This is a genomic window from Actinoplanes solisilvae, from assembly GCF_003999975.1.
Classification (GTDB): Bacteria; Actinomycetota; Actinomycetes; order Mycobacteriales; family Micromonosporaceae; genus Actinoplanes; species Actinoplanes solisilvae.
Genome location: NZ_RJAC01000005.1, coordinates 168,295 through 225,965, shown reverse-complemented (window position 1 = coordinate 225,965; position 57,671 = coordinate 168,295). Strand labels below are relative to the sequence as shown.

The window sequence follows — 57,671 nt, the reverse complement described above, 5'->3', positions numbered from 1 at the left end:
CTTCGTGAACCGGCTCGACAAGCTCAAGATCGGCACGGTGGGGCTCGCGCTCGGCGACCTTGAGTGCAAGATCGACTCGGACGGCGAGGTGCTGCTGCGCGGCCGCCCGGTCATGCGCGGCTACCACGACCTGCCCAAGGAGACCGCCGAGGCGTTCACCGAGGACGGCTGGCTGCGCACCGGCGACATCGGCGAGCTCGACTCCGAGGGCTTCCTGAAGATCACCGACCGCAAGAAAGACCTCGTCAAGACGTCCGGTGGCAAATACATCGCGCCGAGCGCGATCGAAGGCCAGTTCAAGGCCGTCTGCCCCTACACGTCGCAGGCGGTCGTGGTCGGCCAGGCCCGCAACTTCGTCACCATGCTGATCTCGCTCGACGAAGATGCGATCAAGGGCTGGGCCGCGGGCACCCCGCTCGAGGGCAAGAGCTACGCCGAGATCTGCGCGGCCCCCGAGACCGAGAAGATGGTCGCGGAGTACGTGCAGCAGCTCAACGGCAAACTCAACCGCTGGGAGACGATCAAGAAGTTCGCGATCCTGCCCCGCGACCTGAGCATCGAGGCCGGCGAGATCACGCCCTCGATGAAGATCAAGCGGCGCTCGGTCGAGGCCAACTTCGCCGAGCAGATCGACAAGATGTACGCGGGTTCGCTCGCGCAGATCTGATCCAGGCGTTCAAGGCGGCCGACGTTCTACGCCGGCCGCCTTCACGTTGCGCCGATTAACGACGGACGCCGTTTCGGATCGGGCGCATTTACGCTGCGCCGATGAACGACGGGCGCTGTTTCGCGCCGGCCGCATCTACGCTGCTTCCATGACCGACGAGCCTCGTTCCGGCCCCGAGCGCAAGGCCGACGTGCTGGCCAAACTGAACGCACCGGTCGCCGACGCCTGGGTGGCGACGGCCGACGGCGATCCCTATCTTGTGCCGCTCACCCTGGCCTGGTTCGGCGAACGGGTGCTGCTCGCCACCGCCTCGAAGAGCCCCACCGGGCGCAACCTGACTCGCAGCGGCCGAGCCAGAATCGCCTTGGGCGACACTCGCGACGTCGTGCTGATCGACGCGGTGCTCGACGAGACCATCCCGGTGGGCGAGTCAGGCGCGGCCGGGGAGGCCTACGCCGAACAGAACGACTGGGATCCCCGCACGGCCGGCAGCGGCTACGTCTTTCTCGCCCTTCGTCCCGAACGCATCCGGGCATGGCGCAACGAGTCAGAAATATCCGGCAGCCTGGTGATGCGCGACGGCGTCTGGCTGGTCTAGACACCCGACGGCGCCTGGCTGGTCTAGATACGCGACGGCGTTTGGCTGTTCTGGGCGCCGACGACGAAGAGCGGCGACCGGCGCGACTCCCAGCGGCCGAGAACAGCGGTGTCCGAGTTAGGACGGCCGACAACGGCGCCGTTCAGGCGATCACCGCGGGCGTACGCCACGACGGGCCGGGGGCGCTCTCCAGGTCGTGACGGACCGACGCGATTCGACGTACGGCCTCGGTCAGGTCTTCGGGGGGAAGCGTGAACGGCAGGCGCAGGAAGCGCTCCAACGTGCCGTCCAGACCGAAGCGCGGGCCCGGGGCGAGGCGCACCCCCACGTCTTCGGCCGCGCGGGCCAAGGCGCTCGAGATCGGGCCGTCGAGCTCGGCCCAGATGGTCGCCCCGCCCGCCGGCAGCACGAAGTTCCACTCCGGCAGCAGCCGCTCCACCTCGGCGGCCAGGGTGTCGCGCTGACGGCGCAGCTCGATCCGGCGGTCCTTGACGATCTTCGAGGCGTCGCGCAGCAGGCGGACGGCGACGAGCTGCTCGAGCACCGGGCTGGCCATGTCGACACCCACCCGGATCGCGGCGAGACGCTGCACCAGCGGGGCCGACGCGCGCACCCACCCGATGCGCAGCCCACCCCAGTACGCCTTGCTCATGCCCCCGATCGTCACCACGCGCGAGTGCCGGTCGGAGTGGGCGACCGGCGGCGGCATCCGATCGCCGTCGAGCTGCAGGTCGACCCACGACTCGTCGACGACCAGGTCGGTGCCGGTGCTGTGCGCCGTGGCGACCAGCCGTTCCCGCAGCTCGGCCGGCATCAGATGCCCGGTCGGGTTGTGAAATTCCGGGATCACGTACGACAGTCGCGGGCGCGTCTGACGCAGGGCACCGAGCAGCATCTCGCCGTCCCACCCGGTCGCCGTGTCGAGCCCATGCGTGTCGATGCGGGCGCGGCGGGCCGAGAGGGCGGCGAGCGCGTTCGGATAGGTCGGCGCCTCGACCAACACCGGCGAACCGGGCGGGCAGAGCAGCCGCAGCACGAGGTCGAGGGCCTGCTGGGTGCCGCCGGTGATGAGAATCTGCTCGGCCGAGGTGGCGACGCCCCGCTCACGGAAGCCGGCCGCGACCGCCTCACGCAGCTCGATCAGCCCGGTCGGGTGGTAGCCGGCGCTGCCCAGATAGCGCGGCAGGTCGTCGGCGGCGGCGCGGGCGGCCGGAACCAGCTCGGGCGGCGCTGCCGAAGCGGCCACGCCCAGGTCGATGACGTCGCGGTCGTCGAGCGGAGCCCACAGGCCCGAGGTGGCGACACGGTGACCGTTGGGCAGGGTGGTCCAGCTCCCGGCGCCGCGGCGACTGGTGAGGTGCCCGGTCTCGCGCAGGGTGCGGTAGGCCGCGCTGACCGTCGTGCGGCTCACGGCGAGCGACTCGGCCAGTTCGCGTTCGGCCGGGAGGCGTACGCCCAAAGGCAGCCGGCCGTCGGCCAGCAGACCCCGCACCGAAGCCGCCAGGGCCGCGTAGTCGGGGCTGCGATGCCGGCCCGGAAGCGAGTGCCACTGACCGAGCAGCCGGGCCAATTGGTCCCCGCGTATCGTCGTCGTCACATCCACCTCCACGAAATTGGCACTTCAGCTTTGCACAATTGGCCTTCAGAGTGGCACTCATGAAGCCCAGTGGAGACCGCCGTCTCACCCGCCGCGTCGTTCAGCTCTTCATCGGGCTGGCCCTCTACGGCGTGAGCATGGCGTTCATGGTCGAGTCGGCGCTCGGGCTCAACCCCTGGGACGTGTTCCACCAGGGCCTGTCCGAGGTCACCGGAATGAGCTTCGGCTGGGTGGTGATCCTGCTCGGCATCCCGATCCTGCTGCTGTGGATCCCGCTGCGCCAGCGCCCCGGCTTCGGCACGATCGCCAACCTGGTCGTGATCGGGTTCGTGGTCGACGGCGCGCTGGCCGTGCTGCCCGCGGGTTCCGGCGTCCCGGCGCGGGTCGGCTACCTGGTCGGCGGCATCCTGCTGAACGCGCTGGCGACCGGGCTCTACATCGGCAGCCGGTTCGGGCCCGGACCGCGCGACGGGCTGATGACCGGGATCGTGGGCCGGTTCCCGCGGCTGTCGATCCGGCTCGTCCGCACCACGATCGAACTCTCGGTCCTCCTGGTGGGATTCCTGCTCGGGGGCACGGTCGGGATCGGCACGATCGCGTACGCTCTCGCCATCGGCCCGCTGGTCCATCTCTTCCTGCCGCTGTGCACCGTGCGCGCCCCGGAGGGGGAGCCGGCCCTCGCCCATTGACCCACACGGCGACCTCGTCCACTGACCCGCACGGCCGCTCTCGGCCACTGACCCGCACGGCCGCTCTCGGCCACTGACCCGCACGGCCGCTCTCGCCCGCCGGCGCGAGCGGGCGGCTGAGACGCTGAGCCGGACCTGCTGATCACGCGGGAGCAAGCACGGTCATGCCCGGGCCCTCACGTTCACTCACGCCGAGCTCGTGTCCACATGAGACACGCCGATGGCCCGCCTGATTCGGTTTAGCAGTCAAGATCATCGGTCACAGCTTTGTGATCATCGCGACACATTCGCTTCCCGACGCCGCCGCGGCACGGCATCATTGCCGCATGGGGGCTGGCACCTGGCAATGGAACGACGCTTGGATCTTCGTGAGCGCGGTCATCGCCGAACGCCTCGAGCGTGACCGGGCCCAGCACGCCGCCCTGCCCATGGCCGGGGCGAGCCTGGCCGACGTGCTCGCCGCCGCCGACTTCCTGCACCACAGCGTCCCGGGGCGGGCCGAGCTCGAAGGGTCGATGCGCCGTCTGGCCGGCGCCGGCCTGCTGGTCGTCGAGGACGATCTGGTCGAAGTCGCCCCGGCCGGCGAGCAGCTCTGGCGCGGCCGGCCCTTCAGCGGCCTGTCGTCGGCCGTCATGACGTTGCAGACCCAGCTCAACCGCGCGAGCGAGCCCGGCGACTTCGACTGGACCCTCGACGACCAGACCTACAACGCCGCCGTCCGCGAATACCGCCACCGCCTCGCCGACGACCGCTGAACCCGGCGACCGCTGAACCCGGCGACCGCTGAAAAGGGAGCCGTCGAGCCGGCGGATCGGCGCTGAGCGGGAGCGCGGCTCAGGGCAGGCGGCTCGCCAGCTCGGCGATGCGCGACCAGGCCGGCGAGGCGGCGCCGGCCGTCACGGCGGCGAGATGGGCGGCGGCCGGGTCGGCTGGCGCCTCCGCCTGCTCCCCCGGGTCGCGGGCGGCGAACCAGTCACGCGTCCGCCGAGCGAGCGGAAACAAGCGCGGATCGTCGGGCGACCAGTCGAACGCGGCGTCGTACTCGACGTAGATCGCGCGGTACTCCGGGTCGGTGCCGGCGTCGAGCTTATCGGTGGCCCAGGCCGCGGCCTGCTCGGGTGCCACCGACTGGAGCAGGATCCACAGGTCCCGCTCCAGCCGGATGCTGCGCTCGCCGACCCCGGCCCGGCGCAGCTCGTCCAGATAGCCGGCGACGTTGGCCGAGACGAACAGCCGGTCGCCACTGTGGAGCTGCGCGATCCGCTCCCGGGTGCGGCGCAGCTCCTCGGCCCGCTCGTTCAGAGCACGGTCGATCTCGGCGATGGCGACCGCGAACTCCTCCGGCCCGGCGGCGAGCATCGCGCGGATCCGGGCCAGCGGGACCCCCGCCTGCACCAACGTTCTGATCTTGACGAGTTGGATCGCGTGGTCCGCGTCGTACCGCCGGTAGCCGGACGAGTCGCGCTCCGGCTCCGGCAGCAGCCCCCGGTCGTGATAAACCCGTACGGCCTTGATCGTCACGCCCGCAAGGTCAAGAGCCTTTCACCGTACGGGGTTGCCGGCCTCGCGCAGCGACTGCTTGACCTCGCCGATCGTCAGGTCTCCGAAGTGGAACACGCTGGCTGCCAGCACCGCGTCGGCGCCCGCCGTCACCGCGGGCGGGAAGTGCTCGACGGCCCCCGCCCCGCCGCTGGCGATCACCGGGATGTCGACCACCTCGCGAACCGCCGCGATCAGGTCGAGGTCGAAGCCCGCCTTGGTGCCGTCGGCGTCCATCGAGTTGAGCAGAATCTCGCCCGCGCCCAGCGCGGCCACCCGCGCCGCCCACTCGATCGCGTCGAGCCCGGCGCTGCGCCGCCCGCCGTGGGTCGTCACCTCCCAGCCGCTCGGCTGCGAATCCGACCGCCGCACGTCGAGCGAGAGCACGAGCACCTGGTTACCGAAACGCTCCGCGATCTCCCGGATCAGCGAAGGGCGGGCGATCGCGGCCGTGTTCACGCCCACCTTGTCGGCGCCGGCGCGCAGGAGCACGTCGACGTTCTCGACCGACCGCACACCGCCGCCCACGGTCAGCGGGATGAACACCGACTCGGCCGTACGCCGGACCACGTCGAGCATCGTGCCGCGGTCGTCGGACGAGGCCGTCACGTCGAGGAAGGTCAGCTCGTCGGCGCCGGCCGCGTCGTAAGCGGCGGCCAGCTCGACCGGGTCGCCGGCGTCGCGCAGGTCGACGAAGTTGACCCCTTTGACAACCCGTCCCGCGTCCACGTCGAGGCAGGGGATCACACGCACAGCAACCGTCATGCTCCAACTTTAACGAGCCCGGACGGCACCACGCGGAACCTGGTCAGCCCCAACAGGATGCCGCCCACGACGAGCACTCCCCCGGCGATGTCGACGGCGTGGATCCGCTCGCCCAGGAAGAGAGCGGCCGACGCCATGCCAAAGAACGGGACGAGCATGGAGAACGGTGCGACGGTCGAGGCCCCGTACGCCTTGAGCAGTGACCCCCAGACCGCGAAGCCGGCCAGGGTCGAGATCAACGCGACGTAGAGCAGGGCCGACAGCGCCTCGAGGTCGATCGCCCGGACCGCGGCCCAGTCGGCGGACGGCCCGTCGACCAGCAACGACAGCACGATCAACGGCCCGGACGCGACGGCGCTGACCCAGACCATGAAGCGCAAGGTGTCGGGCGGGGACGCCTTGCGGGTGACGACGTTCGACAGCCCCCACGCGACGGCCGCCCCGATGATCAACAGGAACGCGCCGAGGTTCGCCCCCATCCGGGTCGCCACCAGACCCACCCCGGCCAGGGCCAAGGCAAGACCGGCCATCTGTACGGGCCGGGGCCGCTCGCGCAGCAGAAGGACCGCGAAGAACAGCGTGAACACGGCCTGGCTCTGCAGCACCAGCGAGCTGAGCCCGGCCGGCATCCCCGCCGCCATCCCGCCGAAGAGCAGCGAGAACTTGGTGACGCCGAGGATCAGCCCGACCGCGATGATCCAGCGCCACGGCACCTGGGGGCGTCCGACGAAGAGCACGGCCGGGAACGCGGCCAGGGTGAAGCGCAACGCGTTGAACAGCAGCGGCGGGAAGTGGTCGAGGCCGGTCTCGATCACCACGAAGTTGAAGCCCCAAACAGCCATGACGGCCACGGCCAGGCCGATGTCGCGCGGTCTCATGGGTTCAGCCTCGGCCACCAGGACCGTTAAGCACTATCGAAATGTGCTTCACTCAAGTTGTAGCCTGACTGAATGATCGATCTGGGTCGGCTCCGGGCGTTGCACGCCGTGGCCAGCTACAAGACCGTGCTCGCGGCCGGTGAGGCGCTGCATTGCACGCCGTCCGCCGTCTCGCAGCAGCTCGCCAAGCTCGAACGCGAGACCGGCGCCACACTCGTCGAGAAAGACGGGCGGCGGTTACGGCTCACCGAGGCCGGCCAGATCCTCGCGCGTCATGCCGAAAAAGTATTGGCGACGGTGGACGAGGCCGAGGCGGCACTCGCCGCTCATCGCGACACGGTGGTCGGCCGGCTGACCGTGGCGGCCTTCGCGACGGCGTGCCGCGCGCTGCTGCCGTACGCGTTGCATCGCCTCGCCTCGGAACACCCACAGCTCAGCACCGGTCTGGTCGAGGTCAACCCGCACGAGGGTCTCGAGTCGCTGCACCGCGGGCACGTCGATCTGGCCGTGCTCGACGACTGGCCCGAGGTAGCTCTGCGATACCCGAAAGGCATCAATCACGTCGAGCTGGGTTGGGACGTCGCCGATCTGGTCGTGCCGACAGGGCATCGATTCGGCGACTCGGTCGCGTTGTCGCGCCTGAGGAACGAGCGGTGGATCGCGGCGAAATCCGGCGACATCTGCCACGAATGGCTGCTGCGCGTGCTTCCCGGAGTGCAGCCCGACTTCCACGTCGGCGAGTTCGAGACCCAGCTCACCCTGATCGCAGCCGGTCTCGGCATCGCGGTCATCCCCCGGCTCGCGCGCTCCGACAAACTGCCCGAGGGCGTACGGGTGGTGCGCATCACGCCGCCGCCGAAGCGCCGCGTCGTGATCGCCTGGCGCGAGGCCTCCGCCGCCCGCCCAGCGGTTCAGGCGACGGTGGAGGCACTGCGCGCGTCGTGGCTCAGGAAAGGACTGCCATAACCGGGCGTCGTGGCTCAGGAAAGGACTGCCATAACCGGGCGTCGTGGCTCAGGAAAGGACCTGCAGAGCCTCTCGCACGGTGAACGCGCCCGCGTAGAGCGCCTTCCCCGCGATCACGCCCTCGACCCCGACCGGCTCGAGCGTGGCGAGGGCCCGCAGATCGTCCAGCGTGGACACCCCGCCGCTGGCGATGATCGGCTTGTCGGTGGCCGCGCACACCTCGCGCAGCAGGTCGAGGTTCGGCCCGCGCATCGTGCCGTCCTTGGTGATGTCGGTGACGACGTAGCGCGACGCGCCGGCCTTGTCGAGCCGGGCCAGCACCTCGTAGAGGTCGCCGCCGTCCCGGGTCCAGCCGCGCGCCGACAGCGTGCGGCCGCGCACGTCGAGCCCGATCGCGACCCGGTCGCCGTACTCGGCCACCACGCGGTCGCACCACTCCGGGTCCTCGAGGGCGGCGGTGCCGATGTTGACCCGCTCGCAGCCTGTCGCCAGCGCCCGGGTCAGCGACTCGTCGTCGCGGATGCCGCCGGACAGCTCGACCTTGACGTCGAGGCGGCCGACCACACCGGCCAGCAGTTCGGCGTTCGAGCCCCGCCCGAAGGCCGCGTCGAGGTCGACCAGGTGCACCCACTCGGCTCCGTCGTTCTGCCAGGCCAGGGCGGCCTCGAGCGGGTCGCCGTAGGCCGTCTCGGAGCCGGCGGCGCCCTGCACGAGGCGGACGGCCTGACCGTCGGCGACATCGACCGCGGGCAGCAGGGTCAGGGTCATCGATCTTCCTTCGGTGTCATCCGGCCTTGCGCCCCAGGATCACGACGACCAGGGCCGGTACGGACAGAACGAGCAGCGTGGTGAGCACGATGCGCAACGACAGATCGGGCACCAGCAGCCAGACCGCGGCGGCGATCACGAGCGGGACCAGCACGATGCCGACCCGCTCGCTCCGGCTGCGACGGTGCAGCCGGCCCGAGTTGCGCGTACGGGTGCGGGGCCTGAGCCGTTTGACCAGCGACCGCCGCCGTTGCCGCCGGGCCACCTTGCGGGCCCGGGCGGACTTCTCCTTCTCCAGCACGGCGAGGCGTTCGGCCCGCCGCCGGGCGCGTTCCTTCGACATGGCTCAGAGACCGGCGACCCAGTTGCGCAGCAGCCCGTAGCCGGCGTCGCCGGACTTCTCCGGGTGGAACTGCGCGGCGCTGAGCGACCCGAGCTCGACCGCCGCCGCGAACGGCCGGTCGTGACTCGCCGTGGTCACCTTCGCCCCGGCCCGCCGCAACAGGTCAAGGTCATTGGCCGCGTACGAGTGAACGAAGTAGAACCGTTCGTCGGCGAGCCCGGCCAGCAGCGCCGACCCCGGCGGCACGTCGACGGTGTTCCAGCCCATGTGCGGGATGCGCTCGGCCGTGAGCCGGTTCACCACCCCCGGCAGCAGGCCCAGGCCCTTGGTCTCGACCCCGTGCTCGACGCCGGCGTCGAAAAGGATCTGCATGCCCACGCAGATGCCCAGCGTCGGACGCCCGGCGGCGACCCGTGCCGCGATCATCGGTCCCGCGTCGATCTTCTCGATGCCGGCCATGCAGGCCGCGTACGCCCCCACGCCCGGAACGACCAGCCCGTCAGCCTCGGCCGCAGCCGTCAGGTCGCTGGTCACCGTGGTCTCGGCCCCGGTGCGCGCCACGGCCCGTTCGGCCGAGCGCAGGTTGCCTGACCCGTAGTCGAGGACCACGATCTTCGGCATCAGCTGTCCCCGGGGAGCAGCCAGAGCACGCCGCCCGCCGTCGCCAGGGCGGCGAGCACCCCGACCAGGCCGATGCTGAACTTGGTGGCCCCCGACTTCACGAGCTGCACCACACCGCCGGCCAGGAACCCGGCCACGATGAACAGCACGACCGCCATCAGAGCACGCCCTTTGTCGACGGGAGCTGCCCGGCGTTGCGCGGATCGATCTCGACGGCCTCGCGCAGCGCCCGCGAGAACGCCTTGAACTGGGTCTCGACGACGTGGTGGGCGTCGGCCTTGCCACCGTCGCGGGCGGCCCGCAGCACGCTGACGTGCAGGGTGAGCCGGGCCGCGTGGCCGAACGACTCGAAAATGTGCCGGGTCATGCTGGTCGGGTAGACCGGGCCGATGTAGGGCGCGAGCTCGGGCTCATCGTGCACGACGTAGGGCCGGCCGGAAAGGTCGACCGCCGCGCGGACCAGCACCTCGTCCATCGGGATGGTCGCCGACCCGTACCGCCGGATGCCGGCCTTGTCGCCCAGCGCGCGCGAGAAGGCCTCGCCGAGCGCGATGGCGGTGTCTTCCATGGTGTGGTGGGCGTCGATCTCAAGGTCGCCCTCGGTGCGCACCAGCAGGTCGAAGCCGCCGTGCCGGGCGAGCTGGTTGAGCATGTGGTCGTAGAAGCCGACGCCGGTGCTCAGGTCGCCCTTGCCGGTGCCGTCGAGGTCGATCTCGACGAGCACCTTGGTCTCGTTGGTGACGCGCTCGACGCGCGCGGTGCGGCTCACTGCAGGGCCTCCAGGAATGCATCGGTTTCGGCAGGGGTGCCGGCGGTCACTCGCAGCCAGCCCGGCAGGCCGACGTCGCGGATCAGCACGCCGCGGTCGAGCAGGCGACGCCAGGCGACCGTCTGGTCGCCGCCGACCTCGAAGAGCACGAAGTTGGCGTCGCTGTCGGCCACCTTGAACCCACGCTCACGCAGGGTGGTGACGATGCGGTCACGCTGCTGCTTGATCGTCTCGACGGTGGCGAGCAGGGCGTCACGCTGCGACAGGGCCGCGCGGGCGGCGGCCTGGGTCAGCGCGGACAGGTGATAGGGCAGCCGCACGAGCTGCACCGCGTCGACCACGGCGGGATCGGCGGCCAGATAGCCCAGGCGACCCCCGGCGAAGCCGAACGCCTTGCTCATCGTGCGCGTGACCACCAGGCGCGGGTGGCCCGGCAGCAGGGTCAGCGCGCTCGGCACGCCGGGCCGGGCGAATTCCGCGTACGCCTCGTCGACGACGACCATGCCGCGGGCCGACTCGAGCACGGCCGTGACCACCTCGGGGTCGAGCGCCGTGCCGGTCGGGTTGTTCGGCGAGCACAGGAAGACCAGGTCGGGATCGTGCTCCTCGATCTGGGCCACCGCGGCCGCCGGGGACAGCCCGAAGTCGGGATCACGCAGCGCGCCGACCCACCGGCTGCCGGTCCCCTGGGCCAGCAGGGGGTGCATCGAATAGGACGGGCCGAAGCCGAGCGCCACCCGGCCCGGCCCGGCGAACGCCTGCAGAAGCTGCTGCTGCACCTCGTTCGATCCGTTCGCCGCCCACGTGCCGGCCGCGGTCAGACCATGCCCGAGGTAGTCGGCCAGGTCGGCGCGCAAGGCGGACGCGTCCCGGTCGGGGTAGCGGTTGAGATCGCGCAGCTCGGCCTGCACCGCCTTGGCGATCGCGTCGACCACCGCCTCGGGCAGCGGATAGCTGTTCTCATTCGTGTTGAGCCGCACAGCGACGTCGAGCTGCGGAGCCCCGTACGGCGTCTTGCCGCGCAGGTCGTCCCGGATGGGCAGATCGTCAATGGTCGTCACGCCGTACCCCCGGTTGCCGTTCTGTCGGTGCTCATGCCTCGAACCTCGCTCGCACCGCGTCGCCGTGAGCCGGCAGATCTTCCGCGTTGGCCAGCGTGACGACATGGCCGGCGACATCGCGCAGGGCGGCCTCGTCGTATTCGATGACGTGGACGCCGCGCAGGAACGACTGCACCGACAGGCCCGACGAGTGACGCGCGCAACCGCCCGTGGGCAGCACGTGGTTGGAGCCGGCCGCGTAGTCGCCCAGCGACACCGGCGACCACGCGCCCACGAAGATCGCGCCGGCGTTACGCACCCGCATCGCCCACTCGCGCGCGTCGCGGGTCTGGATCTCAAGGTGCTCGGCCGCGTAGGCGTCGACGACGCGCAAGCCCTGCTCGAGGTCGTCGACCAGCACGACGCCGGACTGCTCGCCGGCCAGCGCGGTCTGCACCCGGGCGGCGTGCTTGGTCGTCGCCACCTGGCGCAGCAACTCGGCGTCGACCGCCTCGGCCAGCGCGGTCGAATCGGTGACCAGCACGCTCGCGGCGAGCGGGTCGTGCTCGGCCTGGCTGATCAGGTCGGCCGCGACGTGGCGCGGGTCGGCGGTGTCGTCGGCCAGGATCGCGATCTCGGTCGGGCCGGCCTCGGCGTCGATGCCGACCACGCCGCGCAGCAGGCGCTTGGCCGCGGTGACCCAGATGTTGCCGGGCCCGGTGATCACGTCGACCGGCTCGCAGCGGTCGCCCTCGTCGGAGCCGTCGGAGCCGTCGGAGCCGTCGGAGCCGTAGCCGAGCATGGCGATCGCCTGGGCGCCACCGACGGCGTAGACCTCGTCGACGCCGAGCAGGGCGCAGGCGGCCAGGACGCGCGAGTCGGGCAGGCCGCCGTTCTCCTTCTGCGGCGGGCTGGCGACGACCAGAGCCTCGACGCCGGCCTCTTGGGCAGGCACAACGTTCATGACCACGGTGGACGGATAGACGGCCAGGCCGCCGGGCACGTAGAGCCCGACGCGGCGTACCGGGAGGAAACGCTCGGTGACCGTGCCACCGGGGACGACCTTGGTGACGAGGTCGGCGCGGCGCTGGTCGGCGTGGACCTTGCGGGCGCGCTCGATCGCCACCTCAAGCGCGGCGCGCACCTCGGGCTCGAGGGTCTCGGCGGCGGCGGCGATCGCGGCGGCCGGCACCCGCAGCCGCTCGAGGGTCACCCCGTCGAACCGCTCGGTCGCCTCGCGGATCGCCGAGAAGCCGTGCTGATGGACCGACTCGACGACCGGGCGGATCTGCTCGACGGCCACAGAGACGTCGAGCTGGGCACGGGGCAGCAGGCCTCGCGGGTCCCGGTGGGAGCCGCGCAGGTCGATCCGATTCAGCACGTCGCCAAGTTTAGGCGGACCTCGCGGCAAAACCGCGTCCGCCGCAGCCAGGCCCGAGTGCTGGGACGTCGATCACCCGCCCGGACCACCCGCTCCGGTACGCCGGGCGTGACGGGTTGACCATGAGGGGGTGACCGATAGGCTGAACCCGTGAGCAAGCGGCTGCCGGTGTTCCCGCTGGGTACGGTGCTGTTCCCGGGCTTGGTGCTGCCCCTGCACATCTTCGAGGAGCGATACCGCACGCTCGTACGCGAACTGGTCGCCAGCCCCGACGAGGGCCCGCACGAATTCGGCGTGGTGACCCTGCGCTACGGCGCCGAGGCCCCGGCCCCCGACAGCGCCGACGGCCCAGCCGCCGAAGACCCGCCGATCACGGTCAAAGACCTTTACCCGACCGGCTGCACAGCCGAGCTGCGCCAGGTCACCGAGCTGCCCGACGGCCGCTACGACATCATGACCGTCGGCCGGCGCCGCTTCACGATCAAAGACGTGCGGCAGGACGACGAGCCCTACCTCACGGCCGACGTCGAATGGCTCCCCGAGGAATCGGCCGACGAGACGGCCGAGCTGCTCGCGCCGCGGGCGCTGGCCGCCTTCCGCGCCTACCTCGAACTGCTGCGGCCCGACTCCGAGGTGCTCGACGCCGTCCCCGGCGACGCGACGGTCCTGTCCCACCTGATCGCCGCGACCGCCCAGCTCACCACCGACGAGCGCCAGCTGCTGCTCGCCGCCCCCGACACGGCGACCCGCCTGCGCACCGAGCTGAAACTGCTCAACCGCGAGGCCGGCCTGCTGGCCCGCGTGCGCGCCGTCCCGGTCCCCCTGAGCGACCTGGCCCGCCCCGCCAGCCCGAACTAGCCACCGCTCGCCGCAAAGGTCCCCGCGGTGGTCGCGGCGCGGAAACACCCCTCCCACCGCCGGCCGCATCGACTCGCCAAGCCCTCAACGGCACGGCCCGCCCTGCTTGGACCGGGCAGACAAGCCCTCAGACGCGCGGCTCGCCCGGCGGCAGGTAGGACGGTTGCTCGTCGGGGTAGTCGTTGTTCGGGCCATAGCCGGGATGAGCGCCCGACCGGTCGAGGTCGGGGTCGTTGGACCAGCCGGCCAGCAACGTCAGGACGATCGCGGCCGCGAATGCCGGCACCAGGGTCGGCCCCAGGGAGTGCACCTCGGGCGGGGCCAGATAGGTCGCGCCCTGCTGGGCCGTCTCGACCCAGCGCTGGTAGCCGCCGCGGCCGATCTTCTCGCCGATCCACGGGGCGACCAGCCAGCCCGCGCCGAGGGTGCCCAGCACGACGCCCAGCAGCAGGAACGGCCCCCGGTCGCGGCGCAGCAGCAGCCAGGCGCCGATGGCGACGAGCAGGCCGAACCCGAGGCCGAGCAGGGCGAACCAGCCGTCGGCGGCGATGTATTCCTCGGGGGACGGGTCGTTGACGACCACGCCCTGCTGGCCCGCGTTGATCACCGGCACTGCGGGGGCCAGGAAATGCCAGAGGACGCCCAGTGGCGCGCCCAGCGCGAGCACGGCCAGGAAGACGCCGACGGCCACGATGACTGTGCGTTTCCACGGCCGGGGGCTTGAGGCCCGTACGTTCCAGGCCTGGGCGAAACCGCTGGGGCTGGCGGCCGGGCCGGAGGGGTGTGCGAGGCCGAAGCCGGCCTCGGGTGTGCCGTAACCCACCGTGCCGCCTTCGGGGCTCCCGTAACCGCCGTGCGTGGTGGCGGGGTCGCCCGGCTGGTGCGGGGGTGCCGGTTCCTGACTCGCGTTCACCCTACGATCCTGCCAGGTGCCGCACGCCTCCGTCGCGCGTGCCCGCTCACGTCTCTCAGGCCACCGCTGACGGGCCGAGGATCGTCTTGAGGTCGGCCCGCAGCGCCGGTGTCGGCGCGACCCGCACCGCGCCCAGCCGCAGCACCGTCGTACGGCTGCCGTTCTGCAGGTGGACGTGCACCTCGGCGTCGCCGGGATGGCTGCTCAAGATCTCTTTCAGTTCCGACACCAGCGGCGGGGTGCAGCGGGTGATCGGCATGGTCAGGGTGACCGGTTTGCTGTCGGGGTTGTGGCTGACGTCGGGCAGCGACATGTCCATCGCCATGATGCGCGGGGTGTCGTCGCGGCGGTCGACGCGGCCCTTGACCACGACGATCGCGTCTTCGGCGATGAACTGGCCGATCACCTCGTAGGTGTTCGGGAAGAACAGCGCCTCGACGCCGCCGGCCAGGTCTTCGAGGGTGGCCGAGGCCCAGGCGCGGCCCTGCTTGGTGATGCGGCGCTGCACCCCGGTGAGGATGCCGGCGAGCGTGACGACCTGGCCGTCACCGACCGTGCCCTCTTCGTTCAGCGCGGCGATCGTCGTGTCGGCCGAGTTCATCAGCAGCTGTTCGAGGCCGGCGAGCGGGTGGTCGCTGACGTAGAGGCCGAGCATCTCGCGCTCGAAGGCCAGTTTGTCGCGCTTGTCCCACTCGGAGTCGCCGATGGTGGGCATGGCGACCGTGGCCGCGTTGCCGCCCTCGACGTCGCCGAACGCGCCGAAAAGGTCGAACTGGCCGGCCGCCTCGTTGCGCTTGACGTCGGCGTACGCGTCGATGGCCTCGGCGTGCACGGCGAGCAGACCCTTGCGGCTGTGCCCCATGGAGTCGAACGCGCCCGCCTTGATCAGGGATTCAATCGTCTTCTTGTTGCAGGCGACGGCGTCCACCTTGGACAAGAAGTCGTAGAAGTCCTGATATTTGCCCTTCTCCTCGCGGCAGCGGGAGATCGCCTCGACCACGTTGTTGCCGACGTTGCGCACGGCGGCCAGGCCGAACCGGATGTCCTTGCCGACCGGGGTGAATGGGCCGGCGGACTCGTTGACGTCGGGCGGCAGGACCTGGATGCCCATGCGCCGGCACTCGGCCAGGTACATCGCCATCTTGTCCTTGTCGTCGCCGACGCTGGTCAGCAGACCGCCCATGTATTCGGCCGGGTAGTGCGCCTTCAGGTAGGCCGTCCAGTAGGACACCAGGCCGTAGGCGGCGGAGTGCGCCTTGTTGAACGCGTAACCGGCGAACGGGACCAGCACGTCCCACACCGCCTGGATCGCCTGGTCGGAGTAGCCGTGCTGGCGGCAGCCGTCGCGGAACGGCCCGAACTCCTTGTCGAGGATCTCCTTCTTCTTCTTACCCATCGCGCGGCGCAGCAGGTCGGCCTGGCCGAGTGTGTAGCCGGCCAGGATCTGCGCGGCCCGCTGCACCTGCTCCTGATAGACGATCAGGCCGTACGTCGGTTCGAGGATCTCGCGCAGCGGTTCCTCGAGCTCGGGGTGGATCGGCGTGATGTCCTGCAGTTTGTTCTTGCGCAGGGCGTAGTTGGTGTGCGATTCGACGCCCATCGGGCCGGGACGGTACAGCGCCAGGACGGCGGAGATGTCCTCGAAGTTGTCGGGCTTCATCAGCCGCAGCAGCGAGCGCATCGGGCCGCCGTCGAGCTGGAAGACGCCGAGCGTGTCGCCGCGGGCCAGCAGCTCGTAGGCCTGCGGGTCGTCGAGCGGCAGGGCCAGCAGGTCGAGGTCGAGGCCGTGGTTGAGCTTGATGTTCTTGACGGCGTCGTCGAGGATCGTCAGGTTGCGAAGACCCAGGAAGTCCATCTTCAGCAGGCCGAGCGTCTCACAGGTCGGGTAGTCGAACTGCGTGATGATCACGCCGTCGGAGGCCCGGCGCATGAGCGGGATGTGGTCGATGATCGGCTCGGCTGACATGATCACGCCGGCCGCGTGGACACCGGTCTGGCGGATCAGCCCCTCGATGCCGCGTGCGGTGTCGATCACCTTCTTGACGTCGGGATCGGTCTCGTAGAGCGTGCGGACCTCGCCGGCCTCGCTGTAGCGCTTGTGCTCCTTGTCGAAGATGCCCGACAGCGGGATGCCCTTGCCCATGACGTCGGGCGGCAGCGCCTTGGTGATGCGGTCGCCGACCGCGAACGGGTAGCCCAGCACCCGGGCCGAGTCCTTGATCGCGGCCTTCGCCTTGATCGTGCCGAAGGTGGCGATCTGGGCGACCTTGTCGTCGCCCCAGCGCTCGGTGACGTAGCGGATGACCTCGCCCCGGCGACGCTCGTCGAAGTCGATGTCGACGTCGGGCATCGAGATGCGCTCGGGGTTGAGGAACCGCTCGAAGATCAGGCCGTGCGGCAGCGGGTCGAGGTCGGTGATGCCCATCGCGTACGCCACCAGGGAGCCCGCGGCCGAGCCACGGCCGGGGCCGACGGCGATGCCGTTGCGCTTGGACCACTGGATGAAGTCGGCGACGACGAGGAAGTAGGCCGGGAAGCCCATCTGGATGATGACGCCGAGCTCGTACTCCGCCTGCTTGATGTGCGTGTCGGGGATGCCGTCGGGGAAGCGGGCGCGCAGCCCCTCGAACGCGACGTGACGGAAGTATTCCTCTTCGGTGTAGCCGTCGGGGATCGGGAACCGGGGCATCAGGTTCTTGAACGAGAACATGCCCTCGGTCTCGACCCGCTCGGCCACCAGCAGCGTCGTGCGGCAGCCTTCCTGCCAGGCCTCGGACGAGTCGACCGCGCGCATCTGGTCGGCCGACTTGACGAAATAGCCGTTGCCGTCGAAACGGAACCGGTTGGGGTCGGCCACGTTGCTGCCGGTCTGCACACACAGCAGCACGTCGTGGGCGGCGGACTGTTCCTCGTAGACGTAGTGCGAGTCGTTGGTGACCAGCGGCTTGATGTCGAGCTTGCGGCCGATCTCGAGCAGGCCGTCGCGCACCCGCTTCTCGATCGACAGGCCGTGGTCCATGATCTCGAGGAAGTAGTTGTCCTTCCCGAGCGCCTCCTGGTACATCGCGGCGGACTTCAGGGCCTCGTCGAACTGGCCGAGCCGCAGCCGGGTCTGCACCGCGCCCGACGGGCAGCCGGTCGTGCCCATGATGCCCTCGGCGTGCTCGGCGATGATGTCGAAGTCCATGCGCGGGTATTTACCGAGCTGGCCCTCGATCGACGCCCGCGAGTTCAGGCGGAACAGGTTCTTCAGGCCGACGGCGTTGCGGGCCCACATCGTCATGTGGGTGTAGGCGCCGCTGCCGGAGACGTCGTCGCCCTTCTGCTCGGGGCGGCCCCACTTGATGCGGCTCTTGGTGAGGCGCGACTCGGGCGCCAGGTAGGCCTCGACACCGATCACCGGGATGATGCCGGCCGCCTTGGCCTGGGTGTAGAAGTCGTAGGCGCCGTGCATGTTGCCGTGGTCGGTGATCGCCGCGGCGGGCATGCCGAGCCGGTTGGCCTCGGCCAGCAACTCCTTGACGCGGGCGGCTCCGTCGAGCATCGAATACTCGGTGTGCACATGTAGATGCACGAACGAGTCAGACACCCCGGGCCCCCTTAAGTTGTGATGACCCGAGCGACTCTAGTCGGACCCACCGACAATCCGGGAGGCCCCACGCGGGTCACTCGGCGAATGGCTCGATCATCACACTGGCGGCCTTGAGCCACGCCGTACGCGTCTCCTGTTGGAGATCGCCGTACTCGATCGAGGAGCCGACCTCGAGGGCCTGGTCGTAGGGCACGATCGCGACCGCCCGGGTGCGGGTGGCGAAGTGCTTGGCGAAGTCGTTGAGCAGCGGCAGCGGCCCCGGCGACGGGCACGAGATGAGCGTGACCGCGTTGCTGACCAGGTCACCCATGCCGCTGTCGTCGAGCACGTCGAGCATCCAGTCGGCGGTGAAGGCGGCATCCTCCCGCGGCACCGTGGTGATCACGAGCTGGTCGGCCTGGCGCATGACGGTCTGCCAGTTGACGCTCTCGACGTTGTTGCCGGTGTCGACACAGATCACATCATGGGTACGCCGGAGCAGGTCCATCACGCGGCGCACGGTGGCCTGGTCGAGGCGCTGGGCGAAGCGCGGGTTCTCCTCGCCGGCGAGCACGTCGTAGGAGCCGTCGGAGGCGTGCCGCAGGTAGCCGTCGAGCTCTTGCAGCAGCGAGTCGCCGTGCAGGTTCTCGATCTGCAGCAGGTCGGCCAGCAGGTGCTTGATCGTGCGGGCGTGGCGCGCGCTGCCGGCGCGCAGGCCGAGCGTGCCGCGCAGCTCGTTGTCGTCCCAGGCGAGCACGCCGCGGCCGCGGACGCTGCCGATGGTGGCGGCGGCCAGCACGGTCGCGGTCGTCTTGTGCACGCCGCCCTTGGGGTTGGCGAAGGCCAGCACGCGCGGCTTGCCGAGCTTGCGGCGCATCACCGAGACGGCGCGCTCGAGCTCGTCGTCGGTGCGGGTCTGCCGCCACTCGATGCGGGCCGCGGCGGGCGAGGTCGGCGCGACGGGCATCAGCGGAGGCGCCACCGGCGCAGGCGCAGGCGGCATGACCGGAGGCGGCGGCATGACCGGGGGCGGCTGCATGACCGGGGCCACCGCCGAGGCACGCACCTGCGGGTAGTCACGGCCGGGCGGCGGTGCCGCGGGCGGACGTCCCGACGGGTTGAAGTAGCTATGGTGCTCCTCGACCGGCAAGGGCGCGGGCGGAGGCGGCGGGGCCGCACGGCGCGGCGGCGCCTCGGGCTGGCGGGCCTGCCAGCGCGGGTCGAGCGGGTTGATCGGCCGCTGCGGCATCGCGCGCGGCTCGGGCTGCTGCGGCGGCTCGGGTTGCGGCTCGTAGCGACCGGCGCCGTACTGCCCGCGGGAATCCAGCGGGTTGACCGGGCGCCGCGTCGGCAGGGGTTGGCCGTACTGCTGCTGCGTTGGGGGCTGTTGCGCGGGCGGGGCCTCGCGCTCGGGCTCGGCGTCGTCCTGGCGGGACCCGTGCCGGGCGCGGTCGAGCAGCGCCCGCCAACGCGGGGCTGGTTCCGCAGGCCGGCCCCAGCCGGTCTCGGTCCCGTCCACGGCTCGTCCCCTCCTGCACGTTAACTCTCGGTGATGCACAACAGCTCTCGGTGATGCACAACGCCCAGGCGCCTCGCCCCTGACAGGCTACGGAGCTAACCCCGATCGGGCCACTGTCCTAGCGACCATCTCGGACCCTTCGGGCTCTTCCCCGACCGGTGACACGGCCGCTCACCAGCCAAGGGCCGCACCACCCGGCGGACGAGAAATTTAACGTCCGGAAAGGGTTCAGGGTGCTGCCGACCGGCGGGTCGCGTCGTGAGCAGGGATCGCGTCTGAGGCAGAGGGTACGGCAGAGCGCTCCTCCGGTGCGGAGGTGGAAGGTGGAGCCGTGAAGATGGCGTCCGTCGATGAGGTGGACGTCACACCCGCTCCGGGCGACGACACTATCGGCGCGGGTGTGCGCGAGGCAATGCCCGGCGGGCTGGTTGGCACAGCGGGCGACGACGACTGTTCCGGTGGGACCGTGCCGTTCTGCTCGGGCAGAGGCGGGCGGAACTCCGTACGGTCGAGGGCGCGCACCTCGGGTGCCGGGTCGACCGCGCGCACGTCGGGCCGGTCGGCGACCACCCGCAACGCCGACGGCGCCCCCCGCACCACCGCCGCGAAGACACAGGAACAGCCCGAGCGGTACGCCGAGGCCTCCTGCGCCGCCGTACGGGCCGCCGAGGCGTACGCCCGTCGCGCTCGCTGCTGATGATCGTCGTCCCCGCTGAGCCGGCGGGCCAGTTGCTCGTACTCGGCGTGCTCACGGTCGCGTTGCAGGGCGGTGTCGAGCATGCCGGAGAGCACGTCGGCAGGCAGCCGGTAGACCGGGATCCGCACCACCGGCGTGTGCGCCTCGACCAGCGGCACCCGGGTGTAGACCTGAGCCACCGTCGTGCCCGAGAGAAGGTCGGGCAGCACCCCGGCCGAGAGGTAGCCGCGCAGGCTCACCAGCGCCCACGTCTCCCCCGACGCGGGCGCCGACGGGTCGGTCAGCGCGGTCAGCTCGTCGCCGGTCGCGTCGAGATAGCCGGGCACCGATTGCCCCTGCACCACCCCGACCCGCACCACGTCACCCGGGTCACCGGGCGGCAGCGCCTCGCGGCGGCTCACCCAGATCGCGCCGACCAGCAGGGCGCCGGCCGACACGACCGCGACGGCGGCCACCAGACGTGCCGCCGGGGCGCCCCGCAGCGCGTGGCCCCGTACTCGATCCGCGGGCCCCACCGGCGTCGCCGTGGGTCAGCTCGCGTCCTGGAGAACGCTCAGCGCGTCCTTCAGGTCGTCCGGATAGTCGCTGACGAAACGCACCTCGTCCAGCGTGCGGGGGTGCAGGAAGGACAGTTCCCGGGCGTGCAGCCACTGACGGTTGAGCCGCAGCCTGGCGGCCAGCGTGGGGTCGGCGCCGTACGTGAGGTCGCCGACGCACGGGTGCCGCATCGCCGAGAAGTGCACGCGGATCTGGTGGGTGCGGCCCGTCTCGAGCTTCACGTCGACCAGGCTGGCCGAGCGGAACGCCTCGACCGTGTCGTAGTGGGTGACGCTGGGCTTGCCCGAGTTCATCACCGCGAACTTGTAGTCGGCGGTCGGGTGCCGGTCGATCGGCGCGTCGATCGTGCCGCGCAGCGGGTCGAGGTGGCCCTGCACCACGGCGTGGTAGCGCTTGTCGACCTCGCGCTCCTTGAACGCCCGCTTGAGCGCGCTGTAGGCGACCTCGCTCTTGGCCACGACCATGATCCCGGTCGTTCCGACATCCAGGCGGTGTACGACACCCTGCCGCTCGGCGGCCCCGCTGGTGGCGACGTTCTGGCCCATCGCGGCCAGGCCGCCGATCACGGTCGGGCCGGTCCAGCCGGGGCTGGGGTGGGCGGCCACGCCGACCGGCTTGTCGACCACGACGATGTCGTCGTCACTGTAGATGATCTTCAGGCCGTGCACCGGCTCGGCCACGACGGCCGGCGCGGCCACCGGCGACGGCAGGGTGACCTCGAGCCAGGAGCCGGCGGCGACCTTGTCGGACTTGGGTCGCGGGAAGCCGTCGACCAGCGCGTCACCCGACTCGACCAGGGTCGCGGCGGCCGTGCGGGACAACCCGAACAGCCGGGAGACGGCCTGGTCGAGACGCATCCCGTCGAGGCCGTCGGGCACCGGCAGGGAACGCTGCGAGCTCACGGAGCCTCGTCCTTCTTCTGATTCTCGCCGGGCGAGACGTTCTGGTTCTCGCCGGGCGAGACCTTCTTCTGCTTGCGCACCGACACGCGGGAGCCGTCGCGCTGCCGGCCGGTCAGCTCGAGCAGCACCGCCAGCACCACACCCACGCTCAGGCAGCTGTCGGCGATGTTGAAAACGGCGAAGTACTCCCCGTACGGCCCGAAGAGGCTGAACATGTCGACCACGTGACCGTGCAGCACGCCGGGGGCGCGGAACAGGCGGTCGCCCAGGTTGCCCAGGGCGCCACCGAGCACGAGGCCCAGCGCGAGCGCCCACGGCACCGAGCGAAGCCTGGTCGCCATCCACGTGATCCAGCCGATCACCACGAAGGTGATCAGCGGGAAGACCCAGGTGTGGTCGCTGCCGAAACTGAAAGCCGCCCCACTGTTGCGGAGCAGCGAAAGGTAGATCAGCCCCCCGAGGATGCGGACCGGGTGGCCCTCCTCGAGGTTCTCGGTGGAGAGCCATTTGACCCACTGGTCGAGGGCCACGGCGATCACGGCGGTGGCACCCAGCACGGCCACGGCCCGGCCGGTGAACCGGGCCTTGGGCTCCGGCTTCGGCTCGTCCACGGTGGTCGCGCCCGCCCGCTCGTCGGCGTTCAGCGTCGTTCCTCCAGCTGCTTGCAGGACACACAGAGGGTCGCGGAGGGGAACGCCGCCAGTCGCTCGACCGGGATCGGGTTGCCGCACCGCTCGCACCAACCGTAGTTGCCCTCGCCGAGCCGGTCGATGGCGCGTTCCACCTGTGTGATGCGCTCCAGCAGATTGTTGGCCAGAGTGATCTCCTGCTCACGCTCGAACGTCTTGGTGCCGGTGTCGGCCTGGTCGTCGCCGGCCGAGTCAGCGAGCCGGTCCCGCTGCAGGATGGTGATCTCGGTGATCGAGACGTCGTACTCGGTCTGCAGCTCGTCGCGCCGCTCGACCAGGGCGACCCGGATCTTCTCGGTCTCGGCGGCGCTGCGCGTCCGCTTGCCGGTGCTCTTGCCGCTCGTCGCGGCCGACCTGGTGCCGGTTGCCTTGGTCATCGTCGCCCCCTCAGCCGCGCGCCCGCGCGGCGATCAGCGTCCCCGGAGACCCGGCGGCGTGCCGCCCGCCCGTCTCCCTGTCCTGCCGGTCCCGACCGGCACGTCCTGTCCTGCCGGTCCCGACCGGCACGTCACATTCTTCGATTCCCACCCGGCGGCCTGAGCATCGGCGGTGAGGGCCGTCCCCGCCGGGCGACGCCGTAGATCTTTCCCCACCGGCCAAAACGGCGCGGCCGAACCGTCAGCCGCGCACTCCGGAGGGTGGCAAGGATACGGAACGTATACCGCCCCGACAACAACCGGTATCGGATCATGCTCCTCAATCCACGTAAATCTCCTCGAAAGATGCGTCGGATACCCGTCGGTCCCGACATCGGCGCCTCGCTCAGCGCGTGGCCGGATCTTCCTCCCCGTCCTCGCCGAACCACCGGGCCAGGCGCCCGCGCCGGCTGACCGCGCGCAACCGGCGCTCGGCGACGTCCCGGGCGGCGGCGGTGGCCACGATCAGCAGCGCGTCGCCGGTGCGCAGGCGGGTGTCGGGGCCGGGGACGAAGCCGGCACCGCCACGCACCACGAGGGTCACCGAGGCGCCCTCGGGCAGACGCAGCTCGTCGATGTGCACCCCGGCCAGCCGCGAACCCTCGGCCACCTCGAGCTGCAGCAGGTCGGCGTTCATCCGGTCCAGCGGGGCGGTCTCGACGTGCAGCTCGGCCGCCTCGCCCGGGGCGGTCACCCCGAGCAGCCGCGCCGCCGGGCCGAGCGTGCTCGCCTGCACCAGCGTGAAGACCAGGACCAGCACGAACACGGCGTCGAACAGTCCTTCGGCACCGGGAGTGCCGGCCGAGAGCGGAATCGTGGCCAGCACGATCGGCACCGCGCCGCGCAGCCCGGCCCACGACAGGAAGGCGCTGCCCCGCCAGCCCACCCGGTTGCCGGGGCGGCGCGGACCGCGCACCGGGCGGGCCAGCACGGCCGAGATGACCACCGAGAGCGGGCGGGCCAGCAGCACGAGCGCGACCCCGACGACCATCGCCGGCACCAGCGCCTCGCGCAGCCGGCCGGGCGAGCTGAGCAGGCCGAGCAGCACGAACAGGCCGATCTGGGCGACCCAGGCGAGGCCGTCGGCGAATCCGAGGATGGCGCGGCGGTGCGGGAGGCGGCCGTTGCCGAGCACGACGCCGGCGACATAGACGGCGAGGAACCCGGAGGCGTGGGCGACGGCCCCACCGGCGTACGCGAGAACGGTCAGACCGACCGCGGCGATCGGATAGAGCCCCGCCGACGGCAACGCGGCGTTGCGCAGCAGCCAGCGACCCGCCGCGCCGACCGCATAGCCGATCGCCGCGCCGGCGGCCAGCTCGTAGGCGACGATCAGCAGCTCGTACCACCACGGGTGCATCGCCGAGAGGTCCGCACTGAGCAGCACGACCAGCAGCACCACCGGGGCGTCGTTCATGCCCGACTCGGCCTCGAGCGTCGCCACCAGGCGCGACGGCAGCCGCAACCGCCGCAGCGTGGCGAAGACGGCCGCAGCGTCGGTCGAGGACAGCACCGCCCCGTAGAGCAGGGCGAGCTGCCACGGCAGGTCGAGCAGCAGGTGCACGACCAGACCGACCACCGCGATGCTGACGGCGACCCCCACCGTGGCCAGCGACGCGGCCAGCCCCAGCACCGGGCGCAGCGTGCTCCACCGGGCGGTCAGCCCGCCCTCCGCGATGATCACGATGAGCGCGCAGAAGCCCAGCGTGCGGGTCAGCTCGGCGTCGTCGAACCGGATGCCGATCCCGGCCTCGCCGAGCACGATGCCGATCCCGAGATAGACCAGCAGGCTGGGCAGCCCGACCTTGGTCGACACGCGCACGGCGGCCACCGCCACCAGCAGGACCGCCGCCCCCACGAGCAGCGCCCAGTCCATCCCGCTGGTCACAACAGGCTTTCGCGTACGGGCTCCGCGCGCCCGACCTCGTCGGCGCTCGACAGCCAGGCGTTCACGCGCCCGCTCTCACGTCGGGCCGTCCCGCAGGGCCTCGAACCGCGCGGCGACCCCGTCGTCGGCCGCGGCGACGGTGAAGACCTTGTCGCGGCTGGTCGCGCCGAGTCGCAGCTCCACATCGGCCGGGCGCACCCCGAGCGCTCCCGCCAGGGCCCGCCGCACCGCCTCGGTCGCCTTGCCGTCGACGGCCGGCGCCCCCACGGCGACGATCAGGGCCGGGCCGTGCGGCCCCTCATAGCGCCCACCGACGCGGTTTCGTCCGGCTCCCGGGCGCACCCGCACGGGCACGGCGACGGCGCTCTCGTCGGGCGGAGGCACGCGGCGGTTGACCATGCCTCATTGTGCCGATCAACCCCGCTCGCCGGGAGGGGCCGTTCAGCGTGCTCAGCGGCGGCCCACGCCGAGAGCCGAACGGCCCGCGGCCGGCAATCAGCGGCCGGCCGACGGCGCCCCTCAGCGGCGGGCGGCCGCGCCGACCAGGCGGTCGACCGGGCGGCACAGTCCGCACGGGCTGAAGCCCAGCTCGACGGCCTCGCGAACCGGGATCGGCTCGGCCAGCCGGCCGATCAGGCTCGGGCATTCGGGCAGGTGGTAGCGCGGCCGCCCGTCGACCACCATGACCTCGGCCTCGAGCCGGGCCACCCCCACCGCGTCGGCCGGTCGCACCGCCTGGGGCAGCGGCTCGTCGTCGGGGTCGTCGGCGTCGGGCTCGGCGAACTCCTCCGCCTCGACCGGCTCGTCGGCCCGAAAAGCAGCCGGCGAGGCAGCGGACGAGGCATCCGGCGAGGCGCTTGGTGAGGCGGCAGCCGGTGACCCGGTCGTGGGGTCGCGGCGCCACGCGTCCTCGTTCGGGATCTCGCTGCGGGCCGAGTTGATCGCCGCGGAGGCGCGCTCGTAGTCGGGGTCGTCGGGGTTCGCATCCCGACGTCCGGGCCCACCGGGCTCATCTGCGGACAAATCGCCCGCAGGCGCGGCGCCCGCTTGATCAGCGAAGGCGGCCGGGGAGCTGTCGAAGTCGCGAGCAGCCGACGAGGGCGGCACGACGAAGTCAGGCGCGGTGGCGGCACGGGCGGCGGAGACGTCGGGGCCGGCCGGGCGGGCCGCGGAGAAGTCGGGCCCGGCACCGGGGTGGGCCGGCGCGTCGTCGTGCTCGGCGAAGTCGGGGCCGGAACGGCGGGCACCGGCGAGATCACCGGCGTCGAACTGGACGGTGTCGCGGTGGTCCTCGCCGGAGGCCGGAGCGCCGGAATCGGCGGCGAAGGCGACGCCGGGCGGGGGAGGATCGTCCGAGCGGCGGGCCGCGTCGTCGAACTCGGGGTCGGCCACGAAGACCGAGTTCTCGTCGACCGGCGGTGCGGGGTCGGCCGGCGCCGCGCGCCTCGCCGCGGCGGCCTGACGCGCGCCGATGACCAGGAAGACCGCGGCCACGAGACTGGCCACGATGGAACTGATGAGTAGGCCGCTCGATCCGCCCGTGAGGCCCAGCACGAGCAGCGTCACCGCGACGAGGATGAGCAGCAGGCTAACTACGATCATGGCTCATCCTCGTCGAGGTTCGGCGGGGTTTCGGTCAGCGCCCGGATTCGATGGCGTTGCGGCCGCCGTAGGAACCGGCGAGACCGGCTGCGGCGAGACCACCGCTGCCGCCGACGGCACGGCTGGAGTCGGCCCGGGACATCTCGGCCTCGAGACCCTGGCCACGGCCGTCGAGGTCACGGAGCTGACTCTCCAGGTAGGCCTTCAGGCGCGTGCGGTATTCACGCTCGAACTGCTTCAGCTCCTCGATGTGCTTCTGCAGCGCGGAACGCTTCGCGTCGAGGCCACCCATCGCTTCCTGGTGGCGCTGACGAGCGTCACGCTCGAGGGCGTCGGCCTTGGCGCGGGCCTCGCGGGTGACCTCTTCCGCCTTGGAACGGGCGTCGGAGAGGAGCTTGTCGGCCTCGCGACGCGCGTCGGCGACGTGGTCGTCGGCGGTGCGCTGGGCCATCATGAGCACCCGCAGCGCCTGCTGCTCGCCGTCGGCGCCGGCGCCCGCGGCGCCACCACCGGCCGGGCCCTGGGCCCGGACCTGCTCGAGCTCGGCCTGCATCTGCCGGGCGGCCTGCTCGGCCTGAGCCTTGTCGCGCTGCACGCGGTCGAGCTGAGCCTTGACGTCGTTGAGCTCGGCCGCGAGGCGCGGGTCGGCGCTCGGACCGGCTGGTGCGCCACCCCGACCGCCGCGCTCCACCTGGGCGCGCAGCTCGTTGTTCTCCTCGATCAGACGGGCGAGCTCGCGCTCGACCTCGTCAAGGAAGGCGTCGACCTCCTCCTCGTCATACCCCCGCTTGCCGATCGGGGGCTTCTTGAAGGCGACGTTATGAACGTCGGCCGGGGTCAGCGGCATCGAAACTCCTCGGGTCAGTCGCGGCCGCGGTTGGGGCTGCTGTTTAGCTGAAGTTCAGGATCAATCTTTGAAGCACGAACCTCATGAGCACGAACAGAATAACCAGCAGCACGATGGAAGCCAGGTCCAAACTCACGTTACCAATGCGCAGCGGGGGGATCACACGCCTCAACGCCTTGAGGGGCGGATCCGTGACGCTCCACACCGTTTCGAGTGCCGCCGACGCGCCGCGGCCGGGTTGCCACCGACGCCCGTATTGGAGTACCGCACCCAGCACGAACCTGGCAAGCAGGACGAGGAAGAAGATGTAGACGACTAAATACAGTATCTGGAACACGATCGAGAGCACTCGTGCCGATCCCCCATCTGGGTGGCGGGTAAACGTGCGCCCGCCTCAGGCCTGACCGAAGAACCCGCCCTCAGCGATCTTGGCCTTGTCCTCTGCGGTGACCTGGACATTTGCCGGTGAGAGCAGGAAAACCCGGTTGGTCACGCGCTCGATCGTACCGCGAAGACCGAAGGCCAGCCCGGCCGCGAAGTCGACCAGCCGGCGGGCGTCTCCTTCATCCATCTCGGTGAGATTGATGATGACCGGAACACCGTCCCGGAAGTGCTCGCCGATGGTGCGCGCCTCGCGGTAGGTCGTCGGGTGGAGGGTCGTGATCTGGTAGCGCTGATCTTCCTCGACCACCCGCGGACGGGGCTCCGGCTGGTGCACGGCCTGCGGCGCGAGGGCCAGATTCTCCCGAGTGGAGTAGCTCAGCGCTGACGAGGCGTCACTGGACGTGGTCGGGCGAGTGATCGAACGGACACTCGCGCGCTCCGAACGGTCCGCACGTTCCACCCGATCGTGGTCGCCCACGTCGGTGTGTGACGACAGACGGTCACTGGGGCGTGTGCGCTCCGTGCGCGCCCGCGGCACCGGACGCTCCTCCTCGACCTCGTCGTCGTCGGCGAACTCGTCGTCGGCGTACCGGCTTCCCGAGTACCGGTTCCGCGGACGGTAGGAGTTGTCGTCGTATTCGCCGTACCCTCGCTCGTCGTCCTCCTCGACGAGGCCCAGCCAGACGCCCGCCTTACGAAGAGCGCTCATGCCATCACCCCGTCACGCCACCGAGCGTCGACCCGACCAGCCATGTGCCCCCACCTTCGTCCGCTGCGCGGAACGCACCCCCTCGGCGTACCGCATTCCCCCTTTGCACGGGTCGGAAGGTCCGATGCGGACCCTCGTCCCGTGACGTGCCGCGCCGTCGACGCGCCGACCCCCTCGCCATCGTCGATGAGATAGCCAGGAAGCGTGCCGCGTAAACAACACCCATGTAGTTTGCTGCCCGCCTGAAGGCTACCGCAGCAGGTTTCGCATTCCGAGCAAAGAAGTGCCGATCCGGACGTGTGTCGCGCCGTGCCGGACGGCCGCTTCGAGATCCCCGCTCATGCCGGCCGAAACGGCCGTCGCCGACGGATGCAGCTTGACCAGACGCTCGGACAGGCCGTGCAGCAGCTCGAACGCCCGATCGGGATCCCAGTCCACCGGCGCCACCGCCATGACGCCGCCGAGCCGCAGCGTGTCCGCGGCGGCCACGGAGTCGGATACCCGCCAGAGATCGTCCCCGGCGACGCCCCCGCGGGCCACGTCGCCGTCGATGCTGACCTGCACCAGCACGTCGAGCGGCGCCCCCCGGGAAACGGCGGCGCGGGCGAGTGCCTCGGCCAGCCGTACGGAGTCGACCGACTCGACCACGTCGGCGTACTGCACCACCGACCGCGTCTTGTTGCGCTGAAGCTGACCGATGAAGTGCCAGCGGGGCGTCGCGCCCTCGGCCCGCACCAGGGCGGCCTTGGGTGCCGCCTCCTGGTCGCGGTTCTCGCCGACGTCGGTGACGCCGAGCCCGGCGAGCAGCACCACGTCGCTCGCCGGGTAGGTCTTGGTCACCGCGACGAGGGTGACCTCGCTCGCGGGGCGGCCCGCCGCCGTGCAGGCCCGCTCGATCCGTTCGTGCACCTGCGCGAGGGCGGCGGCCAGTTCGGACCGCCGTCCTGCGTCGGTCACGGTCGCCTCAGGAACCGTTCTTGAGGAAGTCGGGCACGTCGACGTCGTCGAAGAGCACCCGGCGCGGCGTGGGCGTGGTCGCCGGCGGCGGCGTCGTCGCGGCGGCCGGGGTGGTCACGGCGGGCGGCAGCGGCGAGCTCGACGCCCGCTCGGCCGGCTGCTGGATGACCTTGCGGGCCGGCTCGGACGGCTTGTACGAGGGCGTGCCCCCGTCGAAGCCCGCCGCGATCACGGTGACCCGCACCTCGTCGCCGAGCGCGTCGTCGATGACCGCGCCGAAGATGATGTTCGCGTCCGGGTGGGCCGCGTCGGTGACGAGCTGGGCCGCGTCGTTGATCTCGAACAGGCCCAGGTCGGACCCGCCGGCGATGGAGAGCAGCACGCCGCGGGCGCCGTCCATGCTCTGCTCGAGCAGCGGGCTCGAGATCGCCTTCTCGGCCGCCTCGACCGCGCGGTTGTCGCCGCGGGCGCTGCCGATGCCCATGAGCGCGCTGCCGGCGCCGCTCATGACGCTCTTCACGTCGGCGAAGTCCAGGTTGATCAGACCGGGCGTCGTGATCAGGTCGGTGATGCCCTGCACGCCGGAGAGCAGCACCTGGTCGGCCTGACGGAACGCGTCCATCATGCTGATGCCGCGGTCGCCCAGCGCGAGGAGCCGGTCGTTCGGGATGACGATGAGCGTGTCGCACTGGTTGCGCAGCTCGTCGATGCCCGATTCGGCCTGCACCTGGCGGCGCTTGCCCTCGAACGAGAACGGCCGGGTGACCACGCCGATGGTGAGCGCGCCGAGCTTGCGGGCGATGTTCGCGACGACGGGCGCGCCACCGGTGCCGGTGCCGCCGCCCTCGCCGCAGGTCACGAAGACCATGTCGGCGCCCTTGAGCACCTCTTCGATCTCGTCGCGGTGGTCCTCGGCGGCGTTCTTGCCGACCTCGGGCTGCGCGCCGGCGCCGAGGCCCCGGGTCAGCTCGCGGCCGACGTCGAGCTTGACGTCGGCGTCGCTCATCAGCAACGCCTGCGCATCGGTGTTGATCGCGATGAACTCGACGCCCTTGAGCCCGACCTCGATCATGCGGTTGACGGCGTTGACTCCGCCGCCCCCGATACCGACGACCTTTATGACCGCCAGGTAGTTGTGGGGAGGTGTCATGGGCTCAGCCTTCCCTTCCAGGGTGAGTGGATGCCGTGGGCCCCGTGCGGTCCCGGCCAGGATCCGCAGCTCGACATCCGCTGCCGTACAAGGGAGGGCGAGGAAACCCTCACCCTCTACTAGAGGCTTAGGGTTATGTCAACCACTCAGCCTCTTGGTGGCAACGTAAGCGGACTTCCCACGTCAACCAAAGACCCCACGCGGCGTGTCGGCGCCCGCTTACGTGGCGAAAATCCGGTCGAGCCGTAACCTCAGGCAAAATAAGGCGTTTCCGCCCGGATGTCCGGCTTAGATGTTAGCGGATCGTCACGACCGTCGGGGCGCTGACGTCGATCTCCTGACCCTTCTGCTTCAGCAGGGCCGTCGCGACCTGGCTCTTGGTCTCGCTCTGGGTGTCGTCACCCCACACGACCGTACGATCCTTGCGCAGTTGCAGGCGGATCTGCGCGGGCGTCCTGACCGAGATCGCCACGACCTGTTCCCGCAACTCCTCGCTGAGCGCCCCGAGCACGGTCAGCGCCGACCGCGTGTTCACGTCGGACGGTCCGGGCGAGTCGACCTGCACCAGCGGCAGACCCCTGGGCTGTTCCTTGACCAGGCGGTAGGGCACACCGGCCCGGTCGATCACCGAGAACTGGCCCCGCTGCGGCACGGCGGCCACCGGCGTACGCTCCACGACCTCGACGACCAGGGTGGACGGCCAGCTGCGCCGCACCACCACCCGTTCGACCGGGGGCAGCGCGCGCACCCGCGCCCGCACCCCATCGAGGTCGACCCGGGCGAGCGGCTGCCGGTCGGGCACGGCCGCGGCCTGCTCGACCTCGATCGGGGTGAGCAACTGGGCGCCGACGACCTCGACCTGACGCACACCGAGCACCGGCGTGCCCGTCACGACCCAGATCACTCCCCCGACCAGCAGCAGCACGCCCCCGGCGACCGCCCAGGGCAGCGCGGCGCGCACCTTGCGCTGGCGAGCGCGCGCCATGAAGCGCCGAGCGGACGACGGCACCGCGTCGGTGTCCGCCCGCACCAGCCTCCAGTTGCGGCCCCCGCTCATCGCCCCGCTACGCCCGGTCGGCCGCGTCGAGGGCCGCCAGCAGCTCGTCGCCCATCAGCGAGATCGGCGGGGCGCCCATGGTGACGACGACGTCGCCCGGCCGGCTGCGCTTGACGACCTCGGCGGGCACGTCCTCCCAGTCGGGGACGAAGATCTTGCGGTCGGCGGGCAGGTCGATGGCCGCGGTCAGCGCCGCGCCGCCCTCCCCGGGGCCGCGCACCTCGCCCGGGCCGAAGACCTCCATGCAGATCACCTGGTCGGCGATGGCCAGCCCGCGGGCCAGCTCGGCCTGCAGGTCGCGGGTGCGATAGACGCGGTAGGGCTGGAAGACGACCAGCAGCCGGCCGTCGCCGGCCACCTCGCGCAGCGTGCGCAGGGCCGCCTCGACCGAGGTCGGATGGTACGCGTATTCGTCGTAGACGCGCACGCCGGCCGCGATGCCCTTGCGCTCGAAGCGCCGCCGGACGCCCGGGAACGCCGCCAGCGCCTCGACGATCTTGTCGAGCGGCAGGCCCAGGCGCAGCGCGGTCAGCACGGCAGCGGCGCTGTTGAGTCCCATGTGCTTGCCGGGCAGCGCCAGCTTGATCTCGCCGAGCGGCTTGCCGTCGAGCTCGGCCTCGTAACGCACGCCGCTGACGGTAGACGCCACCGCGCTGATCCGCAGGTCAGCCGCGGCCGATTCCCCGTACGTGTAAACGGTTCTGCCGTTGGCCCGCAGCGCCTCGATCAGGCCCTGGGTGCCGGGGTCGTCGGCGCAGGTCACGACGAAACCGCCGGCGTCGGTCAGCTCGGCGAACTCGAGGAAGCCGGCCTTGAGCCCGTCGAGGTCGCCCCAGTTGTTGAGGTGGTCGCCCTCGATGTTGGTGATGATCGCGACGTGCGGCCGGTAGATCAGGAACGACTTGTCGCTCTCGTCGGCCTCGACCACGAAGTGCGGGCCGGTGCCGTGGTGGCCGTTCGACCCGGCCTCGCTGATCTCGCCGCCGATGACGAAGGACGGGTCCTGCCCGGCATGCTGCAGGATCACGGTCATGATCGAGGTCGTGGTGGTCTTGCCGTGGGTGCCGGCCACCGCGATCGCCTGGCGGTTGGTCATCGCCGCGGCCAGCGCCTCGGAGCGGTGCAGCACGCGCAGGCCGCGCCGGCGGGCCTCGACGAGTTCCAGGTGCTCGAACGGAATGGCGGTCGAATAGACGACGGTGTCGACGCCGTCCAGGTTCTCGGCGACGTGGGACATGTGCACCGTGCCGCCCAGCGCGCGCAGCCCGGCCAGCGCCGGCCACTCGCGCAGCTCGCTTCCCGAGACTCCGACGCCGCGGGTCAGCAGCAGGCGGGCCAGGCCGGCCATGCCGACCCCGCCGATGCCGATCAGGTGCACGCTGCCCAGGTCTTCGGCGGTCAACTCACCGGCCGGTCGCAGCTCCGCGGTGCTCACTGGTCCACTCCCTCGCTCTGCTGATGGCTCGTCATCGGGTCTTCGCCACCGCTTCGAGAACGAACTCGAGCAGCGCCTCGTCACCGTCGCGACGACCGTACCGGGCGGCGGCCGCGCCCATCGCGGCGAGGCGCTGCCTGTCGCGCGCCAGCGGGATGATCTGCTGCTCGATCCACTCGGAGGTGAGATCGCTGTTGTCGACCAGGATGCCGCCGCCCGCCTCGACCACCGGCAGGGCGTTGCGCTTCTGTTCCTGGTTGCTGTGGGGGTAGGGCACGTAGACGGCGGGCACACCCAGCGCGGTCGTCTCGGCCACCGTGATCGCGCCGCCCCGGCAGAGCATCAGGTCGGCCGCCGCATAGCCGAGCTGCATGTCGGACAGGTAGGGCAGCACCCGGTAGGGCACCGGCAGGTCGGCCGGCACGTCGAACGGGTCGTTGCGGCCGCCCTGCACGTGCAGCACCTGAATGCCCGAGTGGGCCAGCCGCTTGGCCGCCCCGGCCACGGCCAGGTTGATCGTGCGGGCCCCCGACGAGCCGCCCGAGACGAAGAGAACCGGCAGGTCGGGGCGCAGACCGAAGTGGTGGAGGGCCTCGGCGCGCAGGGCTTCGCGGTCGAGCTGCGTGATCGCCTTGCGCAGCGGGACGCCGACCACCCGGGCGTTCCGCAGCGACTCGGCGAGCTGCGGCTGCTGCGGGAAGCCGACCGCGACGTTCTTGGTGAACTTCATGCCCATCCGGTTGGCGACGCCCGGCGGCACGTTGACCTCGTGGATGACGATCGGCAGCTCACGCCGCCAGGCCGCCAGATAGGCCGGGACCGAGACGTAGCCGCCGAAGCCGACCACGACGTCGGCCTTCACCTCTTCGAGGATCTTGCCCGCGGCGTGGGCCGACTTGTACATGCGGTCGGGGGTGCGCAGCAGGTTGAGGTTGACCGCGCGGGGCAGCTGGAAGGCCGGGATCACGCGCAGGTCGTAGCCGGCCGGCGGGATCAGCTCGTTCTCCATGCCCTTGGGGCTGCCCAGGGTGGTGATGCGCACCTCGGGGAAGTGCCGTTTCACCGCGTCGGCGAAGGCGAGCAGCGGGTAGATGTGACCGCCGGTGCCGCCCCCGGCGAGCACGACCGACCGCAGCAAACCCATCACCGTCTCCCTTCTGCCCCCGCACCTGCCTTGACCTTGGTCTTAGTAGCGGCCGGCCGCCGCGCGGCGGGGAGCGGCGGCAGCGGGGCCCAGACTAGCCGCACCCAGCGAGCGGGCGGACGGGCGTTCAGCGCGCGTGACGCGTCCGGCTCGGCGCGGGCGAACGAGGCGAGGATCCCGACCGCCGCCATGGTCACGACCAGGGCGCTGCCACCTGCGGAGATGAACGGCAGCGGCAGGCCGGTGATGGGCAGCAGGCCGGTCACGCCGCCGATGTTGATCACGGCCTGGGCCACCAGCCAGGTGGTGATCGCCGCCGCGGACAGCCGCCGGAACGGGTCCTGCGAGCGGCGGGCGATACGGAAACCGGTGTAGACCAGCACCGAGAACAGCGCCAGGATCACCGAACAGCCGACCACGCCCAGTTCCTCGGCGACCACGGCGAAGATGAAGTCGTTGTCGGCGGCCGGCAGCCAGTTCCACTTGAGCGCGCCCTTGCCGAGCCCGACCCCGAACCAGCCGCCCTCGAAGATCGCCGAGCGGGCCTGGATGATCTGGTAACAGGCGTCCAGATCGCACTGGTCGAGCGGTTTGAGGAAGTCGGTGAGCCGTGCGAGCCGGTAGTTGTCCTCACCCGCCCGGCCCGAGCCGGCGCCGCCGGACGCGGCCGCGATCAGCAGGCTGATGCCGGCCAGGCCGAGCACGCCGAGCGCGCCGAAGACCCGCAGCCGCACCCCGGCCGCCCACAGCAACCCGACGGTCAGTGCGAGCAGCACCAGCATGCTGCCCAGGTCGTTGTAGCCGACCAGCACGAAGAGCAGGCCGACGACGGGGAACAGCGGACGGCTCAGCTCGCGCCAGTGCCCGAGCGCGGCACCCTTGCGGGCGATCACGTCAGCCCCCCACAGCACCATGCCGAGCTTGGCGAACTCGGCCGGCTGCAGACCGATCGGCCCGAAGTAGAGCCAGAGCAGGTCGGCGTGGACCGGGCCGATGCGGGGCTTGTTCAGCAGGCCGACCGAGTCGAGCGCGCGCAGCAGGTCGAGAATGCTGAGCAGCGCGATGGCCAGGCCCATGACCCACTTGCCGAGGTCGCGCAACGTGCCGGCGGGCAGTCGCTGACACACCCAGAACGCGACCAGGCCGAGCAGCGCGAAGACCGCCTGGTTGGCGATCGCGCTGAACGCGTTCCCGTTCTCGGCGAACGCCTTCACGCTGGTCGCCGAGAAGACCATGGTCAGCCCGACCAGCAGCAGCAGGCCCGAGCTCGCGATCAGCAGGTAGTACGAGGAGAGCGGCCGAGCCAGCAACCCGTGCACGGCGGGCAGGAACTGCCGGCTCAGTGACGGGCGTGGTGCCTGTTGAGTCCGGTCCTCCGCCATTCACTCATCTTCATCCCGGTGACACGCCAGCCGGTGGTTAACGGCTGGCGTGTCGCGAGAGATATCTATCCCATGACCGCGAGGAAGTCTGAATAGAACAGTCCGAGACCGATCGCGACGCAGATGCCGGCGACGATCCAGAACCGCACCACGATGTTGACCTCGCTCCACCCCGCTAATTCGAAGTGGTGCTGCAGCGGTGACATGCGGAAGACCCGCTTGCCGGTGGTCTTGAACGAGATGATCTGGATGACCACGGACATCGTGATGATCACGAAGAGCCCGCCGATGATGATCGAGAGCAGCGTGGTACGGGTGGCCACGGCCAGGCCGCCGATCAGGCCGCCGAGACCGAGCGCGCCGGTGTCGCCCATGAAGATCCGCGCCGGCGAGGTGTTCCACCACAGGAAGCCCACACAGGCCGCCGCGGCCGCCGCGGCGATCATCGCGATCTCCAGTGGATCGCGCACCTGGTAGCAGTAGTCGTTGACCCGCGCGTAGTCGGAGTCACCGCACCAGTGGCGGTACTGCCAGAAGCCGATCAGGGCGTACGCCCCCAGCACGAGGATCGAGGCACCGGTGGCCAGACCGTCGAGGCCGTCGGTGAGGTTCACGCCGTTCGACATCGACATGATGACGAAGACGAAGACCAGCACCGAGCCGACCTTGCCGACGTCGAGGAAGCTGATGTCGCGGATGAACGAGATGTGCTCGCTGGCCACCGTCTCGCCGTTGGTGCTGGGCCACCAGAGCGCCACCGCGGCGAACGCGCCACCGACGATGAGCTGGCCGAGCAGCTTGCCCTTCGCGCTCAGGCCGTCGGAGTTGCGCCGGCGCACCTTCAGGAAGTCGTCCAGGAAGCCGACCACGCCGCAGAACACGAACAGGCCGAGCAGGACCAGCGCCGTCATGGTCGGCGACTCCTGCGCGATCTGCCGCTCGGGCAGCGTCGTCAGGGCGACATGCCCGGCCGCGTACGCGAAGACGGTGGCCACGATGAACGCGACACCGCCCATCGTGGGCGTGCCCTTCTTGCCCGCGTTGCTGGCCAGGCCGAGGCCGTCGCGGATCGGCTGGCCCGTCTTGAGCGCGGTGAAGACACGGATCGCCAGCGGCGTGCCGAACAGCGAGATGAGAAACGCGACCGCGGCCGCGACGATGACTGCCCTCACGGGCGAACCTCCTCGGGCCGCAGCGAGTCCGCCACGTCCCACGTGCGATATCGGGAGCCCTTGACCAGCACGACATCGCTGCCGTGCAGATCGCCCGCCAGGATCTCGATGGCCGAGGCCTGGTCGGTGACGACGACGGCATCGCCCTTCCAGCCGTCGGCCGCTTGCGCGCCGTCCGCGATGGGGGCGGCGTCGGCGCCTACGACGATGATCCGGTCGACGCCGAGGTCCGCGGCCAGCCGGCCGACCTCCTCGTGACCGGACCGTTCGTGCTCGCCGAGCTCGGCCATGTAGCCGAGCACGGCGGTGGTGCGCCGCCCACCGGCCATCGAGGCGAGCGCGCGCAGCGCGGCCGCCGTCGACGACGGGTTGGCGTTGTAGGAGTCGTCGATGACCGTCACGCCGTCGGGACGGGTGAAGACGTCCATGCGCCGTACGGAGACGATGCCGATCTCGCCGAGCGCGGCGGCCAGCTCGTCGAAGCCGAGCCCGGCCACCAGCGCGACCCCGGCCGCGGCCAGGGTGTTGGCGACCTGATGACGCCCGGCCACGGCGAGCTGGACCCGCGCGGACCGGCCACCGGCGTTCAGCGTGTAGGACGCCCGGCCGGACGGATCGATCCTGACGTCCGTCGCCCGCACATCCGACATCTCCGATTCGCCGGTCCGGAGCACGCGAGCGGCGGTTCGCGGAGCCATCCCGGCCACCAGCGGGTCGTCCGCGTTCAGCACCGCGACGCCGTCAGCGGACAGCGCCTCGACCAGCTCGCCCTTGGCCTGGGCGGTGCCCTCGACCGAGCCGAACTCGCCCAGGTGAGCCGCGCCGATGTTCAGCACCACGCCGATCGACGGCCGGGCGATGTCGGTGAGGTAGCGGATGTGCCCGATGCCCCGGGCGCCCATCTCGAGCACCAGGAACCGGGTCTCGGGACCGGCTCGCAGCACCGTGTACGGGAACCCGAGCTCGTTGTTGAGCGAGCCGGCCGGCGCCACGGTCGGCCCGAGCCGGGCCAGGAGCTGCCCGATGTAGTCCTTGGTGCTCGTCTTGCCGTTCGAGCCGGTCAGCCCGACCACGGTCAGTTCGGGCAGGCGCGCGACGACGGCCTGGGCCAGCTTGGCCAGGGCGGCGAGGGGCTCCTCGACGACCACGCCCGGCTGCCCGGTGTCGCGGGTGCTCAGCACGGCGGCGGCACCCGCCTCGACGACGGCGGCGGCGTACGAGTGGCCGTCGACCTTCTCGCCCTCGAACGCGACGAACAGGCCGCCCGGTTCGATCTTGCGGGAGTCGTACTCGACCCCGCCGGTGACCGCGAGCCCCGGTTCCGCGTGCACTACGCGGCCGCCGGTGATCTGCGCGATCTCCCCCAGCGTCAGACGGATCACGAAAGACCCCCGGCCGCGGCGGTCAGCGCCTCGGCGAGCTCGATCCGGTCGTCGAACGGCAGCATCTGCCCGTTCACCTCCTGGCCCCGCTCATGTCCCTTGCCCAGCAGCGCGATCACGTCGCCCGCGGACGCCAGCCGGACCGCCTCGTCGATCGCCGCGCGCCGCCCGGCGACTTCGATGATCTTCGCAGGGGCGCCGGACTGCTCCGCGCCCGCCCGCACCGCCGCGCGCACCGCGGCGGGATCCTCGGTGCGCGGGTTGTCGTCGGTGACGATCACGAGGTCGGCGCCGCGGGCCGCGGCCGCGCCCATCAGCGGGCGCTTGTCCTTGTCACGGTCGCCGCCCGCACCGAGCAGGGCGATCACCCGGCCGCCGCGGCTGGTCGCCAGCTCGCGCAGCGCGGCGAGGGCGGCCACGATCGCGTCGGTCTTGTGCGCGTAGTCGACGACGCCCAGGACGTCGCCGGGGGCGCTGACCCGCTCGAGACGGCCCGGAACGCCCGCGCAGGCGGCGATGCCCTGGGCGGCCACCCGCGCGTCGATCCCGGCGGCCACGAGGGCGGCCAGGGCGAGCAAGGCGTTGGCCACGTTGTGCCGGCCGGGCAGGGCCACCCCGGCCTCGACCTCGACACCGGGGCCGTGGGCCACGAAGCTCTGACCGAACTGCGACGGGCGTACGTCGGTGGCGAACCACGTGGCGGCGGGGTCACCGGCCGCCGAGTAGCTGATCGTGCCGGCCTTGAACAGCGGCCGCAGCGCCGGGTCGTCGAGGTTGAGCACCTCGAACCGGCAGCGGCCGTCGAACAGCCTGGCCTTGGCCGCGAAGTAGTCGTCGGCGTCGGCGTGGAAGTCGAGGTGGTCGAGGCCGAAGTTGGTGTAGCCGCCGACCGTGAAGCCGATGCCGTCGACCCGGCCGACCGCCAGGGCGTGACTGGACACCTCCATCACCACGGCGCCGACCCCGCGCTCGAGGCCCGCGGCCAGGATCGCGTGCACGTCGGTGGCCTCGGGGGTGGTGCGCACGCTGGGCACGACCAGGTCGCCGAGGCGGGTCTCGACCGTGCCGATCAGCCCGGTGACCACGCCGGCCGCCCGCAGGCCCGACTCGACCAGATAGGCCGTCGACGTCTTGCCGGCCGTGCCGGTGATGCCGATCATCGTGAGCCGGCCGGACGGGTCGCCGTAGATCGCCGCCGCCGCCGTGCCGAGCACCGCGCGGGGGTCCTCGGCGACCAGGACGGGCAATCCGGCGGCCACCGCGGCGGCATGGCCGGTGGCGTCGGTCAGGACAGCGGCCGCGCCGGCCTGGGCGACGGCGGAGATGAACTCGGCGCCGTGCCGGTTGGCCCCGGGCAGCGCCGCGTAGAGATCGCCGGGGCGGATCGCACGGCTGTCGTGCGTCACCCCCGTGATCTCGGCATCGACGCCGGTCAGGGTGGCCGGCAACAGGGCCGCCAACCGTGCCAGCCGATAGGGGGCGACGGTCTCGGGACGGGGAATGCCGGGCACGGCGTCAGACCCTACCCCGTACCCGCCGCCGTAACGAAAACGCCATGCTGCGGCGGGGGTCCACGGTCATCACGGTCATGGATGAATCTTGAAAGTGGGCGCCGGGGTCGACGAGGGCGGCACCTGGTTGTGCAGGAGAACGGTCGACATCATCTGGCTGAACGCGGGCGCGGCCACGTCGCCGCCGGTGCCCTTCGGCACGTCCGCGGAGACCGCGATGACGTACCGGGGGTTCTCGGCCGGCGCCATGCCGATGAAGGAGCCGTAGTTCGCGCTCGTGTACTGCCCGTCGATCAGCCGTTTGCCGGTGCCCGTCTTGCCCGCCACCCGATAGGCCGGGATGGCCGCCTTGCGACCGGTGCCGCCGTCCACGTCGACGACGGCCTCCATCATCGTGCGCAGGTCGGCGGCCACCTCGGGCCGCAGCACCTGGTGCGTCGCGGGCGCCGGCCCGGCCGTGACCTTGCCGTCCTTGCCCGAGATCATCGACTTGATCAGGTGCGGCTGCACGTAGGTGCCGTTGTTCGCGATCGCGCCGTAGCCGGCCGCCATCTGGATCAGGGTCGCGTCCATGCTGTGCCCGATCGGCACCGAGCCGCTCGCCGATCCGCTCCACTCGTCGGGCGTGAGAAGCTTGCCCTCCTGCTCGCCGGGCATGCCCTCGTTGGTCGACTTCCCCAGGCCGAACTTCTGCTGGTACTCGTAGACCTTCTCCTTGCCGAGCATGTCGGCGATCAGGATCGTGCCCACGTTCGACGAGTAGGCCAGCAGGCCCGGGATCGTCATCTTCGTGCCCTTGACCTGCCGGTGGCTGTCCTCGAAGCGGAAACCGCCGCGGATCAGCGCCGGGCCGATCGTCAGCGACGAGTCCTTCGTGATCAGCCCCTCCTGCATCGCCGCGCCGAAGATGAACGCCTTGTGGATCGAGCCGGGGTCGGCCACGATCCCACTCGGCACGTCCCCGCGCTCCTGCGGCGAGTAGGCACCGGCCTTCGCCGCGTTGTACGGCGGGTAGCTGGCCTGGGCCACCACCTCGCCGGTCTTCACGTCGAGCACGACCGCGCCGGCGATGTAGGCCTTCGACCGCTTGGCCTCCTCGGCCAGGATGCGCTGCACCTCGTACTGCACGGCGCTGTCGATGGTCAGCTTCAGCGACGTGCCGGGCTGCGGCTCGGTGTGCTTGTCGTAACCGCTCGGGATCGGCTTGTTCAGGTCACCCGCCCCGATCTCGAAGACGCGCTTGCCGGCGGTGCCGCGCAGCAACGAGTCGTAGCGCGCCTCGAGCCCGCCCAGGCCGGAGTTGTCGGCGCCGGTGAAGCCGATCAGGTTGGCCGCCAGGTCGGCGTTCGGCACGTCGCGCCGCTCGTCCTCCTTGACCACGATGCCGGGCAGCTTCATCGCGGCGATCCGCTCGCCGACGGAGATGTCGACACCCTGGGCCAGGAACTCGAACCGCGACTCGCCGCCACCGGGCCGGTTGTGCGGCATCATCTTGGGGATCAGCTTGGACACCGGGACGCCGATGATCGGTGACAGGATCGCGGCCGCCTGCTGCGGGTTCCTGACCAGTTTCGGGTCGGCCCCGACGAAGCGCGCCTCGACGCTGTGGGCCAGCACAGTGCCGTCGCGGTCGAGGATGCTGCCCCGCGGCGCCGGCAGCGCCACCTCGGCCAGCCGGCTCTCGCGCAGCTCCATCAGCCGCGCGGCGTCGGCCGGCGACGAGGCGACCTGCAGCACCACGAGCCGCACACCGATCATCACGAACAGCGACAGGGCGATCACGGCGCCGATCCGCAGCCGGCGCGTGCTGTTGGCCAGCTTGGGCGGTTCGGCCGCGACCGCGCGCACGGCCCGGTCGACCCGCGGTCCGGTCACGGTCCGCCGTGGTCCGGCTTTCCCTTGCGTACGGGATGAGGCCGTCGTACGGCTCGGCCGGGCCGGCTTGGCCGCCGTCGTCCGGGTCCGCCCGCGATCGGCGACCGTACGCCCGCCGGCGCCCGTGCGGGCCACCGTGCGGCCGCGGCGACGGATGGGCTCGGGCTCTTCGAACTCGTCGTCGAAATCGGGCTCGGGACGGCGGCTGCGCGGGGGCTGGCGGTCCTTCTTCTCCGGGCGCGCCGGTTTGGCCGGCGCCTCGGGCTCGGCGGCCGCCGGACGGCTGCGGCGCGACGGCTGACCACCGTCCAGCACCTGAAGCGCCGGGCGGAACGGGTCGGCGTTGCGCGCGGCCCGGGGTGAGCGGGTGCGCTGGTCACGTTCGGCCACGGTGCGACCGCGCGGGGTGTAGGCACGGGCGTCGCCGATGCCGCCGAAGCCGCGGCTCTGCTTGCCCGTCGTCTCGTCCCCCTCGACAGGAAGATCACGAGACGTGCCGCGCCGGGGCTGAGCGCCCCGGCGCGGTGGAGTGTCATCGGCCCGAGGCGGCATCAGGTGTTACCGCCCGGTGCCGTCGAGGCTGGGCTCGTTGATGCCCTCCTGGGCGGTCGGCGAGCGCTTGCCGGTCGCCGGGCCGTGGAAGTTGATGATCTTGCCGTCGGGCAGGCGGATCTGGGCCACATCCTCAGTCCTGGCCTTGACCAGGCCCAGGCGGCGGGCCGCGGCGTCCAGGTTGCCGATGCTCGACGCCTCGACCACCTGCTGATCCAGGTCCTGCCGCTGGTTCTCCAGCGCGGTGTTCTGCTTCTTCAGGTCCTCGATGCGGAACGAGTTCGCGTTGGTCTCCGTGTTGATCAGCAGGATGCCGAGCACCCCGACGATCACCAGCCCGATGACCGAGGCCACGAACGGCGCGCGCGGTCCACCGTGGATCGTCGGCGGCGGGGCGACCCGCAGGCGCGGCCCGGTCGTCGCGTCGGTCGCCCGCAGCGGCTCCGCCTCGATCTGCAGCGCCGCGGCCCCGTCGACCGGAGCGTCCACCTTGCCCCGCCCGGCGGTGACCCGCGTCCTGTCCCGCGCGGTCACGGCGTCGCGCGCCTTACCGCGTACGCCAGCAGCCGGCCGAGCCTTGGCCCGCACGCCCTCGGAGTCGCGCGCTTTGGCCCGCACGCCGTCGGTGTCGCGAGCCTTGGCCCGCACGCCCTCGGAGTCGCGCGCTTTGGGCCGCACGCCCTCGGTGTCACGCGCCTTACCGCGTACGCCCTCGGTCTTCCGGATCCCTGATCGGCGCGTGTCGGACCGGCGCGACGCGCTGTCCTCGGCCTCCTCGGAACGCCGTGCCCCCCGGCCGGCGCCTTTCGGAGTCTCCGCATCGCGGCTCGTCCCCTGCTCGCGCCGTCCGTTCGCCGGACGCTGCGGCTCCGCGGACCGGCCCCCCGACCGCGGCGCGTGGGTGCGCTCGCTCATGCTCTCCCCTCCCCCTCTTCACGTGCCCCCGGGCGTAACCGCCCTTGTCCCCCGTGCGTTGTAGTCACGTGCGTTGTTGCCTTTCGGGACCGTTCGCGGGCGGCCCCGGGTGTTCCGTCGTTGCGATCGAGGCGCTCGACCGCGCGCAGCTTCACGGAAGCTGCTCGCGGGTTGTCCGCGACCTCCTGCTCGCTGGGCGGCTCTGACCCCCTTGTCAGCATCCGCAGCGTCGGACCGGTCCCGGGCAGCTCGACCGGCAGGTCGATCGGCCCCGTGCTGCGCGTCCTCGGGGTGAGGGCGCGCTTGACGATCCGGTCCTCCAAAGATTGGTAGCTCATCACCACAAGGCGCCCTTTCGGGGCCAACACGTCCAAGGCCGCCGGAACGGCCGCTTCGATGGCGGCGAGTTCGCCATTTACCTCGATGCGTAGCGCTTGAAACGTTCTTTTGGCGGGGTTTCCGCCGGTTCGCCGCGCGGCGGCCGGGATCGACTCCTTGACCAGCTCGGCGAGCCGGGCCGTCGAGGTGATCCGAGCCTTCTGCCGTTCACGGACAATCGACGAGACGACGCGCGGCGCGAACTTCTCTTCTCCGTAGACGCGCAGGATGCGTACGAGTTCACCGGGCTCGTAGTCGTTGACCACCTGCTCGGCCGTGATGCCCGACTCCTGGTCCATCCGCATGTCGAGCGGCGCGTCCTGGGAGTAGGCGAAGCCTCGGTCGGCCTCGTCGAGCTGCAACGAGGAGACGCCCAGGTCGAACAGTCCGCTGTGGATGGCCGGGATGCCGAGTTCCTCGAGCACCCGGGGCAGCTCGTCGAAGACCGCGTGCACCAGGTGCGTACGGTCTGCGAAGCGGGCCAACCGCTCCCGCGAGTAGGCCAGCGCCTCGGTGTCCCGGTCGAGTCCGATCAGGACGACGTCCGGGAAACGTTCGAGCACGGCCTCGGCGTGGCCACCCAGGCCCAGCGTGAAGTCGACGTGCACGGCACCCGGCAGTTCGAGTGCGGGCTCAAGCAGCTCCAGGCAGCGTTCGAGCAGCACCGGCACATGCGTGCCACGACGCTCCCCCATGTCGACCCCCATAGCTGCCACCCTGACTGCCCCGCGCGCACTGCCCGGCACCGACCTGCCGGTTGTTGACCCAGATCACCGTTCCGCAGCCGTCCCGGACGCCCGTCCGTGCTGCCAGATCCCCATCCGCTCGTGCCCGTTGCCATCGGGCGCGCCCTAGCCCGGACACGCGCCTGGCGCCGGGGAAGAGGCGCCAGGTGCGGGAGCGGGTGGAGATCTCGCAGTACGGAAGCGGGGCGGTCCGGGCCTTCGCGGGCCCAAAGCCGAGTGCCACGCCTACAGTCCGCCGGGCAGCACCCCCTCCTCGATGTCGGCGAACTCGTCCTCGCTGGCCGCGAGGTAGTTCTCCCAGGACCGCTTGTCCCAGATCTCGACGCGGGTGCTCGCGCCGATCACGACGAGCTCACGGTCGAGAGCCGCGTATTCCCGGAGGTGCGCGGGGATGGTGACCCGCCCCTGCTTGTCCGGGATCTCGTCGTGGGCGCTGGCGAAGAAGACCCGGCTGTAGGCCCGGGCCGCCTTGTTGGTGACCGGCGCCTCGCGCAGCTGGCCGGCGATGCGCTGGAACTCCGGCATCGGGAACACGTACAAGCAGCGTTCCTGCCCCTTGGTGATCACGACACCCCCCGCCAGCTCATCACGAAACTTCGCCGGAAGGATCAGCCGCCCCTTGTCGTCGAGGCGTGGGGTGTGAGTGCCGAGAAACATCGGCTCCAACCCCCTGCCCCGGGCGGTTCGCGCCGCCTGTCAACTCGGGCCGGCAAGCCCCTCAAGGAGAGATCTCCATCGGCCCTGCCACTGCGCTCCACTCTACTCCACTTCCCTCCACTCGCAAGCGGAATGAGCGGGGTCGCGAACCTTGCTCGCACACGAAATCCCAGCTCAACGAGGTGGGAGCAGAGTGGAGGGCCCGAGCTTGATCAACCCCGTCCGGTTTCCGACATCCTCTATCCGGCCGTGTCAAGAATAGGGATGAACACGCCCAAACCGCCCAGAGGAGATGTCTGTCAACCCCCTCGCGGGAGGAAAGTGGAGGACCGAGGGGCCGAAGGTGGAGGGATCTTGCGCCTTCCGGGCTTCCTTATATATAGGGACTCCGCGCGAGGCAGTCGCGCGGAGTCTTCGAAGCCTCGGCCGGCCGGGACCGTCCGAATAGAAGTTGATCATTGGAATCGGCCAATGGGGATGGTGGCCGACCCGGCACCCCGGGGGTGGACGCACGCCAACGGGGGCACGACTGAACCAGTCGTGCCCCCGTTGAGGCCGTAGTTGCCGGAAGGTCCTAGACCAGGCGGCGAACCACGTAGTTGGAGCTGAACATCTTGCGCTTGGAGACGCGCGCGCCGGTGTGCGGCGAGTCGTACATGTAGCCCGCGCCCGCGTAGATGGCGGTGTGGTAGCCGTACGAGCCGTTGCGGAACACGATCAGGTCGCCGACCTGCTTGCTGCCCTTGGCGACCGCCCGGCCGGCCTTCTGCTGCGAGTTGGCCTTGTGCGCCAGCTTCTTGCCGGTCGTCTTGCGGTAGACGTACTGCGTGTAGCCCGAGCAGTCGAAGCGCTTGGGGCCGGCGGCGCCGAACTTGTAGAGCGCGCCGACGTGCCGCTTCGCCTCGTTGATGACCTTGTTGCCACTGTTCGGGCGCACCACGTTGATACGGATCTTGGCGCCGTACTGGGTGGCGAACTTCGCGTTGCCGAGGTAGACAGCGCGGAGGTCACCGGTGATCTTGGGCGCGGCAGTGAGCGTCACGACGCCGTTCTTGGCGACGCTCTTCTGCTGCCAGGTGAGCCACTTGCCGCCGCGGAGCGCCTGCAGGCGCACCGAGCCGGTCGTGACCGCCTTGCCGTTGACGGGGTTGATGTACTTCGCGGTCACCTTGACCGTTCCGCCGTACTTCAGGTTCCGGGTGGAGACCTTGGTTACGACGCTGGGCCTGACCTTGGCCGCGGCCGCCGCCTTGACAACGGGGGTGGTGGCGGCGCTGGCGGCCGGGGTGCCCACCAGCTGGCCTGCGCAGAGGCAGAGACCCAGGGACAGTGCGATGGTGCCGGCGCCGGCGATGCCACGACGACGGCTCGAACTGCGTTCGTGCACGGTAGAGATATCCCTCCGGCACGCCTGCGAGGTTAGCTGTCGGGTTCGGGCGGGAAGGCTGCCCGGCCGCGCGAAGCGGCTTCACCCCAAGGTCACTCCGTGGCCGCCACCGGAGCGGGTGGCGCGGAGCGGACCACATCTGGGTCCCCCGTCCCTGCCCCCGTATGCCTTTATGGTCGTCCAGGTACTCGGGTGGTCGCGTCGGTCGGCCCGGGGCAGGGCTCGGCGTGAGCCAGATCGTCGCGAGCGAGCAGCGGGCGCTGCCGGCCAGACCTTGCTACCCCAATTTCCTGAGGCCCGCCCGAACCGGTTCAGTTACTGAACGTGTTTGGCATATTGGAGCCTGTCCGTTTTGTTACCACGGCGAGACAAATGCCATGACGACTCGTGATCGATGAACTACGTTGCGTCGAAGGTTACGGGTGAATCAGAACACATAATTGCCGGCGGCCGAATGGGTGACGGCCACCTCATATTCACTCTTCCGCCGTTTGAACCCTCCCCACCGGCCAAAATGGTTTCGGCCGAACGGTTGATCTGAATGCGCTTCCGGGACGGTCCACGCGCAATGCTGAAACCGGACTCTCGGCAACTCGACGTCACGACGTGTTCCGGTACCCTCGTCGCCGTGACGGACGCGAAGATGCCCCTGCGAGCCAAGGTCGCGACCTCAGTGTCGAAGACCGCGGCCGCTCTCTCCAGGGCCGCGGGACGCGGCGACGGCTCGGTCATCGGCGGCTGGATCGGTCTCAAGATCGACCCTGACCTGCTCGGCCATCTGGCGGCGGGCCGCGCGATCGCGCTGGTGTCCGGCACCAACGGCAAGACGACCACGACCCGTCTCGCGGCGGCCGCCCTGGGCGTGCTCGGCCCGGTGGCCACCAACTCCTTCGGCGCCAACATGCCCACCGGGCACACGTCGGCGCTGGCCAAGGCCGGTGCGACCCCGTTCGCCGTGCTCGAGGTCGACGAGCACTACCTGGCCCGGGTGATCGACGAGACCAATCCCCGCGTGGTCGCCCTGCTCAACCTCTCGCGCGACCAGCTCGACCGGGCCAAAGAGGTCGCCATGATGGCCCAGATGTGGCGCACCGCCCTGGCCGGCCACCCCGACGTCTCGGTGGTCGCCAACGCCGACGACCCGCTGGTGGTCTGGGCCGCGCGCGGCTCGTCAAGGGTCACCTGGTTCAGCGCCGGCCAGCGCTGGATCGACGACTCGTGGGTCTGCCCCGAGAGCGGCGACGCGATCGAGCGGGCCAACGGCGACTGGTGGTGCACCGGCTGCCCGCTGCGCCGGCCGAACCCGCAGTGGCGCGTCGAGGACGACGGCGTGGTCGACCCCCGCGGCGACTGGCACCTGGTCAAGCTCCAGCTGCCCGGCTCGGTCAACATCGGCAACGCGGCGACCGCTCTGGCCGTCGCCGCCGAGTTCGGGGTGCGCCCGATAGAGGCACTCCCCCGGCTCGCGACGGTCTCGTCGATCGCCGGCCGCTACGCCCAGGTCGACCGCGAAGGCCGCAACATCCGCCTGCTGCTGGCCAAGAACCCGGCGAGCTGGCTCGAGGCGTTCGACATGGCCGAGCAGGCGCCCACGCTGCTCTCCATCAACGCCCGCGACCCCGACGGCTTCGACACGTCGTGGCTCTACGACGTCGACTTCGCGCCCCTGCACAACCGCCCGGTGCTGATCACCGGCGAAAGGGCGTACGACCTCGCCGTCCGTCTCGAGGTGAACGGAATCCCGTTCCGGCACGTGTTGACGTTCGACGAGGCGATCCGGTCGGTTCCGCCGGGCCGCCTCGAGGTGATCGCCAACTACACGGCGTTCCAGGACATCCGAGCGGAGCTGGACCGTGTCAACTGAGCCCGCCCGTCGCGGAGACCCGAGGAAACGATCATGAGCGACAGCACCCTGCGCATCGTCTGGATCTATCCGGACCTGCTCTCCACCTACGGCGACCGCGGCAATCTGCTCATCCTCGCCCGCCGTGCGGCCATGCGCGGCATCCCGGTCGAGACCTACTCGGTGCGCTCCGACCAGCCGATGCCCTCCAGCGCCGACATCTACCTGATCGGCGGCGGCGAGGACGGCCCGCAGGCCCTCGCCTCCCAGCGCCTGATCAACGACGGCGGCCTGCACCGTGCCGTCAACCAGGGCGCGGCCGTTCTGGCGATCTGCGCCGGTTACCAGCTCTTCGGCCACTCGTTCTATGCCAAGGGCACCAAATGCCCCGGCCTGGGCCTTCTCGACCTGCACTCCGACCGCGGCGAGACCCGCGCGGTCGGTGAGATCCGCGGCGACATCGACCCCCGGCTGGGCCTGCCCCCGCTGAGCGGTTTCGAGAACCACGGCGGCCGCACCCACCTGGGCCCGGGCGTCGCCCCGCTGGCCCGGGTGACCGCCGGAATTGGCAACGACGGTCAAACCGAGGGAGCATGGCACGGGAAGATCCTGGGCACTTACTCTCACGGGCCGGCGCTCGCCCGCAACCCAGCTATAGCCGATCTGCTACTGCGTTGGGCAATCGGCGCGGATACTCTTTCCCCCGTTGACGACACCTGGCCCGACCGGTTGCGAGCCGAGAGACTCGCGGCGGCGGGAGCCTGATCCTCTGATCCGACGAGCCATGGGCGGTAACACTGCATGACTGACATCCTGATCGCCCCGCGGGGCGCGACCCTCGCGGCGGCCCCTCAGGTTCCTCAGCCCTCGCAGCGGGCGACTCCGATGACCTGGAAGCGCCGTTTGACCCGTTTCGGCATTCTCGGCGCGATCGTGGCCGGCGTGGCCACCGCCGCCGCCGTCCTCCCCGTGTCCGAGATCGCCGACAAGTTCGCCCAGCTCGGCCCGGCCGCGGCCGTGGCGATCGCCGTCGTCGGCGGCTTGCTCCTCTCGGTGCTGGTCCCCCGCACGGCGATCACCCTGGCCTGCGGCGCCCTCCTCGGCGCGGCGACCGGCGCGGCGACCGCTCTGGCCGCCGCGGTGATCGCCGCCGCCGCGACCTACTACGCCGGCCGCTGGGTCGGCCGTGGTGCCCTCTCGGCCCGCACGGGCGGCAAGCTCGAGCGGCTCGACGGCTGGCTCAACCGCCGCGGCCTCTCGGCGGTGCTGCTCGTCCGCTTCCTGCCGCTGGCCCCGTTCGGCCTGATCGGCTACGCCTACGGCACCACCAGCGTCTGCCGCAAGCGCTACCTGCTCGGCACCACGCTGGCCTCGATCCCGTCCGCGGTGTCCTACGCGGTCATCGGCGCCGCGGTGATGAAGCCGGGCGAGATGAGCCCGCTGTCGCTGGCCCCCGCGCTGATCGGCTTCACCCTCACCACCGGCATCGTCCTGTGGTGGAAGCGTTCGGCCAAGAAGACGGCCGCTGCCTGACCCTTTTCATGAGGGTGACCGGTAGCGTCGCGGCGGGTTCCGCCCCGGGCGAGTGCGCTAAGGAATCGACGCGCTCGCGCCCTCGTACATCTGAATGAAGCGCACGCAAGAAACCCGCCGTAAGTGATACGGCGGGTTTCTGCGGTTTCGCGACGAAACGTCAGACGACGACGCTGACCAGGCGTCCGGGGACCACGATGATCTTCTTCGGCGTGCGGCCGGCCAGTGAGTCCGCCACAGCGGCCAGGGCCTGCTCGCGCACGTCGGTCTCGGGAGCCGTCGGCGACACCTCGACGCGAGCCTTCACCTTGCCGTTGACCTGCACCGGGTAGGTGATCGACTCGGCGACCAGCTGGGCCGGGTCGGCGACCGGGAAGGCCGAGTAGGCCAGCGTGCCTGTCTTGCCCAGCTTGCCCCACAGTTCCTCGGCCAGGTGCGGGGCGAACGGGGCCAGCATCAGCACCAGCGGCTCGACGGCCTCGCGGGAGACCGAGGGCAGCGGGGTCAGCGTGTTGGTCAGCTCGATCAGCTTGGCGATCGCCGTGTTGAAGCGCAGCTCGTCCAGGTCCTCCCGGACGCCGGCGATCGTACGGTGCAGGTGCTTGCGGACGGCCGGCTCCAGCGGCTCGGAGCCGACGCGCACGTTGCCCGTCTCCTCGTCGACCACCAGGCGCCACACGCGCTGCAGGAAGCGCTGCGACCCCACCACCGCGCGGGTCTCCCACGGGCGTGAGACGTCCAGCGGGCCCATCGCCATCTCGTAGACCCGGAAGGTGTCGGCGCCGTACTGCTCGCACATCTCGTCGGGGGTCACCACGTTCTTCAGCGACTTGCCCATCTTGCCGTACTCGCGGATGACCTCGACGCCGTCGTAGAAGTGCTTGCCGTCGACCTCGGTCACCTCCTCGGCCGGCACGATCACGCCGCGCGCGTCCCGGAAGGCGTACGCCTGGATGTAGCCCTGGTTGAACAGCTTGCGGAACGGCTCGAAGGACGAGACGTGACCCAGGTCGTACAGCACCTTGTGCCAGAAGCGGGCGTACAGCAGGTGCAGCACGGCGTGCTCGACGCCGCCGACGTACAGGTCGACGCCGCCGCAGTCACCGTCGCGCTGCGGGCCCATCCAGTAGGCCTCGTTGTCGGGGTCGACCAGGGCCTTGTCGTTGTTCGGGTCCAGGTAGCGCAGCTCGTACCAGCAGGAGCCGGCCCACTGCGGCATCGTGTTGGTCTCGCGGGTGTAGGTCTTCAGGCCGTCGCCCAGGTCCAGTTCGACCTCGACCCAGTCCTTCTTGCGCGACAGTGGCGTCTCGGGCTCGCTGTTCGCGTCGTCCGGGTCGAAGGTGCGCGGCGAGAAGTCGTCGACGTCGGGCAGCACGACCGGCAGCATCGACTCGGGCAGCGCGATCGGCAGGCCGGTCTCGTCGTAGACGATCGGGAACGGCTCGCCCCAGTAGCGCTGCCGGCTGAACAGCCAGTCGCGCAGGCGGAACGTGGTCGCGCCCTTGCCGTGGCCGTGCTGTTCCAGCCAGGCGATCATCGCAGCCTTGGCCTCGACGACGCCCTTGCCGTCCAGCCAGTCGCTGTTGATCGCCACGTCGTCACCGGTGAAGGCACCTTCAAAACCTTCAGGTGCCCTGACCGTACGGATGATCGGCAGCTCGAAGACCTCGGCGAACTCCCAGTCGCGGACGTCCTGGCCGGGGACCGCCATGATCGCGCCGGTGCCGTAGCCGGACAGCACGTAGTCGGCGATGAACACCGGCACACTGACGCCGTTGACCGGGTTGACCGCGTACGCCCCGGTGAAGACCCCGGTCTTGTCCTTGCCCTCGGTGCGCTGCTCCTCGGTCTTGGCCGCGGCCGCCGCCCGATATGCGGCGATCGCCTCGGCCGGCGTGGCCGCTCCCCCGGTCCACTTGGCGTTCGTCCCCGCCGGCCAGGCAGCCGGGGCGATCTTGGAGACCAGCTCGTGCTCGGGCGCCAGCACCATGTAGGTCGCGCCGAACAGCGTATCGGGACGGGTCGTGAAGACCGTGATCGTCGAGTCGTCGACGGTGAAGTCGACGTGCGCTCCCCGCGAACGGCCGATCCAGTTGCGCTGCATCATCTTGACCGGCTCGGGCCAGTCCAGCGTGTCCAGGTCTTCGACCAGCCGGTCACCGTACGCGGTGATCCGCATCATCCACTGCTTCAGGCTGCGCTTGAAGACCGGGAAGTTGCCGCGCTCGCTGCGCCCGTCGGGAGTGACCTCCTCGTTGGCCAGCACCGTGCCCAGGCCGGGACACCAGTTGACCGGGGCCTCGCTGACGTAGGCCAGGCGGTGGTCGTCGATCAGCTTGCGCCGCTCGACCGGGGACATCGACGCCCACGGCTTCCCGGGCGTCGGCCGCGTGCCGTCCTCGTACGAGGCGATCAGTGCCGAGATCGGGCGCGCCTTGCGGATCGCCGGGTCGAACCACGAGTTGAACACCTGCAGGAAGATCCACTGCGTCCACCGGTAGTAGTCCGGGTCGGTGGTCGCGATCGTCCGCCGGTCGTCGTAGGCCAGGCCCAGCCGGCGCAGCTGGCCCTTGTAGCGCTCGACGTTGGCCGCCGTGGTCACCGCCGGGTGTGTGCCGGTCTGCACCGCGTACTGCTCGGCGGGCAGCCCGAAGGCGTCGAAGCCCATCGGGTGCAGCACGTTGAAGCCGGCCATGCGCTTGTAGCGGGTGTAGCTGTCGGTGCCGATGTACCCGAGCGGGTGACCGACGTGCAGTCCCGACCCCGACGGGTACGGGAACATGTCCTGCACGTGCAGCTTGGGCGCGCCGGCCCGCGGGTGAGCGGGGTCGGCCAGCTCGCCGGCCGGGTTGGGCGCGTGGAAGGTTCCGTGCTCGGCCCAGTAGGCCTGCCAGCGCGGCTCGATCTCGTTGGCCAGCGCGGCGGTGTAACGGAACTTCGGGGTCTCTGACTCGCTCATCGTCGGCATCCGTCTTCTCGTCTGGAAGGTGGCTGGGCACAAAAAAACCCCTCACGCAGGAGGGGTCGCCGTGCTGTGCCGCCTAGGGGCGGTGGCAGCACGGCTTGCTAAGAAGCAGGAAGCGCCGAGCCATGCCCCACATGATACCGGTCGCCGCCCTGAGGCGGCGACCGGTATCAGCGGTGGTGCTTGTTACGCCGCCGGCCCGTAGACCGCCAGCTCGGTGCTGTCCAGGAAGACACAGCCGCTGGCCTGCGGCGGCTGGCCGACCGGGCACAGACCCGCGTCCTGGGCCTGCGTGGTCAGCATCGTGTAGCGGACGAACCCGATGCCGTCGCCCGTGCCCGGGGCCAGCGCGACCGGGGTCGCGGTGACCGTGCCGGCCGGGAACGTGCCGCTCGCGGCGAGCGCCCAGGTCGTGCCGTCGACCGAGGTCTCGACGCGGTAGCCACCGGTCGAGGCGTCGGGGTCGTCACCACAGGTCGCGGACGGGTTGATCACCAGTTCGGAGACGTTCACCGCGCCCGAGAGCCGGATCACGGCGGTCTGTCCCCCGTCGGCGACGTCCGAGCCCCAGCCGGCCTGCTGCGACTGGTCGATCAGCTGGGCCGGGCCACATCCGTACGGGGTGTAGTCGGGCCCGGTGGCGCTGAGGATCGCGCCGCCGCCCGAGGAGGCCGCCCAGTCCTTGCGGACCGACCAGTTCTCGCTCTTGGTCCCGGAGTTGATCGACAGCGTCTTCACGACGATGTCGTAGCCGGCGCCGCGGGCGAAGACCTTGGCGTACGTGCCCGGGATGATCCCGGTGATCCGGTAGGTGCCGTCCGCGGCCGTGGTGGCCCGGTAGTCACCGGCGAAGCCGGAGGCGTGCCCGCCGAACGCGACGGTCAGGCCGGAGACGACAGCACCGGTGTCCTGGTCGGTGACCTTGCCGGTCAGCGTGCCCCGCGGGGTGTTGGCCGACGGCGGCAGCGAGAAGTCCTCGACCGGCTGGGCGTCGTCGCCGTCGATCGAGGCGGCGAAGTAGCCCATGCCCCGCTTGGCGAAGACCTTCCAGATCGTCTTGGCGTTCTTACCCTGGTTGACGACCAGGTCGGCGGCGAGGATCGAGTTGCGCATGTCCAGGAAGGACGGGTTGCTGGGCGAGAGCTCCATGGCCCGGGTGATCAGCGACTGCGACTTGGCGCTGCCGATGGCTCCCCGCAGATCCCACAGGGTCTGGGTCCAGATCTCACCGTCGGCGTGCACCTCGGGGCCACCGCCGTAGATCTTGCCGTAGTCGCCGTAGGTGTAGCCGCCCGGGCCCGCGGTGGGCGTGCCGGGGCAGACCGTGGCGCTCGCACCGACCGCACAGTCGGTCGCCTCGCTGCGGATCGTCCCGCCGGCCGTCCAGTACTTGCCGGTCAGGATCTCGCCCGCCTTGGCGGTGTCCTTCTCGAGGCCCTTGGCGACCAGGTAGTCCCAGCCGTACCAGTCGCCCCACGCCTCGCCCATCGCGCCGCCCTGCTGGGCGCTCAGGGTCGAGTTGCCGCTCGCGTCGACCACCAGGCGGTTGGACAGACCGTGCGTGTACTCGTGGAACACGACGTCGGCCTCGTCGCCGGTGTTGGCGGCGACCGAACCCGAACTCGGCGTCAGCAGGTACATCTGCATGATCGGCGGGATGCCGTCGGGCGGGGTGTTCATGTTGGCGTTGTCGACGTGAGCTCCGTCGGGCAGGCCGTTCGCGGTGTTCGCGCCGTCCATCGCCTGACCCTGCACCGCGTCGCCGTCGCGGGCCTCGAAGTTACCGGCCGCCCGGGTGAAGCCGATCGGCTTGGCCTTGAGGTGGTCGTAGTAGGTGTTGAGGAACGCGAACAGCTGCACCGCGTTCTGCTTGCGGTTCACCTGCCACGAGTTGACCGTCTCCGGGTCCCACGAGCACGGGTACGCCGTGGAGCAGAGCCCGCCGACCTCGGCGTTGAAGTCGTCAAAGGGGTAGTTCCAGGAGCGCAGCCCGGACGGCCCGACCTCTTCGGACGCGTCCGGCAGGTCGTTGTCGTTGACGTCCGACCAGACGTGGGCGGCGTTGCCCGAGAGCACGCGCGCGTTGTTCGGCAGCCAGCCCTTGCCGGTCAGGTCGACCGTCGCCTGCTTGCCGCCGCGAGCCGCACCCGGGTAGTTCTCCCAGGTCTTGGCGGTGTCGTTGGCGACCGTGCTCTTGCGATAGAGCACCTCGCCGCTGGCCGCGTCGATGACGTGGACGTAGCCCTCGTCGACGACGATCGTCTGCCAGGCCAGGCGCGGGCCCGACGCGGTCTGGAACCAGACCTGCTTGGCGTTGCCGTTGTCGCTGAAGGTGGTCGTCCCGCTCGCGGACTTGGTGACCTTGGCGGTCGACGTGCCGAAGACGTCCTTGACGGCCGTGGCGCGAGCGCCGGCCGCGGTCACCTTCGCGGCACCGGCCGCGCCGGGAACCGACCGCAGCGGGGCGCCGTCGACCTGGACGAGCTTGCCGTCCTTGGTCACGTGCGCCTTCAGGCCGTTGCCGAAGACCGGCACGCCGTCGGCCACCTGCACGAAGCTGAGGTGGTGGGTGCCTTCGACGTCGACGTAGTCCTGCCGCAGCTGCAGGCTCGCCAGGGCGGCCGCGTCGAGGCCGAAGACCTCGGGGTGGGCCTTGACGTAGGCGAGCGCGATGGCGGCGGGCTTCTTCTTGCTGGGCCCGGTGAGGAAGCCGTCCAGCTTCGCGACCCGGCGCGGGGTGCCCGTCGCCTGGTCGATGTCGACGATGCCCTGCACCCCGAGGGAGTCACGCAGGGTCTTGACCGCCGAGCCCGACGGCGCCGGAACGACGGCGCGGCTCAGGGCGGCGGTGGGTTGGGCGGCCGCCTTGGCGACCAGGTTGTCACGGCTGTCGTAGTCGGCTCGCCGCTGTGCCTCGCCGCCGGTGACGCCGGTCACCGCGCCGGGTAGTGGCGCGGCCTGTGCCTGAGCCGGCAGCAACGCCGCCAGCAGGAAGACGCCGGCGGCCGCCGCCCCCACCCGCCGGGTTGCGGACGGTACGGATAACGGTCTCAATTCAGCCCCTCTCGACCGGGCTCAGATGCGGTCGTGAACCGCACCTCACTCATGTGGCCCGTCGATGGCTGATGCTCTTGCTCATCGGAAAATATAACTAGAGCGATGTCTGATTCTTTACCTATCCGATACTCATGTCCGGTTGACGGTTATCGAATCAGGGGCTTGGCCGACCTCGGCGTGTTGCTGTGATCGGGCTAACCTGTGGTGACGGGGCGGCGTGCTCGGCTTTTCGGTGATCTTTCGCCCCGGGTGCCCACTATTGGGCGCGCACACAGACCTGGAGGAGGCCCGTGACAACCCCGACCTGGGACGAGCCCGGTGGACCGATGCCGAGCGACGAATTCCGCGACGCGACGCAAGCCATCATGGCCAATATCGAGCAGGTCATCGAGGGCAAGAGCGCCACCGTCCGGCTCGCTCTGGCGGTTCTGCTGGCCGAGGGCCACCTGCTCATCGAGGACGTGCCCGGCGTGGGCAAGACCAAGCTGGCCAAGGCGCTGGCGCGGTCCATCGACTGCTCGGTGCGCCGCATCCAGTTCACGCCCGACCTGCTGCCCAGCGATGTGACCGGCGTCAGCGTCTACAACCAGGAGACGCGCGACTTCGAGTTCAAGCCGGGCGCCGTCTTCGCCAACCTGGTGGTCGGCGACGAGATCAACCGCGCCTCGCCGAAGACCCAGTCCGCCCTGCTGGAAAGCATGGAGGAACGTCAGGTCACGGTCGACGGCACGACCTATGAGCTGCAGGCGCCGTTCATGGTCATCGCGACGCAGAACCCGATCGAGATGGAGGGCACCTACCCCCTGCCCGAGGCGCAGCGCGACCGGTTCACCGCGCGCATCGCGATGGGCTACCCCGACCCGCGGGCCGAGCTGGCCATGCTGAGCGGTCACGGCGCCCACGACCCGCTGAGCGACCTGCGCTCGGTGGCCGACGCCGCGACCGTACGCCGGTTGATCGCTACCGTGCGTAACGTCCACGCGGCCGACGCCGTCCAGCAGTACGCGATCGCTCTCGTCACCGCGACGCGCGAGGCCCCCGAGATCCGTCTCGGCGCCTCCCCCCGGTGCACGCTGCAACTCCTGCGCACGGCCAAGGCGGTCGCCGCGCTCGAGGGCCGCGACTACGTGCTGCCCGACGACCTGCAGGCGCTCGCCGTGCCGGTCCTCGCCCACCGCATCATCCCTACGGCCGACGCGCAGCTCAACCGGCGCACGACCGACGCGATCGTGGCCGAGATCGTGCACCGCCTGCCGCTGCCGCACGACCGCAACCGCTCGCCGTACGACACCCGCAACACCGGTGGCGCCCAGTACGAGTCCCGGGGGCTCTGAGCATGCGGGAGGCCATGCGGGGACTGACCACGCGCGGTCGCTCGTTCCTCGCCGCGGCGGCCGCGGCCGGCATCTCCGCGATCATCCTCGGCGAACGTGACCTGCTGCGGGTGGCGATCCTGCTGGCCGCGCTGCCGCTGCTGGCCGCGGCCTACGTCGGCCGCAGCCGCTACAAGCTGGCGTGCACCCGCTCGCTCGATCCCGGCCGGGCCCCGGTCGGTTCGAGCGCGCGGGTGATCCTGCGTCTGCAGAACATGTCCCGACTGCCCACCGGCACCCTGCTGCTGGAAGATCGGCTGCCCTACGCGCTCGGCAGCCGCCCCCGGGTGGTGCTCGAGCGCCTCGGGTCCCACCAGGCGAGCAGCGTGGCCTATACGGTCCGCGCCGACGTGCGAGGCCGATACCCCATCGGCCCCCTGGTCATCCGGCTGACCGATCCGTTCGGTTTGTGCGAACTGACCCGCTCGTTCCCGAGCGTCGACAAGCTCACGGTGATTCCCCAGGTGGTCACACTTCCGGCGGTGCGCCTGGCCGGTGAGTACGCGGGCACCGGCGACAGCCGTGCGCGGTCGGTCGCCGTCCACGGCGAGGACGACGCCGCCACCCGGGAGTACCGGCGCGGCGACGATCTGCGCCGCGTCCACTGGCGTTCCACGGCCCGCACGGGCGAGCTCATGGTGCGCCGCGAGGAGCAGCCGTGGGAGAGCCGGGCGACGGTCGTGCTCGACACCCGGGTCTACGCCCACCGCGGCGAGGGCCCGACGGCCAGCTTCGAGTGGGCCGTCTCGGCCACCGCCAGCATCGCGATGCACCTGCGCCAGGCCGGCTACAAGCTGCGGCTCGTAACCGGCTCGGGCATCGACATCGACGCGACCGAGATCGCCGGCGAGGGCATCATCCTCGACACCCTGGCCGACGTGCAGACCGCCCAGAACGGCGACATCTCGGTGCTCGTCGAGCAGGTCCGCCGCCGCTCCGACGGTGGCCTGGTCATCGGCATCTTCGGCACTCTCACCGTGCCCGAGGCCGAGCTGCTGGCCGGCCTGCGCGGCAACGGCGCGACCT

The 57,671-nt window shown here is 70.8% G+C and carries 50 protein-coding genes, 1 pseudogene and 1 riboswitch (2 of these 52 only partly in view); of the genes and pseudogenes, 11 read left to right on the top strand and 40 right to left on the bottom strand.

Annotated features, from left to right (window positions below; all coding sequences use genetic code 11):
• Together EER30_RS16720 and EER30_RS16715 are read left to right on the top strand one after the other, a co-directional pair.
• On the top strand, window positions 1-667 hold the end of the coding sequence (locus EER30_RS16720; RefSeq protein ID WP_127501375.1) for an AMP-dependent synthetase/ligase. The gene continues 1,157 nt to the left of window position 1, outside the view; the window shows 667 of its 1,824 coding nt (coding positions 1,158-1,824); the start codon falls outside the window, past its left edge; it ends in the stop codon at window positions 665-667.
• Between the two features lie 148 nt (window positions 668-815).
• Window positions 816-1,265: a pyridoxamine 5'-phosphate oxidase family protein gene (locus EER30_RS16715; protein WP_127501374.1), complete on the top strand. Its 450-nt coding sequence runs from the start codon at window positions 816-818 to the stop codon at window positions 1,263-1,265.
• A 142-nt stretch (window positions 1,266-1,407) separates the two neighbouring features.
• Here the strand turns inward: EER30_RS16715 and yczR are convergent, their stop codons facing one another.
• Window positions 1,408-2,862, bottom strand: a complete 1,455-nt coding sequence (gene yczR, locus EER30_RS16710) for a MocR-like transcription factor YczR (RefSeq protein WP_127501373.1) — start codon at window positions 2,860-2,862, stop codon at window positions 1,408-1,410.
• Window positions 2,863-2,921: 59 nt separating this feature from the next.
• On the opposite strand from yczR, the gene yczE reads away from it, so the two are divergent.
• Together yczE and EER30_RS16700 are read left to right on the top strand one after the other, a co-directional pair.
• Window positions 2,922-3,551: a membrane protein YczE gene (gene yczE / locus EER30_RS16705; protein ID WP_127501372.1), complete on the top strand. Its 630-nt coding sequence runs from the start codon at window positions 2,922-2,924 to the stop codon at window positions 3,549-3,551.
• A 326-nt stretch (window positions 3,552-3,877) separates the two neighbouring features.
• Entirely contained in the window at window positions 3,878-4,306 is a 429-nt protein-coding gene (locus EER30_RS16700) for a hypothetical protein (RefSeq protein WP_127501371.1), read from the top strand.
• Window positions 4,307-4,385: 79 nt separating this feature from the next.
• Here EER30_RS16700 and EER30_RS16695 read toward each other — a convergent pair whose 3' ends face one another.
• From EER30_RS16695 to EER30_RS16685, 3 genes are read right to left on the bottom strand one after another with little or no spacing between them, the layout of a single operon-like run.
• A complete protein-coding gene (locus EER30_RS16695; protein WP_127501370.1) occupies window positions 4,386-5,072 on the bottom strand; it encodes a MerR family transcriptional regulator in 687 nt (228 codons plus the stop codon).
• 21 nt (window positions 5,073-5,093) lie between these two features.
• A complete protein-coding gene (gene hisF / locus EER30_RS16690; protein ID WP_127501369.1) occupies window positions 5,094-5,855 on the bottom strand; it encodes an imidazole glycerol phosphate synthase subunit HisF in 762 nt (253 codons plus the stop codon).
• On the bottom strand, window positions 5,852-6,733 hold the full coding sequence (locus tag EER30_RS16685) for an EamA family transporter (RefSeq protein WP_127501368.1): 882 nt from the start codon (window positions 6,731-6,733) through the stop codon (window positions 5,852-5,854). The genes hisF and EER30_RS16685 overlap by 4 nt, the downstream gene beginning before the upstream one ends.
• A gap of 72 nt (window positions 6,734-6,805) precedes the next feature.
• Between EER30_RS16685 and EER30_RS16680 the strand changes: the two genes are divergently transcribed.
• Window positions 6,806-7,699: a LysR family transcriptional regulator gene (locus EER30_RS16680; RefSeq protein WP_127501367.1), complete on the top strand. Its 894-nt coding sequence runs from the start codon at window positions 6,806-6,808 to the stop codon at window positions 7,697-7,699.
• A 48-nt stretch (window positions 7,700-7,747) separates the two neighbouring features.
• On the opposite strand, the gene priA is transcribed toward EER30_RS16680, so the two are convergent.
• The 7 genes from priA to hisD are packed head-to-tail and all read right to left on the bottom strand — an operon-like array spanning window position 7,748 to window position 12,621.
• The gene (gene priA, locus EER30_RS16675; RefSeq protein WP_127501366.1) at window positions 7,748-8,467 is read right to left on the bottom strand and encodes a bifunctional 1-(5-phosphoribosyl)-5-((5-phosphoribosylamino)methylideneamino)imidazole-4-carboxamide isomerase/phosphoribosylanthranilate isomerase PriA; all 720 of its coding nucleotides are present in this window, start codon (window positions 8,465-8,467) and stop codon (window positions 7,748-7,750) included.
• A 16-nt stretch (window positions 8,468-8,483) separates the two neighbouring features.
• Window positions 8,484-8,810, bottom strand: a complete 327-nt coding sequence (locus EER30_RS16670) for a hypothetical protein (RefSeq protein ID WP_127501365.1) — start codon at window positions 8,808-8,810, stop codon at window positions 8,484-8,486.
• A 3-nt stretch (window positions 8,811-8,813) separates the two neighbouring features.
• A complete protein-coding gene (gene hisH / locus EER30_RS16665) occupies window positions 8,814-9,431 on the bottom strand; it encodes an imidazole glycerol phosphate synthase subunit HisH (RefSeq protein WP_127501364.1) in 618 nt (205 codons plus the stop codon).
• A complete protein-coding gene (locus EER30_RS47080) occupies window positions 9,431-9,589 on the bottom strand; it encodes a hypothetical protein (protein ID WP_164842349.1) in 159 nt (52 codons plus the stop codon). The genes hisH and EER30_RS47080 overlap by 1 nt, the downstream gene beginning before the upstream one ends.
• Window positions 9,589-10,200 carry an imidazoleglycerol-phosphate dehydratase HisB gene (hisB, locus tag EER30_RS16660; protein ID WP_127501363.1) on the bottom strand — a complete coding sequence of 204 codons (612 nt, stop codon included), beginning with the start codon at window positions 10,198-10,200 and terminating at the stop codon, window positions 9,589-9,591. The genes EER30_RS47080 and hisB overlap by 1 nt, the downstream gene beginning before the upstream one ends.
• Window positions 10,197-11,261, bottom strand: a complete 1,065-nt coding sequence (locus tag EER30_RS16655; protein WP_127501362.1) for a histidinol-phosphate transaminase — start codon at window positions 11,259-11,261, stop codon at window positions 10,197-10,199. The genes hisB and EER30_RS16655 overlap by 4 nt, the downstream gene beginning before the upstream one ends.
• A 31-nt stretch (window positions 11,262-11,292) precedes the next feature.
• Window positions 11,293-12,621: a histidinol dehydrogenase gene (gene hisD, locus EER30_RS16650; protein ID WP_127501361.1), complete on the bottom strand. Its 1,329-nt coding sequence runs from the start codon at window positions 12,619-12,621 to the stop codon at window positions 11,293-11,295.
• Between the two features lie 150 nt (window positions 12,622-12,771).
• On the opposite strand from hisD, the gene EER30_RS16645 reads away from it, so the two are divergent.
• Window positions 12,772-13,479, top strand: a complete 708-nt coding sequence (locus EER30_RS16645; RefSeq protein WP_127501360.1) for an LON peptidase substrate-binding domain-containing protein — start codon at window positions 12,772-12,774, stop codon at window positions 13,477-13,479.
• 127 nt (window positions 13,480-13,606) lie between these two features.
• Here EER30_RS16645 and EER30_RS16640 read toward each other — a convergent pair whose 3' ends face one another.
• From EER30_RS16640 to EER30_RS16510, 27 genes and pseudogenes are all read right to left on the bottom strand, one after another.
• On the bottom strand, window positions 13,607-14,392 hold the full coding sequence (locus EER30_RS16640; RefSeq protein ID WP_240670060.1) for a hypothetical protein: 786 nt from the start codon (window positions 14,390-14,392) through the stop codon (window positions 13,607-13,609).
• A gap of 55 nt (window positions 14,393-14,447) precedes the next feature.
• Window positions 14,448-17,981, bottom strand: coding sequence for a DNA polymerase III subunit alpha (dnaE, locus tag EER30_RS16635; RefSeq protein ID WP_127501359.1), 3,534 nt, complete (start codon window positions 17,979-17,981; stop codon window positions 14,448-14,450).
• Between the two features lie 76 nt (window positions 17,982-18,057).
• Window positions 18,058-19,482: a MinD/ParA family ATP-binding protein gene (locus tag EER30_RS16630; RefSeq protein WP_127501358.1), complete on the bottom strand. Its 1,425-nt coding sequence runs from the start codon at window positions 19,480-19,482 to the stop codon at window positions 18,058-18,060.
• 228 nt (window positions 19,483-19,710) lie between these two features.
• Window positions 19,711-20,694, bottom strand: coding sequence for a hypothetical protein (locus EER30_RS16625; protein WP_127501357.1), 984 nt, complete (start codon window positions 20,692-20,694; stop codon window positions 19,711-19,713).
• Window positions 20,695-20,709: 15 nt separating this feature from the next.
• The gene (locus EER30_RS16620; protein WP_240670088.1) at window positions 20,710-21,594 is read right to left on the bottom strand and encodes an RluA family pseudouridine synthase; all 885 of its coding nucleotides are present in this window, start codon (window positions 21,592-21,594) and stop codon (window positions 20,710-20,712) included.
• 41 nt (window positions 21,595-21,635) lie between these two features.
• Window positions 21,636-22,379 (bottom strand): signal peptidase II, encoded by a 744-nt coding sequence (gene lspA / locus EER30_RS16615; RefSeq protein WP_432417548.1) that lies wholly within the window; start codon window positions 22,377-22,379, stop codon window positions 21,636-21,638.
• Window positions 22,280-22,705, bottom strand: coding sequence for a TraR/DksA family transcriptional regulator (locus EER30_RS16610; RefSeq protein ID WP_127501354.1), 426 nt, complete (start codon window positions 22,703-22,705; stop codon window positions 22,280-22,282). Before EER30_RS16610 ends, lspA begins: the two co-directional genes overlap by 100 nt.
• 385 nt (window positions 22,706-23,090) lie before the next feature.
• Window positions 23,091-24,632, bottom strand: coding sequence for a potassium/proton antiporter (locus tag EER30_RS16605; RefSeq protein WP_127501353.1), 1,542 nt, complete (start codon window positions 24,630-24,632; stop codon window positions 23,091-23,093).
• Window positions 24,633-24,707: 75 nt separating this feature from the next.
• Window positions 24,708-25,031: a DUF167 domain-containing protein gene (locus EER30_RS16600; RefSeq protein ID WP_127501352.1), complete on the bottom strand. Its 324-nt coding sequence runs from the start codon at window positions 25,029-25,031 to the stop codon at window positions 24,708-24,710.
• A gap of 1,020 nt (window positions 25,032-26,051) precedes the next feature.
• Window positions 26,052-26,234: pseudogene (locus EER30_RS49950) on the bottom strand (hypothetical protein); the annotation flags it as partial.
• Between the two features lie 34 nt (window positions 26,235-26,268).
• Complete coding sequence (locus EER30_RS16590) at window positions 26,269-27,081, bottom strand: DivIVA domain-containing protein (RefSeq protein WP_127501350.1); 813 nt, start codon at window positions 27,079-27,081, stop codon at window positions 26,269-26,271.
• 43 nt (window positions 27,082-27,124) lie between these two features.
• A complete protein-coding gene (locus tag EER30_RS16585) occupies window positions 27,125-27,430 on the bottom strand; it encodes a YggT family protein (protein WP_127501349.1) in 306 nt (101 codons plus the stop codon).
• A 45-nt stretch (window positions 27,431-27,475) separates the two neighbouring features.
• Window positions 27,476-28,174 (bottom strand): cell division protein SepF, encoded by a 699-nt coding sequence (locus EER30_RS16580; protein ID WP_127501348.1) that lies wholly within the window; start codon window positions 28,172-28,174, stop codon window positions 27,476-27,478.
• A 249-nt stretch (window positions 28,175-28,423) separates the two neighbouring features.
• Window positions 28,424-29,131, bottom strand: coding sequence for a YggS family pyridoxal phosphate-dependent enzyme (locus EER30_RS16575; protein ID WP_127501347.1), 708 nt, complete (start codon window positions 29,129-29,131; stop codon window positions 28,424-28,426).
• Between the two features lie 7 nt (window positions 29,132-29,138).
• Window positions 29,139-30,281, bottom strand: coding sequence for a cell division protein FtsZ (ftsZ, locus tag EER30_RS16570; protein ID WP_127501346.1), 1,143 nt, complete (start codon window positions 30,279-30,281; stop codon window positions 29,139-29,141).
• Window positions 30,282-30,576: 295 nt separating this feature from the next.
• Entirely contained in the window at window positions 30,577-31,338 is a 762-nt protein-coding gene (locus EER30_RS16565; protein WP_127501345.1) for a cell division protein FtsQ/DivIB, read from the bottom strand.
• Between the two features lie 7 nt (window positions 31,339-31,345).
• Window positions 31,346-32,773 (bottom strand): UDP-N-acetylmuramate--L-alanine ligase, encoded by a 1,428-nt coding sequence (murC, locus tag EER30_RS16560; protein ID WP_127501344.1) that lies wholly within the window; start codon window positions 32,771-32,773, stop codon window positions 31,346-31,348.
• 31 nt (window positions 32,774-32,804) lie between these two features.
• Window positions 32,805-33,917: an undecaprenyldiphospho-muramoylpentapeptide beta-N-acetylglucosaminyltransferase gene (murG, locus tag EER30_RS16555; RefSeq protein WP_127501343.1), complete on the bottom strand. Its 1,113-nt coding sequence runs from the start codon at window positions 33,915-33,917 to the stop codon at window positions 32,805-32,807.
• A complete protein-coding gene (locus EER30_RS16550) occupies window positions 33,917-35,299 on the bottom strand; it encodes an FtsW/RodA/SpoVE family cell cycle protein (protein ID WP_127501342.1) in 1,383 nt (460 codons plus the stop codon). Before EER30_RS16550 ends, murG begins: the two co-directional genes overlap by 1 nt.
• Before the next feature lie 65 nt (window positions 35,300-35,364).
• Window positions 35,365-36,471 carry a phospho-N-acetylmuramoyl-pentapeptide-transferase gene (gene mraY, locus EER30_RS16545; RefSeq protein ID WP_127501341.1) on the bottom strand — a complete coding sequence of 369 codons (1,107 nt, stop codon included), beginning with the start codon at window positions 36,469-36,471 and terminating at the stop codon, window positions 35,365-35,367.
• On the bottom strand, window positions 36,468-37,853 hold the full coding sequence (locus tag EER30_RS16540; protein ID WP_127501340.1) for a UDP-N-acetylmuramoyl-tripeptide--D-alanyl-D-alanine ligase: 1,386 nt from the start codon (window positions 37,851-37,853) through the stop codon (window positions 36,468-36,470). The genes mraY and EER30_RS16540 overlap by 4 nt, the downstream gene beginning before the upstream one ends.
• Window positions 37,850-39,364 carry a UDP-N-acetylmuramoyl-L-alanyl-D-glutamate--2,6-diaminopimelate ligase gene (locus EER30_RS16535; RefSeq protein ID WP_127501339.1) on the bottom strand — a complete coding sequence of 505 codons (1,515 nt, stop codon included), beginning with the start codon at window positions 39,362-39,364 and terminating at the stop codon, window positions 37,850-37,852. The genes EER30_RS16540 and EER30_RS16535 overlap by 4 nt, the downstream gene beginning before the upstream one ends.
• Before the next feature lie 75 nt (window positions 39,365-39,439).
• Window positions 39,440-41,791, bottom strand: coding sequence for a peptidoglycan D,D-transpeptidase FtsI family protein (locus EER30_RS16530; protein WP_127501338.1), 2,352 nt, complete (start codon window positions 41,789-41,791; stop codon window positions 39,440-39,442).
• Window positions 41,792-41,797: 6 nt separating this feature from the next.
• A complete protein-coding gene (gene ftsL / locus EER30_RS16525; protein ID WP_127501337.1) occupies window positions 41,798-42,706 on the bottom strand; it encodes a cell division protein FtsL in 909 nt (302 codons plus the stop codon).
• Window positions 42,703-43,791 (bottom strand): 16S rRNA (cytosine(1402)-N(4))-methyltransferase RsmH, encoded by a 1,089-nt coding sequence (gene rsmH / locus EER30_RS16520; RefSeq protein ID WP_127501336.1) that lies wholly within the window; start codon window positions 43,789-43,791, stop codon window positions 42,703-42,705. Before rsmH ends, ftsL begins: the two co-directional genes overlap by 4 nt.
• A gap of 264 nt (window positions 43,792-44,055) precedes the next feature.
• Window positions 44,056-44,487, bottom strand: a complete 432-nt coding sequence (mraZ, locus tag EER30_RS16515) for a division/cell wall cluster transcriptional repressor MraZ (protein WP_127501335.1) — start codon at window positions 44,485-44,487, stop codon at window positions 44,056-44,058.
• A gap of 574 nt (window positions 44,488-45,061) precedes the next feature.
• Window positions 45,062-45,874, bottom strand: coding sequence for a C40 family peptidase (locus EER30_RS16510; protein WP_127501334.1), 813 nt, complete (start codon window positions 45,872-45,874; stop codon window positions 45,062-45,064).
• Window positions 45,875-45,880: 6 nt separating this feature from the next.
• A riboswitch (cyclic di-AMP (ydaO/yuaA leader) is annotated at window positions 45,881-46,053 on the bottom strand.
• A gap of 464 nt (window positions 46,054-46,517) precedes the next feature.
• Between EER30_RS16510 and EER30_RS16505 the strand changes: the two genes are divergently transcribed.
• From EER30_RS16505 to EER30_RS16495, 3 genes are read left to right on the top strand one after another with little or no spacing between them, the layout of a single operon-like run.
• A complete protein-coding gene (locus EER30_RS16505) occupies window positions 46,518-47,738 on the top strand; it encodes a MurT ligase domain-containing protein (protein ID WP_127501565.1) in 1,221 nt (406 codons plus the stop codon).
• A 33-nt stretch (window positions 47,739-47,771) separates the two neighbouring features.
• The gene (locus tag EER30_RS16500) at window positions 47,772-48,482 is read left to right on the top strand and encodes a type 1 glutamine amidotransferase (protein ID WP_127501333.1); all 711 of its coding nucleotides are present in this window, start codon (window positions 47,772-47,774) and stop codon (window positions 48,480-48,482) included.
• 36 nt (window positions 48,483-48,518) lie between these two features.
• Window positions 48,519-49,250, top strand: coding sequence for a TVP38/TMEM64 family protein (locus tag EER30_RS16495; RefSeq protein ID WP_127501332.1), 732 nt, complete (start codon window positions 48,519-48,521; stop codon window positions 49,248-49,250).
• A 160-nt stretch (window positions 49,251-49,410) separates the two neighbouring features.
• Here EER30_RS16495 and leuS read toward each other — a convergent pair whose 3' ends face one another.
• Together leuS and EER30_RS16485 are read right to left on the bottom strand one after the other, a co-directional pair.
• Window positions 49,411-52,218 carry a leucine--tRNA ligase gene (gene leuS / locus EER30_RS16490; RefSeq protein WP_205650262.1) on the bottom strand — a complete coding sequence of 936 codons (2,808 nt, stop codon included), beginning with the start codon at window positions 52,216-52,218 and terminating at the stop codon, window positions 49,411-49,413.
• A gap of 183 nt (window positions 52,219-52,401) precedes the next feature.
• Window positions 52,402-55,269, bottom strand: coding sequence for a M36 family metallopeptidase (locus EER30_RS16485; RefSeq protein WP_240670059.1), 2,868 nt, complete (start codon window positions 55,267-55,269; stop codon window positions 52,402-52,404).
• Window positions 55,270-55,562: 293 nt separating this feature from the next.
• On the opposite strand from EER30_RS16485, the gene EER30_RS16480 reads away from it, so the two are divergent.
• Both EER30_RS16480 and EER30_RS16475 read left to right on the top strand, forming a co-directional pair.
• On the top strand, window positions 55,563-56,606 hold the full coding sequence (locus tag EER30_RS16480) for an AAA family ATPase (RefSeq protein WP_127501330.1): 1,044 nt from the start codon (window positions 55,563-55,565) through the stop codon (window positions 56,604-56,606).
• Between the two features lie 2 nt (window positions 56,607-56,608).
• Window positions 56,609-57,671: the 5' portion of a DUF58 domain-containing protein gene (locus EER30_RS16475; protein WP_127501329.1), read on the top strand. The gene runs 236 nt beyond the window's last position; 1,063 of the gene's 1,299 nt are visible here — the first part of the coding sequence; the start codon lies at window positions 56,609-56,611; the stop codon falls past the right edge of the window.

Bases quoted from the DNA above. Each gene is read 5' to 3' on its own strand.
- EER30_RS47080 (WP_164842349.1), bottom strand. From the start codon at position 9,589: ATGGCGGTCGTGCTGTTCATCGTGGCCGGGTTCCTGGCCGGCGGTGTG.
- leuS (WP_205650262.1), bottom strand. From the start codon at position 52,218: ATGCCGACGATGAGCGAGTCAGAGACCCCGAAGTTCCGTTACACCGCC.
- EER30_RS16590 (WP_127501350.1), bottom strand. From the start codon at position 27,081: ATGCCGCTGACCCCGGCCGACGTTCATAACGTCGCCTTCAAGAAGCCC.
- EER30_RS16565 (WP_127501345.1), bottom strand. From the start codon at position 31,338: ATGAGCGGGGGCCGCAACTGGAGGCTGGTGCGGGCGGACACCGACGCG.
- EER30_RS16620 (WP_240670088.1), bottom strand. From the start codon at position 21,594: ATGCGTCTCGACCAGGCCGTCTCCCGGCTGTTCGGGTTGTCCCGCACG.
- ftsZ (WP_127501346.1), bottom strand. From the start codon at position 30,281: ATGACACCTCCCCACAACTACCTGGCGGTCATAAAGGTCGTCGGTATC.
- yczE (WP_127501372.1), top strand. From the start codon at position 2,922: ATGAAGCCCAGTGGAGACCGCCGTCTCACCCGCCGCGTCGTTCAGCTC.
- EER30_RS16715 (WP_127501374.1), top strand. From the start codon at position 816: ATGACCGACGAGCCTCGTTCCGGCCCCGAGCGCAAGGCCGACGTGCTG.
- hisH (WP_127501364.1), bottom strand. From the start codon at position 9,431: ATGCCGAAGATCGTGGTCCTCGACTACGGGTCAGGCAACCTGCGCTCG.
- mraZ (WP_127501335.1), bottom strand. From the start codon at position 44,487: ATGTTTCTCGGCACTCACACCCCACGCCTCGACGACAAGGGGCGGCTG.
- EER30_RS16505 (WP_127501565.1), top strand. From the start codon at position 46,518: ATGCCCCTGCGAGCCAAGGTCGCGACCTCAGTGTCGAAGACCGCGGCC.
- EER30_RS16550 (WP_127501342.1), bottom strand. From the start codon at position 35,299: ATGGCGGAGGACCGGACTCAACAGGCACCACGCCCGTCACTGAGCCGG.
- EER30_RS16600 (WP_127501352.1), bottom strand. From the start codon at position 25,031: ATGGTCAACCGCCGCGTGCCTCCGCCCGACGAGAGCGCCGTCGCCGTG.
- EER30_RS16610 (WP_127501354.1), bottom strand. From the start codon at position 22,705: ATGACCAAGGCAACCGGCACCAGGTCGGCCGCGACGAGCGGCAAGAGC.
- rsmH (WP_127501336.1), bottom strand. From the start codon at position 43,791: ATGGGGGTCGACATGGGGGAGCGTCGTGGCACGCATGTGCCGGTGCTG.
- EER30_RS16700 (WP_127501371.1), top strand. From the start codon at position 3,878: ATGGGGGCTGGCACCTGGCAATGGAACGACGCTTGGATCTTCGTGAGC.
- hisF (WP_127501369.1), bottom strand. From the start codon at position 5,855: ATGACGGTTGCTGTGCGTGTGATCCCCTGCCTCGACGTGGACGCGGGA.
- EER30_RS16670 (WP_127501365.1), bottom strand. From the start codon at position 8,810: ATGTCGAAGGAACGCGCCCGGCGGCGGGCCGAACGCCTCGCCGTGCTG.
- EER30_RS16580 (WP_127501348.1), bottom strand. From the start codon at position 28,174: ATGAGCGCTCTTCGTAAGGCGGGCGTCTGGCTGGGCCTCGTCGAGGAG.
- EER30_RS16530 (WP_127501338.1), bottom strand. From the start codon at position 41,791: ATGCCGCCTCGGGCCGATGACACTCCACCGCGCCGGGGCGCTCAGCCC.
- EER30_RS16500 (WP_127501333.1), top strand. From the start codon at position 47,772: ATGAGCGACAGCACCCTGCGCATCGTCTGGATCTATCCGGACCTGCTC.
- ftsL (WP_127501337.1), bottom strand. From the start codon at position 42,706: ATGAGCGAGCGCACCCACGCGCCGCGGTCGGGGGGCCGGTCCGCGGAG.
- EER30_RS16685 (WP_127501368.1), bottom strand. From the start codon at position 6,733: ATGAGACCGCGCGACATCGGCCTGGCCGTGGCCGTCATGGCTGTTTGG.
- murG (WP_127501343.1), bottom strand. From the start codon at position 33,917: ATGGGTTTGCTGCGGTCGGTCGTGCTCGCCGGGGGCGGCACCGGCGGT.
- priA (WP_127501366.1), bottom strand. From the start codon at position 8,467: ATGACCCTGACCCTGCTGCCCGCGGTCGATGTCGCCGACGGTCAGGCC.
- EER30_RS16495 (WP_127501332.1), top strand. From the start codon at position 48,519: ATGACTGACATCCTGATCGCCCCGCGGGGCGCGACCCTCGCGGCGGCC.
- EER30_RS16680 (WP_127501367.1), top strand. From the start codon at position 6,806: ATGATCGATCTGGGTCGGCTCCGGGCGTTGCACGCCGTGGCCAGCTAC.